A 55,663-nucleotide genomic window follows, 5' to 3' on the forward strand; every position below is an offset into this window, starting at 1 on the left:
CCCCAGTCCAAGACTTGCTTGCTTCATGACCTGAATCGTCGCAGCCATTCAAGCTTCGCGGTAGCTGATTTGCCCGGGGGTTGTGCAGACCCTCCCTAGTTCAGCACGCCCAGCAGCCAGCGATTCAGTGCGGTGATCTCCTGCGGGTGGACCGCGTGCTGCATGTCGTAGGCCTGCCATTGCGGCTTGTAGCCCAGGCGCTGCAGCTCGTCGCGGGCGGCCTCGGCGCGGTTGATGGGCACCACCGGGTCCTGCCGGCCATGGGCCAGAAAGATCGGCACATCGGCGTTCGCTTCGCTGCGCTCGGCCTCGGTCGTGCTCAGCAGCGGCAGATAGCCCGACAGGCCCACCAGTCCGGCCAGGCGCTCGGTGTGGCGCAGGCCCGTCAGCAGGGCCATGGCGCAGCCCTGCGAGAAGCCCATCAGCACGATGCGTGAGGCCGGTATGCCGCGGGCCACTTCCTGGGCGATCAGGGCGTTGATGTCCTGCTGCGAGGCGCGCAGGCCGGCCTCGTCTTCCTGGCGGTCTATGGCCGTGCCGCGGATGTCGTACCAGGCGCGCATTGCATAGCCGCCATTGATCGTCACCGGGCGCACTGGCGCATGGGGCAGCACGAAGCGCACGCCGCCGACGGCCGCCAGGTCCAGCTCGTCGCAGATAGGCTCGAAGTCATGGCCGTCGGCGCCCAGGCCATGCAGCACGATGATGGTCGCGCGGGGGCTGTCGCTGGTCTGAACTTCGATGGTTTCAAGCGTCATGTTCGGTCTCGAGTCTGGATGTCGGCGCAGTGTGCCATGCCATCATCCGCCCCATGCATTCCGAGTTCGAGCACGCCAGCGACCAGGCCCGCTACCGCCGCCCTGCGCATCGCGCCGGGGTGGAGCTGTACCACGCCAGCATCCTGCGCCACCGCTTCGAGCCGCACACCCATGAGGCCTACGGGCTGGGCGCCATCACCGATGGCGTGGGGCGCTTTCGCTGGCACGGCGGCGAGCATCTGGCGCCGCGCGCGACGCTGATGCTGATGAACCCCGATGACATCCACACCGGCCAGGCCGAGACCGAGGCAGGCTGGGGCTACCGCATGGCCTATCTGGATGTGGGCCTGCTGGGCGAGCTCAGCGGCGAGCCGGGCTGGTGGTTCGACGCGGCGGTGGCTCACGATGCGCACAGCGCCACCGAGGTGGCGGGGCTGATTGCCGGCCTGTGGCACAGCGCCGATGGGCTGGACTTCGACAGCCGCCTGCTGCTGCTGGTGCAGGCGCTGCGCCGCCATGCCCGCATGGGCGGGCCCGAGGCTCGGGCCGATGCCGCGATGCGATTTGCCCCGGTGCTGGACTTCATGCGCGCCCATCTGCACGAGACCGTGACCCTGGACCAGCTGGCCGCCGTGGCCGGTTTGAGCCCCTTCCACTTCCTGCGCAGCTTCAAGGCCCAGCGCCATGCGACGCCGCAGCAGGTCCTGATGGCGATGCGGCTGATACAGGCCAAGCGGATGCTGGCGCTGGGCGAACCGCCGGCCGGGGTGGCCGCCGCCGTGGGCCTGACCGATCAGGCCCATCTGAACCGCGCCTTCGCCTGCCGCTACGGCATCACGCCGGGTCGCTACCAACAGCAATTGGGTACAAGACCGCACCGCCAGCCCTGAGCCACACTGTGTCCATGTGGATAGGAACCTCGTTTGCACTTGCCGCCGGCCTGATGTGGGGGCTGGTCTTTGTTGCGCCCCTGATGCTGCCCGACTACCCGGCGGCCCTGCTGTCATTCGGTCGCTATCTGGCCTTCGGGCTGATCGCCCTGCCGCTGGGCTGGCTGGACCGCAAGAACCTGACCGGCTTCGAGCGCGGCGACTGGCTGGAGGCGCTGAAGCTCTCGGCCATAGGCAATGTGCTGTACTACCTGTGCCTGGCCGCCGCCATACAGCGCGCTGGTGGTCCGTTGCCGACGATGATCATTGGCACCTTGCCGGTGGTCATCGCGATCAGCTCGAACCTGCGTGACGCCAAGCGCGACGGCCGTCTGCCCTGGGTGCGGCTGGCACCGTCGCTGGCCTTGATCGCCGCGGGCATCGCCTGCGTCAACCAGGTCGAGCTGGAGCATCTGCGTGCGCAGACCGATGTGGACCTGGGCCGCTATGCCAGCGGCGCCTTGCTGGCCCTGGTGGCCGTGGCCTGCTGGACCTGGTACCCGATGCGCAATGCCGACTGGCTGCGCACCCATGCCCAGCGCAGCCCGCGCAGCTGGGCTACGGCCCAGGGGCTGATGACACTGCCGCTGGCGCTGGCCGGCTACCTGGGGCTGTGGCTGTGGAGCGCCGTTGTCGGCACCCAGCCCTGGTCGGCCGACGCCGCTTTTGCGATGCCGCTGGGCCCGCGCCCGCTGCCCTTCATTGGCCTGATGCTGGCCATAGGTCTGTTCGCCTCCTGGCTGGGCACGCTGTGCTGGAACGAGGCCAGCCAGCGCCTGCCGACAGCCCTGGTGGGCCAGCTGATCGTGTTCGAAACGCTGGCCGCCCTGGCCTATGCCTTCATGCTGCGCGGCCAAAGTCCTGCACCGCTCACCTTGGCTGGTATTGGCTTGCTGGTGGCCGGTGTGATGTGGGCGCTGCGCATCAAACCGGTGGCGGCCGAGGTGGAAGCCGCGGGCGGCGCGCATTGATGCCGATTTCCTGAAGCCGAGAGGCAAAAGCCTGGCCCGGCCCGATTAAAGTCGGGGCTGCGGCGACACGGCTGCGACAACGCCACAGAGCGTTTCTCAGGGAGGGATCACGATGATGCAAGACATGGCCTGCGCCTTTTCGCGCAGTGGCTCGGCGTTCGCGCTGAGCCTGGTTCTGACAGCCTGCGGCGGTGGCGAGGCCGGCACGCCGGTGTTCGGCCAGGCGGCGCAGAGGCCCGATCCGGTGCAGCCCGCCCAGCCGGTCCAACCCGATGCCCTGCCGGCCAGCACCACGGTGGCCCAGCAATGTTCGCCCGACAACCCCCATGCCGATGCCGCGAACCGCGGCGGCAGCCTGAGCCGCGAGAAGCTGTGGCTGCGCGCCTACTTCGACGAGGCCTATCTGTGGCGCGAGCAGGTGCCCTACGTGAATGCCGACGCCTATGTCAGCAGCGATGTGCCGGCCGCGCTGAACGCCTACTTCCATGCGCTGAAGACGCCCCAGGTCACGCCCTCGGGTGCACGCCGCGACCAGTTCAGCTTCAGCTACCCGACCCAGGAATGGGAGCAGCTGTCCCGCGGCGGCGTATCGCTGGGCTATGGGCTGGAGTGGACGCAGACCATCAGCGCAAGCGCGCGCCGGCTGCGTATCGCCTATGTCGAGCCGGTGGGCCCGGCGGCCCAGGCCGGCCTGCAGCGCGGCGATGAGCTGATCAGCGTCGATGGGGTCAGTGCCAGCGTCGGCGACGCGGCGGGTGTGAATCGTCTCAACGCGGCCCTCTATCCGGCCGCAGCGGGCGAGGCCCATGGTTTTGTGTTCCAGCGCAACAGCGGCGGCCAGCTGAGCGTCACGCTGAGCAGCGCGGCCAGCGTCAAGCAGCCGGTGCTGATGCGCCAGGTATTCGCCGCCACCGACGGTCGGCAGGTCGGCCATATGGTGTTCAACGACCATATCGCCCCGGCCGAGGCCCAGCTGATCGAGGCGGTGGAGTTCTTCAGACAGCAGGGCGTCAGCGATCTGGTGCTGGACCTGCGCTACAACGGCGGCGGCTTCCTCTATCTGGCCAGCCAGCTGGCCTACATGATCGCCGGCCCTGCACCCACCGAGGGCAAGGTGTTCGAGCAGCTCAGCTTCAACAACCGGCGCCAGGCCGACACGCAGAGCGCCCGTGCACGCACGCCGTTCTACAACACCTCCTGCCTGCTGGTCGGTGACAACTGCACCTCGGAGCGGCCGCTGCCCAGCCTGGGTCTGAAGCGGGTCTATGTGTTGAGCCAGGCCGGCACCTGCTCGGCCAGCGAGGCCATCATCAACGGCCTGCGCGGCGTCGATGTCGAGGTGGTGCTGATCGGCGGGCGCAGCTGCGGCAAGCCCTATGGCTTTGCCGGCAAGAGCAACTGCGGCATCTCCTACTTCCCGATGGAGTTCGTTGGCGTCAATGCCAAGGGCTTTGGCGACTATGCGGATGGCTTTGTGCCGGCCGGCAGCGGCGGCAACGGCGTGCCCGGTTGCCAGGTCGCTGACGATTTGCAGCATGCCCTGGGTGACCCGCAGGAGGCCATGCTGGCCGCTGCGCTGGTGCACCGCATCAGCGGCCAGTGCCCGCCGCGCAGCCTGGCCCATGCGCAATCGGCGCCGGGCGCGGCCGACGGGTCAGCCTGGGAGCTGCGGCGCTCGCCGCTGCGCAGCAACCGCTTCCTGTTGCCGCGGTGAGGCTGGGGTCTGGCCGGGAGGCCGACCCCGTGACCATCAGCTGCCCTTTTTGGGACGACCAGCCTTCAGCTGCAGCAGCGAGTCCAGTGTGGAGCGCAATTGCTTGTCGCCCATGGCGGCCAGCGACTGCAGGCCGGCGCGCAGCAGCTCGCTCTTCTTGGTCGAGCGCTGGAAGCTCATCGCGCGTTCCTTCAGGCGGTCGATCAGCTCGAAGTCGATGCGCGGCATCGTGAAGCTGTCACGCACCAGCTTCAGCTTGGCCTTGGCCTCGTCCTGGAAGCTGGGTTTGGCGACCGGCTTGGCAGCCGCTTTGGCCCTGGCCTTGGGGGCCGGCTTGGCCACCGGTTTTGCGGCGGCTTTGGCGGCAGGCTTCGCTGCGGGCTTGACAGCGGCCTTGGCGACGGGCTTAGCCACGGCCTTCTTCACCGCGGGCTTGGCGGCAGGCTTTGCCACCGGCTTCGCCACGGCCTTCTTGGCTGCTGTCTTGGCTGCAGCAGCGGGCTTGGCCACGACGGCGGCCTTGACGGCCTTCTTGGGGGCGGCCTTCGGTGCGGCGACCGGCTTGGCGGCGACAGCCTTCTTGGCTGCTGGCTTGGCTGCTGGCTTGGCAGCGGGTTTGGCGGCCGGCTTGGCCTCAGCCTTGACTTCGACCTTGGCGGTCGACTTCTTCTTGGCTGCGGGCTTGGCGGCCGGCGTCGGTGCGGCGACGGGTGCGGCGGCAACGGCCTCGTTGCCGTTCGCTGCTGCGGGGGCCTCGGTGGCCGGGGTGTTGGTGTTTGCCATGGTGCGTCCTCGTGAATAAATCGTATAAACGATTTACACCATATCACGAACAGCCGCGCCCAGGCCAGTGGGCGGCGCCTCTAGATCTTCGGAATCCTGATCCGGCTGACCATCAGCGAGCCGGAGATTGCGAACATCAGCACCAGCGGGTGCAGCCGAAAGCCCGCGACATGGACCACGCCGAACCACAGCTGATCTCCCAGCGCGCCCTGCCAGGCGGCCAGGGCCAGCACCATCACCAGGCCCATCGAGGTGGGTATCGGCGTGCCCTCGAAGTACTTGACCTTGCCGTCGTCGCCGGCCAGCTCCTCGGCGGTGACGTTGTAGCGCGCCAAGCGCGACACACCGCAGGCCACGAAGAACACCAGGATGATGCGGTCGTACAGGCCCTGCATGCCGCAGCCATAGGCGATTGCCGCCGGGGCCACGCCGAAGGAGATCACATCGGCCAGCGAGTCCAGCTCGCGGCCCATCGCCGAGCTCTGCTGGCGCCAGCGGGCGATGCGGCCGTCAAGCACATCGAACACCAGGGCCACCGGAATCAGCGCGCAGGCGAAGTAGATGTGCATCACCTCGCGGGTCTGCAGATAGGACATCACCGCAAACAGCGCGCCGACGCCGCAGAAGGCGTTGGCCAGGGTGAACCAGTCCGCAAGGTGGAACTCGCGGATCATCGAAAACGGTTTGGGTCGATTCATGGGCGCAAGGATAGTCCACCCACACCCGACGGTCTTGCGCCTACCGGGCTGCGGCAGGCAAGGGCAGCGCCTTGCCCTCGGATTGGGCCGGCGCGCGCAGGCCCAGCAGCCGGCTCAGGGTCGGGGCGATATCGGCCACCTCGACGCGGGTGTTGATCTGGCCCTGGCCGATCCAGCGCGGGCCGTAGCTCAGGATAGGCACATGGGTGTCATAGGCATGGGGGGTGCCATGCGAGCTGCCTCCCACCCGTGAGCTGATCAGCCAGTTCGGCTTGACCACCACCTGCAGCGAGCTGGCGATATCCGGGTGCCAGGACTTGCGCATCGCCGCCAGGTAGGGCGTGCTCACGTCCTGGCCCAGATACTGCTCGCGGGTGAACACATCGGCGATGCCATCCACCTGCAGCAGCAGGGTCTTGGCCTCCTTGTCGACAGCGGCCGGATCGACCTTCTTTGCCGCGATCAGCTTGCTGTCGAGCAGGATGCCGCCGCCCGACCAGCCCAGCGCCCATTTGCCCTCGCCGAACTTCTGGGCCAGGCCAGTGTTCAGCCAGGCCAGCGTCTGGCTCGGGTTCAGCCGGCCGGCGTTGAGGCCCTGGCTGCTGCTCCATTCCGGCGTGTCCACGAAACCATGGTCGGCGGTCAGCACGGCCACATAGTTGCCAGCGCCCACCTTCGCATCCAGATAGCGGAAGAAGGCCTGCAGATGCTGGTCCAGCCGCAGCATATGGTCATGCGACAGGCGCGACTCGGGCCCGAAGGCATGGTTCACATAGTCATGGCTGGACAGGCTGATCGAAAGAATGTCAGGGATGTCGTCCTGGCCCAGCGCCTCGCCCTCGATCGCCGCGCGGGCGAAGGCCAGGGTCAGCTCGTCGGCAAAGGGGGTGGCCAGCAGATTGCCGTAGAACAGCGGGCCTGGTTTCTCGTGCTTGTCGCCGATCAGCGCCGGCAGCTTGTTGCCATTGCCGCTGTTGACCTGCCAGGCCTTGCCGTCAGGCACCGAGCGGGCATAGGCCGCCTCGGGTAGGAGCGCGGTCCAGCTCTGCTTGAAATAGGCATCGGCCGGCTTGGCCGCATTGAAGCTCTTGACCCACTGCGGATGGGTCTGCATGTAGTAGCTGCTGCTGGCGAACTGGCCGCTCTCGCTCATATACATATAGGCCGTGCCCAGCTTGCCGGCGGGCAGGATGGCGCCGCGGTCCTTGCCCGAGATGCCCACCACCTTGGAGGCCGGCTGCACACCGCGCAGCACGTCGCCCACTGTCTCGGCACGCAGATTCTTCGGGCTGGTGCCGGCCAGCGGCGCGGTCTTGTTCTCCAGATACTGATGGGCCTCGTCGCCGGTGCAATAGACCGGCGCGCCGGTGCTCGGGTTGCGCCATTCGTTGCTGATGATGCCGGTGCGATGCGGATAGGCGCCGGTCAGCATCACCGCGTGGCCGGCCGCTGTCACGGTGTGGCCATGGCCGTAGTGGGCGTCGGCGAACCAGGCGCCGCGATCGAGAAAGCGTTTGAAACCGTCCGGTGCCAGCTGGTCGCGGTAGCCGGTGACCTGGCGCATCGGCAGGCCGTCGATGACCATGAAGACCACCAGCTTGGGCGCCGCCGCGGGTGCGACCGGCGCGGTTGCAGTGCCGCAGCCGGCGAGCATGAGGGCCAGGACGGCGATCGAGAGATGAGGGCTGAACAGTGCTTGTTTCATGGGCGGGGCTTTCGTCGGAATGCGGCGAGTGTGCCGCAAGGGCTGACTACTGCGCCGCCACCAGCAACTGCACAAACAGCTGGATGTGCATATTGGTGTCGGGGTTCACCGAGGTGAACTCCAGACCGGCGAAGAAGCCATCGGCGTCCTGGCCGACCTTGACCACCTTGGCGTAGATGTCCGAGGCGTGGTAATCGACCAGGTGCAGGTCGAACTCGAGCTTGACGTCGGTGTGCACGTCCAGCCCATGGTCGAGCTCGACCAGCACGCCGTGGTAACCGATGTCGCGGATGCGGCCCTTGATCGAATAAGGCAGGACGATCTTGTTCTGGATCGCGTGCAGCACGCAGGGCAGCTTGACCTCGACGCGGTGGCTGCGCCGGATTTCCTGGCGCGGCACGCGCAGATCCAATGAGGGTATCGCCAACAGCTCGCGCAGCCGCACGACCTGGGCCTTGCCCTTGACGAACACCTCCATCGGCTCGCTGACCTCGATGTAGTCGACGCAGCGCTGGCAGGTGGTCTCGCTGATCAGCACCTGGCCGCGCAGGCTGAAGGCCTCTATGCGCGAGGCCAGATTGACCTCGTCGCCGATCACCGTGTACTCCGAATAGGCGGCCGAGCCGAACTTGCCGGCCATCACGGTGCCGGTGTTGATGCCAATGCCCATATAGAGCTCGGGCAGTCCCTCGGCGAGATGCTCGTCGTTCAGCGCATGCATGGCCACCTGCATCTCGATCGCACAGGCCAGCGCGCGCTTCACATCATCGGCATGCTCCAGCGGCGCGCCGAACAGCACCATGATGGAGTCGCCCATGAATTTGTCTATAGTGCCGTGGTGGCGGAACACGATCTCGCTCATGCGGCCCAGGCACCGGTTCAGCATGCTGATCACGACGCCCGCCGGTTGCGTGGCCGACATCGCGGTGAAGCCGCGCAGATCGGCCAAGACGATGGTCACCTCGCGGCGCACGAAGGAAAAGTCGCTGGCGTCCAGCGGCTGCACGCCGCAGGCTCGGGCCACCGCCGCCTCCATGTCCATCGCGGCGGCATGATCCAGCGGCGCGCCGGTTTCGCGCGCGATGATGGCCTGCAAGTGCCGTACCGCTTCCTTGGCTGGGTCGTCTTTCATCCGGGTCTGGGCTTGAGGTCTGGCTCTCGCTGAACAAGTGACATATTGTGTCAGGCCTGTGTGACCGCGAGACTACCCATTCACCCGCAGTAGGTCTTCATCAATGGGGTAGGGCCTCGTCCAACACCTCGACCCAATGCATCACCGGCGTCGTCGTGCCGCTTTGCAGGTGCTGGATGCAGCCGATATTGGCCGATACGATGGCCTGTGGGTTCGTCGGCGTCAGCTGGGCCAGCTTGCGGTCACGCAGCTGGTAGGCCAGCTCGGGCTGCAGCACCGAGTAGGTGCCGGCCGAGCCGCAGCACAGATGGCTCTCGCTGGCGGCCAGGCGTACCTCGAAGCCCAGCGCAGCCAGATGCGTCTCGACGCCGCCGCGCAGCTGCTGGCCGTGCTGCAAGGTGCAGGGCGGATGGAAGACCAGCTGCCTGCGCTTGATTTGCGTCAAGCGCGGCTTCAATCGGGGTGCGATATCGGCCAGCAGCTCGCTGAGGTCACGAGTCAGGGCGCTGATGCGCTGGGCCTTGTCGGCGTAGGCCGGGTCATGGGCCAGCGCACGGCCGTAGTCTTTCACCGTCACGCCGCAGCCCGAGGCATTCATGACGATGGCCTCGACCCGGCCCTGCTCGGTCAGTCCCTGAACCAGCGGCCACCAGGCATCGATATTGCGGCGCATGTCCGCCAGGCCGCCCTCGTGGTCATTCAGATGCGAGCGGATCGCGCCGCAGCAGCCGGCGCCATCGGCCACCAGGGTCTGGATGCCGGCGGCGTCGAGCACGCGGGCGGTGGCGCTGTTGATATTGGGCGCCATCGCCGGCTGCACGCAGCCCAGCAGCATCAGCACCTTGCGCTCGTGGCGGCGGCTGGGCCAGCGGTGGGCGGCGGAGGGGCTCTTGGCCGGCACCTTGTTCTTCAGGCTCTGCGGCAGCAGCGGGCGCAGCAGCTGACCCAGCTTCATCGCCGGGCCGAACAGCGGCGAGGTCAGGCCCTCCTTCAGCAGCCAGCGCTGCGCCTTTTCGGCAGCCGGCCGCTCGACCTTGCGCTCGACGATCTCGCGGCCTATGTCCAGCAACTGGCCGTACTGCACGCCCGAGGGGCAGGTCGATTCGCAATTCCGGCAGGTCAGGCAGCGGTCCAGATGCTGCTGCGTGCTGCGCGTGACCTCGGCGCCTTCCAGTACCTGTTTCATCAGGTAGATGCGGCCGCGCGGGCCGTCGAGCTCATCGCCCAGCAGCTGGTAGGTCGGGCAGGTGGCGGTGCAGAAGCCGCAGTGCACGCAGTTGCGCAGGATGGCCTCGGCGGCCTGGCCTTCGCGGGTGCCCTGGAACTCGGGCGACAGAGTGGTTTGCATGGGGTGCCAGGGTCAGAGGGACGTGTACAAACGGCCGGGATTGAAGATGCCCGCCGGGTCGAAGGCCGTCTTCAGGCTCTTGTGTATGCGCATCAGCGACGGCGCCAGCGGCGTGAACACGCCACCCGATTTGTCCTTGGCGCGGAACAGCGTCGCGTGGCCACCGGCGCGCAGCGCCGCCTCGCGCACCTGTGCGCCGGGCAGGGCGGTGGTCAGCCAGCGCTGGGCGCCGCCCCATTCGATCAACTGTTCGCCGACCAGGGCCAGCGGCGGCGCGGTCTGCGGCAGGCTCAGCCGCCACAGCGCGGCACCGCCCTCGACGGCCCGTTCGGCGCCGATGAAGAACTCGTCCTGCTGGTGGCGCAGGCCGCTCCAGAACTGCGCGGCCAGGCCGGCCTCGATCACTTCACCGCCCAGCGCCTTCTGTGCCGCGGCCACCGCCGCCTCGGCGCCGGCCAGGCGCAGCACCAGCGCACCATCCCACCAGGCGCTGGCATGCAGCGGCAGCGGCTTGCCGGCCCATTCGTTCAGCTGCACCAGGGCCTGGCCCTCGGCCATGTCGAAGCGCAGGGTGGCGGTGGCGGCCGGCCGCGGCAAGACCTTCAGCGAGACCTCCAGGATCACGCCCAGAAAGCCCATCGAGCCCGCCAGCAGTCGCGACACGTCGTAGCCGGCGACGTTCTTCATCACCTGGCCGCCGAAACTCAGCACCTCGGCGCGGCCGTTCAGCAGCGTGGCGCCGAGCACGAAGTCGCGCACCGAGCCGACGCTGGCACGAGCCGGACCGGCCAGGCCGGCGCTGACCATGCCGCCCACCGTGCCCCGGCCACCGAACAGTGGCGGCTCGAAGGCCAGGCACTGGTTCTTCGCGGCCAGCAGTGCCTCCAGCTCGGCCAGCGGGGTGCCGGCGCGCACGGTGACGACCAGTTCGCTCGGTTCGTAGCTGCTGATGCCGCTCAGTGGCGTCAGATCCAGCGGTTCGCCCCTTGGTGGCTCGCCATAGAAATGCTTGCTGCCATGGCCGCGCAGGTTCAGCGGCGTGCCGCTGGCCAGGGCGGCCTTGACCTGGTCTATCAAAGTCTCTTGCGCGATGTCGCTCATCAAAACCTCGGAATCTCGGCAAAGGCCAGCATGCCGCGCTTGACATGCATGCGGCCATATTCGGCGCAGCGCTGCAGCGTCGGGATGACCTTGCCGGGGTTGAGCAGGCCGGCGGGGTCGAAGGCGGTCTTCAGCGCCAGCATCTGCGTGCGCTCCTCGGGCGAGAACTGCACGCACATCGAGTTCAGCTTCTCGATGCCGACGCCGTGCTCCCCGGTCACCGTGCCGCCCATGGCGACGCTGGTCTCCAGGATGTCGGCGCCAAACAGCTCGCAGCGGTGCAACTGGTCGGCATCGCTGGCGTCGAACAGTATCAGCGGGTGCAGATTGCCGTCACCGGCGTGGAAGACATTGGCGCAGCGCAGCTGATACTTCTTCTCCATCTCTGCAATAGCCAGCAGGATGTCGGCCACGCGCTTGCGCGGGATCGTCGAGTCCATGCACATGTAATCGGGGCTGATGCGGCCGCTGGCCGGGAAGGCGTTCTTGCGCCCGCTCCAGAACTTCAGCCGCTGGGACTCGTCGGCGCTGACCTCCATGCGCGTGGCGCCGCTGGCGGCCAGCACGGCCTGCATGCGGGCGATCTCCTCTTCCACCTCCTCGGGTGTGCCATCGCTCTCGCACAGCAGGATGGCCTCGGCCGTCAGGTCGTAGCCCGCATGGACGAAGTCCTCGACGGCGGCGGTCATCGGCTTGTCCATCATCTCGAGACCTGCCGGGATGATGCCGGCGGCGATGATGCTGGCCACCGCGTCGCCGGCCCGGCGCACATCGTCGAAGCTGGCCATGATGCAGCGCGCGATCAAGGGCTTGGGCACCAGCCGCACCAGCACCTCGGTGATCACGGCCAGCATGCCCTCGCTGCCGACCATCACGCTGAGCAGGTCCAGGCCCGGCACGTCCAGCGCCTCGCCGCCGAACTCTACTGGCAAGCCGTCCATCGTGAATCCGCGCACGCGCAGCACGTTGTGCAGGGTCAGGCCGTATTTGAGGCAGTGCACGCCGCCGGAGTTTTCGGCCACATTGCCGCCCAGCGTGCAGGCGATCTGGCTGCTCGGGTCGGGGGCGTAGTACAGGCCCATCGGCGATGCCGCCTCGCTGAGCGCCAGATTGCGCACACCGCACTGCACGCTGGCCGTGCGGGCCAAGGGGTCTATGCGCAGGATCTTGTTGAACTTGGCCAGCGACAGCGTCACCCCCATCGCATGGGGCATGGCGCCGCCCGACAGGCCGGTGCCGGCGCCGCGTGCCACCACGGGCACCTGCAGCGCGTGGCAGGCCTTCAGGATGGCCGCCACCTGAGCCTCCGTTTCCGGCAGTGCCACGAGCAGCGGCTTTTGCCGGTAGGCGGTCAGGCCGTCGCACTCGTAGGGCACGGTGTCCTCGTTGCGCCAGAGCAGCGCATGGGCCGGCAGCAGCGGCGACAGCGCGGCGACGATCTCGGCCTGGCGGGCGGCCATACCTGAAGTGGTGGGGAGTGGGGCGTTCATCGTGGCGTGCTCGTTGATTCGGTTGTGCCGTGACGGTCCCGCGTGCCGCCGGCATGGCGCTGCACCGGGCGACCGGGCATCGGGGCATCACGTAGCGTCTGGGCGCGGGACTGGAGCTTGTTCAGCAGCGCGTCGAGCTGGGCCATCTCGGTGGCGTCGAGGTCATCGACCAGGGCCTCGTTGAACGCGCCGGCCTCGGCCATGGCGCGGGCATAGAGGGCATTGCCTTCAGCGGTGGCGCGCACCAGGGCGCTGCGCCCGGCCGCCTGCCGTGACAGCAGGCCGCGCTCAACCAGCCGACCGACGGCGCGCGACACGCGGGGACGGTCCAGCCAGCACAGCTCGGCAATCCGCGATGGCGCAAGAGCGCCCTCTTGCACCACCAGGGCCAGCACATGCCATTCGCGCCGCGTGATGCCCAGCTCTCCCTCGAACAGGCGCACCAGCGGCAGGCCGCAGGTGCGCACCACGCGGGTCAGTCGGTACATCAGCAGGTCTTCCAGCTGCTGCGGGTGCTTCAGACCATAGACGGCTGGTGGGTTCACGGCTTGATTGTTTTCTGCAACTGTGAGGGCCGATGTTAGATTGGTTTGTGCCCCACACCACATACAGCCCAGGTAGAACAATGATGATGAAAAACCGTACGCGTTTGGCCTTGATCGCGGGTGCTCTGCTGGGGGCCATCGGGGGCGCCGGCGCGCAGGCACTGGACGGTGGCCTGCTGAAGATCGTCGTGCCCTATCCGCCCGGCGGCTCCTCGGACCGTGCCGCCCGCCTGGTGGCCGAGGCTCTGCAACCCCGCCTCGGGGTGACGGTGATGGTCGAGAACCGCGCCGGTGCCGGCGGCCGCTTGGCCGCCCAGCAGCTCAGGCGCGAAGGCGCCGAGGCCAATGTGCTGATGCTGGGCAACCCGGCCATCATGGTGGTGGCGCCGCTGGTCTACAAGGACGCAGGCTATGACGCCGACAAGGACTTCGTGCCCGTCTCGCAGATCACCAGCTATGACTTCGGTCTGGCCGTGGCCAGCGCCGTGCCGGTGCGCGAATTCAGGCACCTGGTGGCCTGGCTGACCGCCAATCCGGACAAGGCCAATCTGGGCGTGCCGGCTACCGGCAGCCTGCCGCATTTCTTCGCGCTGATGGTGACCGAGAAGGTCGGCATGGCGCCGCTGGTCGTCGGCTACAAGGGCTCGGCGCCGCTGCTGAACGACCTGATGGGCGGCCATGTGCCGGTGGCCGTGGACACGCTGGACACCCTTGAGCCCCAGCACGAGGGCGGCAAGCTACGCATCCTGGCCGTGTCCAGCGAAAAACGCAGCGCTACCCTGCCCAATGTGCCCACCTTCAAGGAGTCGGGCTTCGACCTGAGCGCCCGCGGGTGGAACGTGCTCTACGCCCCGGCTGCCATGCCTGCGGTCAAGGTCAAGCGCCTGGCCGCCGAGATCAAGACGGTGATGGCCGACCCGCAGCTGCGCGCCAAGTTCACGGCGGCGAAGATGGAGCCGGTGTCGTCGGGCGCCGAGCAGACTTCCGCCATGTTGAAGGCCTACAAGGCGCAGTGGGCGCCCGTGATTCAGAAGTCGGGGTTCAATCCAAACTAATGACTTGGGGACAGACCTTGGCACGCAGTGCCACGCTCTGTCCTCAACTGACTGGAGAACTATGGCAGCCGTCCGCAATGTGCTGTTCATCATGTGCGACCAGCTGCGCTGGGACCACCTGAGCTGCTACGGCCACCCCCATCTGCACACGCCGAATATCGATGCGTTGGCGAAACGCGGCGTGCGCTTCGAGCGCGCCTTCGTCAACTCGGGCGTGTGCGGGCCGTCGCGGATGAGCTATTACACCGGCCGCTACCCCAGCAGCCATGGCGCGACCTGGAACCGCGTGCCCCTGCCCATCGGCGAAGTCACCCTCGGCGAGTACCTGAAGGACGCCGGCCGCCGCCTGGTGCTGGCCGGCAAGTCCCATGTGATGACCGACCATGCCGGGCTGAAGCGCCTGGATCTGGAGGGCGACTCGGCGCTCGGCACCCTGCTGGCCCGTGGGCATTTCGAGGAGATCGACCGCTACGACGGCCATCACAAGCCGGGCAGGGAGAGCGGCTACCCGGCCTTCCTGCGTGCCCAGGGCTATGGCGGCGATGACCCCTGGACCGAGCATGTGATCGCTGCCATTGACGCCCAGGGCCAGGTCGTCAGCGGCTGGAATATGCGCAACGTGCATCTGCCCGCCCGCGTCGCCGAGCCGCATTCCGAAACCGCCTACATGACGGACCAGGCGCTGCGCTTCATGGCCGGGCGGGGCGATGAGCCCTGGGTGCTGCACCTGAGCTATGTCAAGCCGCACTGGCCTTATATGGCGCCCGCGCCCTACCACGCGCTGTACACCCCCGAGCAATGTCTGCCGGTGGTGCGCAACGAGGCCGAGCGAGCGAATGCCCATCCTGTCGTCTCCGCCTACCGCGAGCACGAGGAGAGCCAGAGCTTCGCCCGCGACGACTGCGTGCGCACCGTGCGCCCGGCCTACCAGGGCCTGATCAAGCAGCTGGACGATCACCTCGGCCGCCTGTTCGACCACATGCAGGCTTCAGGGCTGATGGACAACACCCTGATCATCTTCACCGCCGATCACGGCGACTTTCTGGGCGACCACTGGCTGGGCGAGAAGGAACTGTTCTACGACACCGTGCAGCGCGTGCCGCTGATCGTGATGGACCCGAGCGCGGCGGCCGACGCGACCCGCGGCACCGTCGAGTCGCGCTTCGTCGAAAGCGTGGATGTGGTGCCTACGATACTGGAGTCGCTGGGCCTGGAGTTGCCAGCCCACCGCCTGGAAGGCCGCAGCCTGCTCGATCTGCTGCACGGGCATCGGCCGGCGTGGCGCGACACGGTGTTCTCCGAGCTGGACTGGAGCTTCAAGATCGCCCGCCAGCGCCTGGGCTACCGCGTGGATCAGTGCTACGCCTGGTCACTGCGCAACGAGCGCTGGCGCTATGTGTACTGGCTGGATGCGCCGGAGCAGCTCTATGACCTGGCGGCCGATCCCGATCAGTTCATTGACCTCGGCCGTGAGGCCAGCCATGCGGCCCAGCGCCAGGTCTTGCGCAATGAGTTGTTCGACTGGCTGGCGCGCAGGAAGCGGCGGACGACGATGACGCAGGGGCAGGTTGAAGCGTCTACCGGGGCGCACAAGCGCGCCGGGGTCTTCTACGGGCAGTGGTGAACTTGCAGGGCAGACTGTCGCCCCGGCGCCGCAGGGCTGCACGGATTCGCTGCGCCCGTCAGCCTCGCTGCTTCACCTTCTTGCTCCTGCTTTCGGCCTTCGCCGCGTCCTGCTTCACACGCAGCGCAGTGATGCGAGAAATCAGATCGTAAGGCATCGGCTTGTCGAGGGGGAACCGAAGGTTTCCTTTCTCTCCCGCGTAGGGCGCGATGGCCTTCTGGAGGCGTGCATCTCCCGTGATGGGCGGATAGACACCGATGTGATTCTTGAACGCCGCGAAGTAGACAAGAACGCCGTTCTGCTTGACCGCCGGCATTCTGTAGCTGATGACTTCCTGGGCATCAGGTGCGGCTTCGCGAACAACTTGACGTACTCGCTGAAGGATGGCCTGTACTTCCGGCGAGAAGCCCTGGATGTACTCGTCAACACTCACTGGCGCAGCTCGGATTGATTCCATGGCAGCTGGACCTAGGCGATGCGGAACACACACAGCCGAGTCATTGTTGCGGCTGAGCGGCGACTATCATCGCCGGGAAATCGCACATCGGATGCCCGCCACGGATCGCGATGTCTTCCGGTGGCAGTTCATGCAGCTGGATCAGACTGCAATTTCGCGGAATACCGAGCGCTTCGAGGTTGTCAACAACTGCTGTGTAGAAGTGGCGCTTCGCCTCGACCGATCGACTGGCGTGGCCAACAACGGTGATGTTGGTGTAGCGCTCCGGATCGTCGCGATCGGGCGGGCACATGAATCGATGTGAAGGATGGGCCATGAGAATGATGTTCGTGTCGGTCGGTTCGACGCCGAACGCGGTTACCAGCGCGCCCTGTACCGCTTGCATGATCGCGACCTCCTCAGTCTGGGAGTAGGTCTTCCGGACATGGATGTAGGCATTTGGCACAAGTTTTCCTCTGCGCAAAAGGGCTGGCCCGAAAGAAGCAGGCGCTCAGGCGTCGCGTTCACCAGCAAGAGCTTGGAGCTTGAGTACGGTTGCCCAGTTTCTCGTGGTGGCTGGCTTGCCCGCCTTGCCCAGTAGCGATTCCGCAGCCTCGCTTTCCAGTATGCCTGCAGCGCACAGCAGGTACGCGGCATGCTTGCCCACTGCAAACTTTTCGGGAGGTACTACGAGCGACTCCATGGCGGCAAGGCCTGACAGCGCCTTGGTGTCTTGAGTGAATGCGACCAGAAAGCTTGAATGCTGGTGCACCGCCGCGTCAATCGGATTCTCCGAGATGATGGCCTCGAGTTCACGTGCCGACTTGACGATGACGGGCACCTCAACCTTCAGCCGAGATGAGATCGCTGCTGCAATGGTGGCCGAATGCTCCAGCGGCGTGCCAGTGGGAGCGCAGAAAACCGCGTTGCCGCTGTTGAGCAGCGTCGCCACCCCTGTGTAGCCAAGGTCAAAGAGGAGGGCGCGCAGCTCGGCCATGGGAACACGCTTGGCTTTGCCAACGTTGACGCCGCGTAGAAGAGCTACGAATATTGGCACTTGCGACACCTAGCTTTCAAGTTGGGCGGCAGTACGCAGCGTGGCCTGCATTGGCTCCGCGCGCCCAATCTGCCGCAATAAGGATTGGCTCAAGCCGGCTCGGTGAACACCGTCAACACCCCCGTATAGCCATACAAATGATGGTGCGCAATCTCGCCGCCGGCAAAGAAGCCGGCCAGCGGCACATCGCCCAGCGCATGCTTGACGATGGCCAGCTCGGCCGAGGGGCCGCCGAAGTGCGGGCCGCCGCGACCGGTACAGCTGATGTAGATGGCGGCGGCGATGCGGGTGCCGGGTTGGCCGGTGGGCAAGTCCTGGCCCTGGCCCTCAACCTCCTCGCGGATTTCGCTGCAGATGCGCACAAGGTCGCGACGCGCAGCCTCGGTGTTGCGGCGGCAGAAGGTCAGCTGGGTGCCGGTCTCGACCTGTTCGGCAATGGCCAGGCCGCGGTCCAGTGGCGTCAGGCCCAGCAGGTGGCGCACACGGGTGGCGGGACCGAACTGGCCGGTGCGCGGCGTGGCTTCGTCGGGCGCGTCACCGGCATCCACCAGGCCGACCAGGGTCTGGCGCAGCTGGGGCAGGGCCTCGCGGCGGTCCAGCGCGCTCAGGCCCAGATCGCGCAGCAGACAGTCGAGCGCCGGTTCGTCATCGAGTTGGGCGACCCGGTTGCTCTCGCTGCGGGTGATGCGTCGCGTCGGCCCGACCGGCTGGCAGCCCTGGGTGACGCGCGAGATCAGGCTCACCTCGGGGCCGAAGGCCACGCCGGACAGACCGCCCTGGAACAGGCCGTTGGCGATCTGCCAGGCCTGGGTGCGGGCGCTTGCCACCCCGCCGAACAGATAGCCGCTGGCGGTGCGTGCGCCCATCTCCGCAATCAGCTCGGCGGCGTCGGCGGTGCTGGGATCGACATGCACCTGCGCGCTGTGTGCGGCAAACGTGCCCAGGGGCGACCCGCCGGAGAACAGACGGTAGTGGTCGCGCGGCAGATTGCAGAGCAGCAGGCTCAGTGCCGGCTCGTCGAAGTACTCGACGCCGCTCGCGCTCACGCCTATGCCCACGGCGCCGACCCAGTCCACGCCGGGCCAGCGTTGTTGCAGCTCGGCCAGCAGGGCGGGGGCATGAGGCGCGTAGTGGTCGGTCAGATAGACCCAACCGAGTGTGGCAGGCATGGCGGGCTGCTGAGCCCGCTGCGCTTCCAGCTGGGCGGCGGCCAGCGCCAGGGCGATGCGCCAGTCCGGGTGGGTGGCGTGGCCGCTGAGAAACATGAGGCTCGCCTCAGCCGGTGCTGCGCTTGCGCGCGGCGGTTTTCTTGGCGGCCGCGGCCCTGCCGGCGCTGGCCGTCTTCGCCGCCTGCTTGACCATGCCGCCGGCCACTGCACCTGCCACGGCACCGGGCACCGAGGCGGCCTTGCGCAGGGTCTCCCCTGCAGCGTCGAACGATTGCTTGACCATCGCGCCGGCCAGGTTCTTGGCAGCGTCGGTGGCGCTGTCCTTCATCGCGTTGGTGGCCAGCTGGGCAAACTGCTGGCTCAACGCGCCCCACCATTGCATCGGATCGACGGCGGCTGCCGCTGTAACTGCGCTTGCCGGCTCGGCCTTCTTTTCGGGCTTTTCCGCCTTCTTGCCGGCGGCGGGCTGGCCCATCGCGGCGGAGAACACCGGCATCGGGCTGTCAAGGCCGGGCATCTTGATCTTCAGCGTCTCGCTGAGTTCGGCCAACGGCACGTTCATCGACTTGAGGGTGGACAGCGTCATGCGCTGCACCTCCAGCGCCTGTATCGTGGCGCCCATCATGCGCGCGTTCTGTTCCAGCCAGAACTGCACGGTGCGCAACTCTTCGATGCGCTTTTCCAGCTCCTCGGGGTTCAGGGTGGGTGCCACCCATTGACCGATGTTCGGCAGCGAGGAGCCGGCCGTCTTGACCAGGCCCTGCAGAAAGTCGAAGCCGGGAACGAACTTGGTGAAGCTGGATGCGTCGGCCATGGTTGCTGTCTCCGTTTTTTGGAGACCTGAGCCTATCACCGGGCGTGCTATTTGTGCGGCTCTACCCGTTCGACGGTGAAGCCGCGCTCGGCCAGCAGCCTGGGCAGGGCTTGCGGGCCGGTCATGTGCAGTGCGCCCACGGCGGCCAGCAGCGGCTCGCCCTGGGCATGGAGGGCGGCAATGCGTTCGGCCATGGCAGGATTGCGCTCGTCGTTGAGCCGGCGCATGGCCCTGCGGTCGGCCTCGTTCTTGATGCAGTCGCACCAATCCTCGTAGGCCGCCAGCTCGGCCAGGTCGCCTCGGGCCCAGGCCTCGGCCAGGCGCTTCAGCTGAGGGCGCACGCGCTGGCCCTCCAGCAGCTCCAGCGCCTGCTCGGTCGCCTCCAGCGCCTCGGCCGGGGTTTTCGGGATCAGCGCATCGCGCTGTCCCTCGGCCGTTTCCAGGCTGATCAGCGGGCGCTGGCCGGCCTTGGCATAGCCGGCCAGCACGAATTCCTGGCCGTAGGACGGATCCAGCCCGTCCCAGCGGCCGGCCAGCAAGGCGTAGGTCATGACCTGCAGCACCGGATGCATGCTGGCCAGCGCACCGGGCGGCAGGCAGGCCAGCGCGGCCTGGCCGTCCAGGCGGCGCTGCAGGGCCGGGCCAATGACTGGCAACTGCGCAGCCGGGGTGGGCTCGGTCATCACGGCCTGCACCGCCGGGTCGGTGACGTCCAGCTCCAGTGCGAGCACAGCGGTCTGTTGCAGCGCGCGCTGCAGGGCCGGCCCGGGGTAGATCCAGTCCTGCCGGCCGACATGCAGGGTGCCGTACAGATAGGAATTGCGCCCGTCCTTGGCTATGCGCCACAGCACGCCACGATCCTGCGTATCGCGCAGGCCGGCCATCATCTGCTCCTGGCTGGGCATCTGGGCGGTGGGCGGGCAGGTGGCGGGCGGCGCGGCGTGGGTCAGGCCTGCGCAACAGACCAGGCCCAGGCAATAGGCGCGCGCCAGGCGTTTCACATATGCGGCAGGCGATGGCATCGGGTCAGGGTTTCTGGCTAAGCTGCACGGATTATCAAGGAGCTCCCATGCCCAGCCTGTTTCACCTGGCCTTTCACGTACGCGACCTGGACGGCGCCCGCCGTTTCTATGGTGACCTGCTCGGTTGCCAGGAGGGGCGCAGCACCGCGACCTGGGTCGACTTCAACTTCTTCGGCCACCAGATCTCGCTGCATCTGGGTGAGCCCTTTGCCACCACCCGCACCGGCCAGGTCGGCGGCCATCTGGTGCCGATGCCGCATCTGGGCGTGGTGCTGGAACTGCCCGAATGGCAGGCCCTCGCCGAGCGCCTGCAGGCCGCCGGCACCGAATTCGTGATGCCGCCGCAGGCGCGTTTCGAGGGCCAGCCCGGCGAGCAGTGGACGATGTTCCTGCTCGACCCCTTTGGCAATCCGCTTGAAATCAAGGGCTTCCGCTCGCTGGCGACGGTGTTTGACAGCTGATCTGGCCGGAATTGACGGGTAATACTGAATAGTTGAGCCGTCCCGGCCGTGCCAAACTGCCCCGCGCAGCAAATCAGGGAATTCAGTCATGGCACGTGTAGATTTGGCCGCCGTCACCCAGTGGATCACGGTGGCGGTGCAGCAGTTTCCGGGCGACCTGGCCACCCAGGTGGCCGAGCGCCAGGGCGTGACGCGCGCCACCGCGCAGAAGACCCTGAAGCGCCTGATCGAGCTGCAGTGGCTGGTGCGCAAGGGCACGCCGCGCAAACCCATCTACGAGCCCGGCCTCTTGCGCCAGGTGGTGCGCCGCTATCCGCTGGAGGGCCTGGATGAAGACGTGCCCTGGGCGCGCGACTTCGCGCCGCACTTCGCGCTGTCCGACGAGGTGTTCCGCCTCGCCCAGCATGCCTTCACCGAGCTCCTGAACAACGCCGTGGACCACAGCGAGGGCACCAGCGTGACCGTGTCGATGCGCCAGACCGGCAGCCACTTGCAGCTGCTGGTGTCGGATGACGGCCGGGGCGTGTTCAACAAGATCAACGAGGTCTTCAAGATCGACGACCCGGCGATGGCCATGCTGGAACTGAGCAAGGGCAAGCTGACCAGCCAGCCGGAGCGCCACACCGGCCGGGGCCTGTTCTTCACCGCCAAGATGGCCGATGTGTTCGACCTGCATGCCAATGAGACGGCCTACCAGCACCGCGAGTGGGAAGAGGGGCTGTGGCAGCGCGGCCGGCCGGTCTGCCGCTCGGGCACCTCGGTGTTCGTGGCCTTCGGGCTGGAGTCACGGCGCAGCGTTGACGAGGTCTTGCGCCGCTTCAGCGTCGACGGCAAGGGCTATGACTTCGAACGCACCCTGGTGCCGCTGAAGCTGCTGCTGGAGGGCCATTCGGGCCTGGAGTCGCGTTCGCAGGCCAAGCGGGTGGGCGCCCGGTTGCAGCAGTTCAAGCGGGCCGACCTCGATTTCGACGGCGTCAACGATGTCGGCCATGCCTTTGCCGACGAGCTGTTCCGCGTCTTCGCCCGCCAGCATCCGCAGCTGCGCCTTGTGCCGCTGAATATGGGGCCGCGAGTGGCGGCGCTGGTGCAGACGATCATCGAAGCAAGCTAGTCGACGAGTTCGTACAGCGCCGAGCCGTCGCCGTTGTCTTTCACCAGCTTGACCCTGGGTGTGGCCGCCAGATGGGCGATGCCGCCCGCACCCGACAGGAAGCGCAGCTTCACCCCCGGCACCGGCAGCACCCGCCAGTTGCCATCGGCCATCGGGTTGAAACGCTTGATGCCGGCCAGGTACTGAGCCACCGCTTCGCGGTTCTCGTCGGGAGCGTCGACCACGATCTTGCCGGCATTGACGCCCGGGAAATTGCCGCCGCCGTTGGCCCGGTAGTTGTTGGTCACGACCAGGAATTCGGCCTCGTCGGCCACCGGCCTGCCCTGGTGCCGCAGATTGACGATGCGCCGCCCGCCGCCCGTCAGGCGCTTGCCATCGGCGTCGTAGCGCGCCGCCTGGGTGACGTCGATCTCGTAGCTGAGGCCATCCAGTGTGTCGAAGTTGTACGAGCGGAACGTCGGCTCCAGCAGGTCCTGCTCCGGTGTGCCCTTGGGGTCGATCTGTCGGAAGTTGCCGGCCGCCATCTCCAGCCATTCCCGCACCTCGGCGCCGCTGAGCTTCAGCGCCTTGATCGTGTTCGGATAGACGTAGAGGTCGGCCACGTTCTTGATCGCGATCGTGCCGGCCGGGATGTCGGTATAGCTGTTCCAGCCCTGGCGGCCACCCGACTTGAACGGCGCCGAGGCCGACAGCAGCGGCAGCTTCTCGTAGGCGGTGCCCTGCACCGCACGGACCATATAGGCCAGCTGGGCCTGCGACACCACCTGCACCGACGGGTCATCCATGACCAGCGCGAAGTAGCTGTGTATGGGTGCCAGGCTTTGCGCCACCGCGCCGCGCACATAGGCCAAGGTGTCGGCATGCTCGGTGGCAATGGCTGCGGCCACCCGAGGGTCGGCATCCACCAGCGCGCGGCGCGTGGCGCGCTGGTAGATGGGGCGGACCTCGGCGCGGCTGTCCACCACCTTCCAGGCGCCCGAGGCATTGTCCAGGCGCAGATCGATCAAGCCCAGATGGTCGCCCCAACGGCCCGGCATCACCGCCGGCAGGCCGTGGATGCTGCCCCTGGCCAGATCGACGCCGGGGTAGCCGGCGAAGTCCTTGCCCGGAAACTCGGCATGGGCATGGCCCAGCAGCAGTGCGTCTATGCCTGGCACTTGAGCGAGCTGCACGGCGGCGTTCTCGGCGAGCTGGCCCTGGTCGGTCTTCTCCAGCCCGCTGTGGGCGATGGCCACCACCAGCTGGGCGCCCTGGGCGCGCAGCTCGGGCACCAGCCGGCGGGCTGTCTCCACGATGTCTCGGGCCACGACCTTGCCGTCGAGGTTCTGCTTGTCCCAGGTCATGATCTGCGGCGGCACGAAGCCGATCACGCCAATCTTCAGGGCGTGCGGCTGGCCGGCCTCGTCGGTGAAGCGGCGCTCCAGGATCACATAGGGCGTGAAGGCATGCTGCTGCGGCGCATCGGCCCGCATCACATTGGCGCTGACATAGGGAAATTTCGCCCCTGCCATCGCCTGGCGCAAGAAGGGCAGGCCGTAGTTGAACTCGTGGTTGCCGATATTGGCGGCGTCGACCTCCAGCAGGTTCAGGACCTTGTAGGCCGGGTGCACCTCGCCGGCCTTCAGCGGCTTGACCTTGGCCACCACATCGCCCAGCGGGCTGCCCTGCAGCAGGTCGCCGTTGTCGAACAACAGGCTGTTGCGCGCCTCGGCCCGCGCCGCCTTGATCAGGCTGGCGGTCTTGGCCAGGCCGTATTCGTCGGTGAGCTTGTCCTGGTAGTAGTCGTAGTTCAGCAGATTCATGTGCACGTCGCTGGTCTGCAGCAGGCGCAGCTTCAGCTCGGCGGCATGGGCGGTGCTGGCCAGCAGGGCGACCAGGAGCAGGAGGCGTGGTGTGGGGCTCATGGCCGCAATGCTAGCGGCAGATGGGGGGTGGCCCCGGATTGCATCCGGGCTACAGAACTCGCGTAGCCCGGATGCAATCCGGGGCCGACAAGTCAGTGCTTGAACCCGATGGCCCGCCGTTGCCGCACCTCGGGCTTGACGCGGTGCTCGGCCTCCAGCTGTGACAGGAACTCGTCCGGCTCGAAGCCCTCGCCGAGGATGTCCACCTGGCGCTTGACGTTGGCGAAGTCGCCGGGCGTCAGCTCATCCAGCTCGGCCAGGCGCTGGCGCTGCTCTTGGTTCATCGCAGCGGCCATGCCGTCCAGCGCCTCGGCCACGAACATGCGCTCGCGTTGCTCGGGCTTCAGCGCCTTGAAGCGGATCTTGAAGGTGAAGCGGCGCAGCGCGGCCTCGTCCAGCTCCTCGAACAGATTGGTCGTGCAGATGAAGATGCCGGGAAAGCGCTCCATGCCCTGCAGCATCTCGTTGACCTCGCTGAGTTCATAGCTGCGCTCGGCCAGGCGGCGACTGCGCAGGAAGCTGTCGGCCTCGTCGAGCAGCAGCACGGCGTCCTCGGTGGCGGCGGCGTCGAACATGCGGGCCATGTTCTGTTCGGTCTCGCCGACGAACTTGCTGGCGATGTCGCTGGCCTGGCGGATCATCAGCGGCTTTTGCAGCGCCTGGGCGACGTGCTCGGCCAGCGCCGTCTTGCCGCTGCCGGGCGGGCCGAAGAAGCACAGGCAGCCGGCGCCGCGCCGTTTCAGCGCCTCGACGACGCGGGCGATCTCGAAGCGCGATTCGGTGTTCAGCAGACTCAGGTCGTAGCGGGTGACCACCGGCCGGGCGCCCTTCTCGCGGGCGTCATGGCCTAGCGCCTTGTCGGCGTTTTGCAGCTGGCGCTCGATCAGCGATTCGACCGCCCGATTGGCGCCCGGGGCCCCCGCCAGCTGCGCAAACCGCACCGCGGTGCGAATCTGCGCTGGCGTCAGGCCCCTTCGTTCACAAAGCCTCTCTTGAAAGCCTGCGCTAACTTCCACGCCCTGAAGGGCGCGACGCACCAGTGCCAGCCGCGCCCCGGGCGGCGGCGATTTGAGCTCCAGGTGGTACTGGAAACGGCGCCTGAAGGCCGGGTCTATCTGCTCGATCCGGTTCGTGACCCAGATCACCGGCACCGGATTCGTCTCCAGGATCTGGTTCACCCAGGCCTTGCCGCTGACGCTGCTGGAGGGCGCACCCTCGCCCGAGGAGTCGAGCCTGGCGATCAGCTGTGCGGTGTCGCTGGACAGCGGCGGGAACACGTCCTCAACCTCGTCGAACAGCAGGGCAACCTTGTGGCCCCCCTTGAGAAAGACCTGGCTGATCTGCAGCGAGCGATAGCGGTCGCGGCCGGTCAGCGAGTTGCCGTCGCGGTCGGCGTACTCGACCTCGTAAAGATCGAGGCCGGCACTCTGCGCCGCCACCTTGGCCAGCTCGGTCTTGCCGGTGCCCGGCGGGCCGTAGAGCAGCACATTGACGCCCGGCGCCTTGCGTTCGACCGCATTGCTGAGCAGGGCCGTCAGCACGCCGAGGTCCTCGCTGACGAAATGGAAGTCGCCCGGGGTCAGCTCGCTCTTGGTGGCCGGCCGGGTGAACACGGCCATCAGATCGGACGGGCCCTGGTATTCGCGCATCAGCACCGGCGGCAGCTGCTCGCTGACCTTCATCAGGTCGGCCAGGTCGGTGATGTTGTGCTCCGAGATCAGGTTCTCGACCATGCCTATGCGCTCCAACCGCGAGCCGGCGCGCAGCGCCTCGGCCACCTCCTGCTCATTGACGCCGGCCACGGCGGCGATCGCGGCGAAGGCCTCCTGCGCGTTGTTGACCTTGAATTCGACCAGGAGGCCACGCAACTCGCGCTGGTAGCGGGCCAGCGTGCCATAGAGCAGCAGCGCGCGCTCGGCCGGGTTCAGCTGCAGCAGATCGGCCAGCGCATCGATGTTCTTCTCGACCAGCGTCGATTCTTTTTTGAGCTGGCGCTCCAGCCATTCGCAGGTCGTGCCCAGCACGGACAGCAGGTCCTTGGGCGCGTCCTTGATGTATTCGTCGATGTAGAAGAACAGCGACCCCTCCTCATAGGGGCCGTGCCAGACGCCGTATCGCTTAAGAAAAGCCTCGTCGCTGAGCGATTCATGATCGCGCCAGGCCTCGTTGGCCTTGCAGCGCTGGGCGAGAAAGCCGCGCACCCGGGCGAGCACGCTGGCGGGCCAGACCAGATGGCGGCCGACGAAGGAAAGCAGGCCGGCGCAGTCGCGCCTGAGGTTGAAGCGGGCCGCGTGCTTGAGCGTCAGCGTGAGGACGAACTGCGAGCACATGCGATCCAGCACCGGTGCCTCTTTGAGGCCGGGCGAAGGCAGCAGGTGCGCGTCTGACAGACGCTTGGCCATGGGCAGCTCCTCACAAGCAAACGACGGGCCGTCCCTAGTTTGCTTGTCCCCCTCGGGGGGCCTGGCGCGAAGCGACAGGTCTGGGGCGCTCACAGGGATGCCCCATCTTGGATCAGGCTGCGGCGCAGGGCAAGCCCTGCGGCGTGACTTAAGGCGCAGGGTCTGTGCCCTGGCCCTATCCAGCCCTCAATGCATGACGACGGGGTGCTGGCTCATCGACGCGTAAGTCTCGATGTAATCATCGATCTCTTCTTCGGACGGGTCGCCTTCGATCAGCGCCTGCACGCCCAGCTTGAAGCTCTCGGCCAGCGCGCCTTCGATGAAGATTTCCTTGCGGGCGAACTTGTCGACGATTTCGTAGCCGCCGCGGCTGAGGGACTCGTCGCCAGCCTGCAGATGGGGATTGCCCAGATTCGGCACCGGCACGTCGAATTGCACGACCACAAAGCTGTCCGAGTTGTAGAGCATTTGCATGTGGGTACTCCTTTACAGCTAACTGTGGCCATTGGCAGGTATTTCAACCTGCCCGGGCCGCCATCGGTCGGGAGAAGCATCAACGCAGCCCCAGCGTGACAGTTTCTTCGGCCGGCGCCACCCTCGGCTTGAGGGGGTTGTGTCCACAAGTTCACGGTGTGGTCGGCTCTTTGTTCAGGCTCATTTCGAGCGCCTGCTCGCTGTTGTCCCGGCTCCAGCGCAGGCGAACCGGCAGAAAGTGGCGCTGCGGGTCCAGCCAGATGTCGATCTGCGGCTCGTAAGGGCCTTCGGGCAGACGTTGCAAAAACACCGCAGATTCGACCCGACCGACCGGCAGATCCAGTGTTTGCGAGGCCTGGACGACGAAGCGCCAGGTCTGCAGCTGGCCCTGCCGGGCCGCCACCGGCAGCAGCACCGACTCGCCCGGCGCGAAGGCCAGCGGATCGGCGGCGACCATGGCCGCCAGCTGCAGCATCCAGCTGAGCCGGTCTTGCGCACCGGCGGGCAGTGGCAGCTCCAGGCTGGAGCTTGAGAAACTGATCTTGCCGGCCTCGCGCTGGAAGTTGGTGGCGCGCCGCGCGCGGCCGCCGCGCTCGTCGGACTGGCGCAGCGGCGCCAGTCCGGCGCGGTCGATGCCGCCGTGGCTGGCCCAGCCGGGCAGCGGGCGGTCGTCCAGCCAGCGCTCCAGCCGAGCCTCGTAACCCTCGGGCGATGGGCGCCAGCTCAGCAGCGCCTGGCCCAGTGCCGTGCCGTGCCTGAGTTCGTAGCTGAGCAGCGCCGCCGGCGCGAATCGGGTGGCATGGCCGAGAGCGGCCTGGGCGATGGTTGCCGCCGCCTCGATCGGCGCAGCGGGGGCCTGAACCTGGGGCCGCACCGGCCGCGGCGGTGGCGGCGCTGTCGCGACGGCAGGCTCTGGCCGAGGCACCGCCAGAGGCCGCGGCGCCACCTGTACGGCGACCACCGCCGCGGCACTGGAGGCAGTCCTTTCATCAGGCGCACGCAGCACCGTCAGCAGCACGCCATGCAGGGCCAAGGCCAGCACCCCGGCGCCCAACCAGACACGGCGCCGGCGGGGCGACACAGCAGAGAGCGGTGAGGGCGTCAGCCAAGTCATCGGACAATGCTGCCATTCGCGTCCAACCCGCACCATCCCCCTCAAGATGAAACTCGCCACCTACAAAGACGGCTCGCGCGACGGCCAGCTGGTCGTCGTCTCCAAGGACCTGTCGACCGCCCACTACGCCAACGGCGTGGCGACCCGCCTGCAGCAGGTGCTGGACGACTGGAACTTCATGTCGCCCCAGCTCGATGACATCTATGTCAATCTGAACCATGGCAAAGCCCGCCACGCCTTCAACTTCGATCCCAAGCTGTGCATGGCGCCGCTGCCGCGGGCCTACCAGTGGGCCGATGGCTCGGCCTTCATCAACCATGTGGAGCTGGTGCGCAAGGCCCTTGGTGCGGAAGTCCCGGCCAGCTTTTATACCGATCCGCTGATGTACCAGGGTGGCAGCGACGACTTCCTGGGCCCCTGCGACAACGCCCGCTTCGCCAGCGAGGCCTGGGGCATCGATTTCGAGGCCGAGCTGGCGGTGATCACCGGTGACATCGCCATGGGCACGGCAGCGCAGCAGGCGCTGGAGGGGGTGCGGCTCTTGATGCTGGCCAATGACTGGAGCCTGCGCAATCTGATCCCGGGCGAGCTGGCCAAGGGTTTCGGCTTTTTCCAGAGCAAGCCGGCCACCGCCTTCAGCCCGGTGGCAGTCACCCCCGACGAGCTGGGCACGGCCTGGGCCGGCGGGCGCCTGCACCTGAAGCTGCAAAGCATGTGGAACGGCCAGCGCGTGGGTCTGTGCGATGCCGGTGAGGAGATGACCTTCCATTTCGGCCAGCTGATCGCCCATATCGCCAAGACGCGCCATGTGCGCGCCGGCTCCATCGTCGGCTCGGGCACGGTCAGCAACAAGGACTGGTCGCGCGGCTACAGCTGCATCGCCGAGAAGCGGGCGATAGAGACGATTGAGTCCGGCGAGGCCAGGACCGAGTTCATGAAGTTCGGCGACACCATACGCATCGAGATGAAGGGGGCCGACGGCATGAGCATCTTTGGCGCCATCGACCAGGACGTCGTGCCTCTGCATCCGGCGGAACAGGCGAGTTAGTGGGCGCACTCCAGCCGTTTTTTGCCGGAGTGAGACTTTGTTCGCGGAAGTGATTAGGGCTGGCGTCAGCTTGAAGATTCATCATGCTTCGATGAGTCCAAGCCTCGTGTCCATTCTGCGTCTGTTCATCCTGGCTCTGCTGGCGCTGCCCGCGCTGGCCGCGGCCAAGGAGGTGCTGCGCGTGCTGACCTGGGACGGCTACGCCGATGCCGAGGTGGTGGCCGCGTTCGAGAAGCGCACCGGGGCCAAGGTCGAGGTCACCTATGCCAGCTCCGACGACGATTTGTGGAACAAGCTGGCCAGCAGGAAGGGCCAGGATTTCGATGTGTTCGCCGTCAACACGGCCGAGTTGCAGCGCTATATCGCCGAAGGCCTCAGCGTGCCCATCAGCATGGCCGCGATCACGAACAACGCCAGGCAGTTGCCGCGCTTTCGCCGCTATGCCGACATCGCCGGCCTCGTGCGCGATGGCAAGACCTATGCCGTGCCCTATACCTACTCGGAGATGGGGCTGATCTACAACCGCAAGCTGGTGAAGATGCCGCCGACCTCGTTCGCCGCGATGTGGGCGCGCGAGTACCGGGGGCGTGTGCTGGCCTTCAACACCAGCAACCACAACTTCACCTTGGCTGCGATGGTGATGGGGGTGAAGAATCCGTTCCAGCTCTCGCCCGCCCAACTGAACGAGGCGGCGCGCCGCCTGGTGCAGCTGCGGCGCAATGTGCTGACCTATTACGCCACATCCGACGAGGTGGTCGAGTGGTTCAAGCGTCACGAGGTGGCCCTGGTGTTCGCCAACTACGGCACCCAGCAGGTGAGGGCCCTGCAGGATGCCGGCGCCGACATCGGCTATGTGATCCCGCGCGAGGGCGCGCTGGCCTGGCTGGACTGCTGGGCTCTGTCCAGCGGCAGCAGGAACCCGGTCCTGTCTCAACAATGGATCAACTTCACCCTTGAGCGCCCCGTCAGCGAGCGCCTCAGCAAGGTCCATGGCCTGGCCAACACGGTCACCCCGTTCGCCGACAGCCCGCCGGGTGACAAGATCATCTGGCTGGAGCCGATAGAGGACCCGGCGCGGCGCAAGTTGCTGTGGGACAAGATCGTGTCCGGCGAACGGATCGAGAACTTCTAGATGCGATTCAGCGTTGGCATCAAGCTCGGGTTCTGGCTGGCCTTGCTGGGCGCGCTGTCCACGGCGCTGACCGGCTACTACATCTACGATCGCAGCCGCGACCTGCTGATCAAGTCCTCGCAGGACAAGCTGCTCACCGCCACCCAGGTGCTGGCCCAGCGCTTCAACGGCACGCTGTCGCACATCTCCGACGATGTGCGCTTTGTCGCCCTGCTGCCCCAGGTGCAGCACCTGGCCAATGCCAGCGGGTCCCGGCAGGCGCTGCTGGAGCAGGGCCGGGTGCTGGCCGCCATCTTCACCGGCCTGCTGTCCTCGCGGCCGGAGTATTCGCAGGTGCGGCTGATCGGCGCAGCCGACCATGGCCGCGAGCTGATACGCGTGGACCGTGCCAATGACAGCGTCACCGGCAGTCTGATCATCGGCGACGATGCCTTGCAGGAGAAGAGCCATCAGCCCTATTTCTTCGAGACCTTGCGCCTGCCCTCGGGCCAGTTCTATGTGTCGCAGATCGGCCTGAACCAGGAGCAGGGCGCGCACCACGGCTTTGGCAAGCCGACCATCCGCATCGCCGCGCCGGTGCATACGCAGGCGGGTGTGATCTTCGGCGTGGTGGTCATCGATGTGGACCTGGGTGATCTGTTCGACCTGATACGGGCGGACCTGCCGCAGGACCTGAGGCTGCTGCTGGCCAACAAACGCGGCGACTACCTGATACACCCCGACGCGACCAAGACCTTTGGTTTCGAGACCGGGCGCCAGTTTCTGATCCAGGACGAGTTGCCCGATACCCGGCCGGTGCTGGAGGGCCGCAGCCAGCACGTGATGCTGGAGTCCGCCGACGCCGCGGTGCTGGGCCACCCCTCGCTGGCGGCCTTTGTGCGCGTGCCCTTTGGCCTGCTGGCCGAGCAGCGTTTCGTCGTGCTGGGCCTGTACACGCCGCTAGAGAATGTGCTTGCACAGAGCAAGACCTTGGGCCTGGGCGTGGTCCAGCTGACCCTGCTTTTCATAGCACTGGCCTCCATTGTGGCGCTGGCGCTGGCGCGGGTGCTGGCCAAGCCGCTGAACCTGATGGCCCGTACCGTGGGCCTGCATGCGCTGGGCCGGCCCATTGACGCCCTGCCGGTCGAGCGTGACGACGAGGTCGGCGATCTGGCGCGCAGCTTCAGGTCCATGACGATGCAGCTCGACACGCAGGTGGCCGAGGTGCAGGCCGCCGAGGCCAAGCTGCACGCCATCCTCAATCACGCGCCGGTGGGGGTCTGGCTGGTCGGCGTCGATGGGCGCTACCGCTTCGTCAACAAGACCATCTGCGATTCGATAGGCATTGCCGAGGAGCGCTTCCTGAGCTGCCGGCATCTGCCCGAGCTGCTCGGCGAGGAGCTGGCCGCCGCGCGCCAGCGCGCCGACGCCGAGTGCCTGGCGCAGCCGGGCGCGCACCGCTCGCAGGAGACGCTGAACTTCGTCGATGGCCGCCCCCATCTGGTCGAAGTCACCCGTGTCAAGCTGCTGGGCGCCGGCAACGAGCCGGTGGGCGTGATTGCCATCGCCGCCGACATCACCGAGCGCAAGCGCGCCGAGCAGGACCTGGCCCGTGCCAGCGAGGAGCTGGCGGCGCGCGAGGCTCTGCTCAAGCAGATCATGGACACCTCCAGCGTGGCCATCTATCTGGTGGGCTTGGACGGGCGCATCACCCACGCCAACCGGTGCATGGCCGAGATGTTCGGCTGGCCGCAGGAGGCGCTGGTCGGCCGAGGGTATGTCGATCTGGTGCACCCGTCGGAGCAGGCCTCGGCCCGCGCCAATCTGACCGCGATGCTGTCCGACCGGCTGGCTTCGGTGGACATGGAGCGCCGCTACCAGCGCGCCGACCAGACCCAGTTCTGGGGCCATCTGACCGGCCGGCATTTCCTTTCGGCCAGCGGCCAGGAGGTTGGCCTGGTCGGTGTCATCGCCGATATCACCGAGAGCCGCCGTGCCCATCAACGCGAACAGCACCATCAGCGCGTGCTGCAGCTGCTCAGCGAGAAGGCGCCGCTGGCCGATGTGCTGGACCTGATCGTGCGCGAGGTCGAGCTGCTGGACCCGACCATGCTGTGCAGCATCCTGCTGCTCGACGACGACGGCCAGCACTTGCGCAAAGGGGCGGCGCCCAGCCTGCCCGGCTTCTTCAACGACGCGCTCGAGGGCCTGCAGATCGGACCCGGCGTTGGCGCCTGCGGCACGGCCGCATTCACCGGCGAGCGGATGGTGGTCGAGGACATCGCGACCCATCCGTCGATGGCGACCTTCCTGGACATCGCTGGCCGTGCCGGCCTGGGCGCCTGCTGGTCCCAGCCCATCCTGTCGGACCAAGGCAAGGTGCTGGGAACCTTTGCCGTCTATCACCGCCAGGCCGGCACACCGACGCCGGCCGACCTGCAACTGATCGAGGACGAGGCCCGCCTGGCCGCCCTGGCCATCGACCGCACCCGCGCCGATATGCGCCTGCAGCTGGCCGCCAGCGTGTTCACCCATGCACGCGAGGGCATCGCCATCACCGATGCGGCCGGCACCTTGATCGAGGTCAACAACACCTTCAGCCACATCACCGGCTACAGCCGCGAGGAGGTGCTGGGGCAGAACCAGCGCATCCTCAAGTCCGGCCGCCATGGCCCCGAGTTCTATGCCTCGATGTGGCGAGACCTCACCGGCAATGGCTATTGGGACGGCGAGATCTGGAACCGGCGCAAAAATGGCGACGTCTATGCGCAGATGATCACCATCAGCGCGGTGCGCGATGCGAGCGGCAAGACGCAGAACTATGTCTCGCTGTTCACCGACATCACGCCGATGAAGGAGCACCAGCGCCAGCTGGAGCACATCGCCCACTACGACGCGCTGACCAGCCAGCCAAACCGCGTGCTGCTGGCCGACCGCCTGCAGCAGGCGATGGCGCAGAGTCAGCGCCGCAACGAGTCGCTGGCCGTGGCGTTCCTTGATCTGGATGGTTTCAAGGCCGTCAATGACAAGTACGGACACGATGTCGGCGACCAGCTGCTGATCGCGCTGGCCCAGCGCATGCGCGCGGCGCTGCGCGAGGGTGACACGCTGTCGCGCATCGGCGGCGACGAGTTCGTGGCCGTGCTGGTGGACCTGGAACGGCCGCAGGACTGCGAGCCGGTGCTGGAGCGCCTGCTGCAGGCCGCGGCCTCGCCGCTGACCGTGGGCGAGGCGGTGCTGCAGGTCTCGGCCAGCATAGGGGTGACCGTCTATCCGCAGGACGCGGCCGATGCCGACCAGCTGATGCGCCATGCCGACCAGGCCATGTATGTGGCCAAGCAGGCCGGCAAGAACCGCTACCACCTGTTCGACGTGGCCCACGACGAGGCGGTGAAGACTCAGCGCGAAAGCCTGGAGCACATCGCCCAGGCGCTGGAGCGGCGCGAGTTCGTGCTGTTCTACCAGCCCAAGGTGAATATGCGCAGCGGCGCGGTGATAGGCGCCGAGGCCTTGATACGCTGGCAGCACCCCGAGCGGGGTCTGCTCTCGCCCGCGGCCTTTCTGCCGGTCACCGAAGACCATGACATCAGCGTCGAGATCGGTGAGTGGGTGATTGAGACGGCGCTCAAGCAGATGCTGGCCTGGCGCGAGAGCGGCCTGGACCTGCCGGTCAGCGTCAATATCTCGGCACGCCAGCTGCAGCAGGAGAACTTCTCCGAGCGCCTGGCCGAGTTGCTCGCCGCCCACCCCGAGGTGCAGCCGGGCCGCCTGGAGCTGGAGATACTGGAGACCAGCGCGATGGAGGACATTGCCCAGGTCTCGCAGGTGATGCTGGCCTGCCGCGCGGTGGGCGTCAGCTTCGCGCTCGACGATTTCGGCACCGGCTACTCCTCGCTGACCTACTTGAAACGCCTGCCGGCCGAGGTGCTGAAGATAGACCAGAGCTTTGTGCGCGACATGCTGGAGGACGCCGACGATCTGGCCATCATCCGCGGCGTCGTCGGCCTGGCCTCGGCCTTCCGCCGCCAGGTCATTGCCGAGGGCGTGGAGACGGTGGCACACGGCGAGATGCTGCTGTCGCTGGGCTGCGAGCTGGCTCAGGGCTATGGCATTGCCAGCCCGATGCCGGCCGCCGACCTGCCCGCCTGGGCAGCCAACTGGCGGCCGGATGCGGCGTGGCGAAAGTAGCGTCCTACGGTTGAGTCTTGAAGTCGCCGGCGGTGCTGATGACAAAGCCGTCTGGCTTGATCAAACGCCGCCAGGCGGCCAGTACCTCATCAGCGCTCAGCGCCAGCAGTTCCTCGTCGCGCGACTGCGCCTGCGCCCATGTCTCGCCGCGCTCGATCAGGGTCAGCAGGCCGCCGGCCAGCTGGGCCTCGCTGGCGCGTGACTGCTTGCGGCCCTCCAGGATGTCGGTCTTGGCGCGTTGCAGCTCGGTCGCGCTGATGGCCTGCTCGCCCATGCGTTGCAGCTCCTCCTGCACCAGGGTGATGACACGCTCGCGGTTGGCCGGGGCATAGCTGGCGCTGATGGTCAGTGCGGCCTCGTCGCCGAAGTAGGGTGCGCCCAGTGCGGCCGAGATGCCGTAGCTCAGGCCCTCCTGCTGGCGCACGCGGCTGGCCAGGCGGCTCTCAAGCGCGCCACCGCCGAACACATGGACGGCCACCGCCATGGCGGCGTAGTCGGCATCGCGCTGACTCAGCTTCAACGGCGCCTGGAAGCGCAGCACGGCATTGGCCTTGTCGGGCGCTTGAGCGTCGAAGCGCGCAGGCGGAATGGCGCGGAAGGACGGTTCGTGCCGCACATAGCGCGGCGCGGCGGGCTTCTTCCAGGTGCCGAACAGCTGCTCGATGGCTGTGTCCAGGCCCTCGGGCAGGGCTCCGACGACGGCCACAGCGGCCTCGTTGGCCGACCAGTAGTCGGCGTGGAAGCCGCGCAGGTCGTCCAGCCTCGCGGCCTCTATCGCCAGCCGCCGTTCCTCCAGGCTGCGGATGTAGTCCGGATGGCCCGACGTCACGCCACGCGCGGTGTTGTAGTGCGTGCGCACGGCCTCGGCGCGCAGCGTCTCGGGCTCGCTGCGCGAGGCCTGCAGGCCGGCGACGGCGGCGCGCTGCACGCGTTCAAGGGCCGCGGCCGGCAGCAGCGGCTGCTGCATCAGATCGGCGGCAATCTTCAGTGCCGGCAGCAGGCTGCTCGTCTCGGCCGTCAGCACCAGCGTGGCGCCCTGGTCGCCGCTGCTGATCTGCAGATGGGCGTTGAGCTTGATCAGCGTGTCCTGCAGCTGTTGCTTGGCATATCCCCGGCTGCCCTCGGACAGCAGCGGGCCAATCAGGTCGGTGCCGCGGCGCGCGTAGGTGGCGTCGCGCCCCCCCCAGCGCAGTTGCATCCGCAGCTGCACGGTGTTGCCGCGGGTCTGCTTGCGCAAGGTGTGCAGGGTGATGCCGCTGGGCAGCACACGGCGCTGCATGCGCGCCTCCAGATGCGCGGGGGTCGGATCGAAGCGCTCGCCCTCCTCGACCTTGGGCGGGCCCTTCAGCTCGGCCAGGCGCTGGTCCAGAGATGGTGCGGCCGGAATCTCGACCCGCTCGGCGGTGGTGGCCGGCAGATAGCGGCCCAGGGTGCGATTCGCCGGGCGGAAATAGGCCTGGCGCACACGCTCGACGTCGGCCAGGGTGACGCGGGGGATGTCTTCCATCAGCTGGAACAGCAGGCGCCAGTCGCCGGAGCCGATCAGGCTGGATATCTGCTGAATCAGCGCCTCCGGATTCTTCATCTGCTGGCGGTAGGAGACCAGGGCCAGCTCACGCACGCGGGCCAGCTCGGCCTCGGTGAAGGGGCGAGCGGCGCGGCCCTCGATCAGGTCCAGCAGCCTGGCCTCGACCTTGGCCACGTCGGCTTCTTGCGTCAACACCGCGTAGGCCATGGCGCTGCCGGGGTCCATGCCACCCAGGCCGCTCAGCCCGGTGGCCACGGCCAGCTTGCTCTCGACCAACTCCTTGTAGAGCTGGCCGCTGGGTTGCAGCGACATCATCAGTCCATAGACCAGCAGCGCCGCCGAATCGCCGTGGGCGATGGCCGGCACATGGTAGTGGGCCAGCAGCAGCGGCTGGCCACCGATGCGGCGCACCACCACGCTGCGCTCCCCGTCCTGGGCGGGCTCGACGGTGTAGGGCTGGGGATTGGCCTGCGGCGGTCGCGGCAGGGGTCCGAAGGTCTTGGCGACCAGCGCCAGGGTCTGGGCCTTGTCGAAGCGGCCGGCCACCAGCAGGGTGGCGTTGTCGGGCCGGTAGTGGCGCTTGTAGAAGGCCTGCAGTTTCTCGATCGGCACGTTCTCGATATCGCTGCGCGGGCCTATGGTGGCGTGGGCATAGGGGTGCCAGTCATAGGCCACCGAGCGCACGCGCTGGTTCAAGACCTGGAAGGGGTTGTTCTCGCCGCGCTCGAACTCGTTGCGCACGACGCTCATTTCCTTGTCCAGATCGGCCTTGGCGATATGGCTGTTGACCATGCGATCGGCCTCCAGCGCCAGGGCGAAGGCCAGGGTGTCGTCGCTGGCATTGAAGCTGGCGAAGTAGTTGGTGCGGTCCACCGTGGTCGTGCCGTTCCAGCGCATGCCGCGCTGGGCAAAGGCGCCGGGGATGTCGGCATGGCTGGGTGTGCCCTTGAACACCAGATGCTCCAGCAAATGGGCCATGCCGTACTCGCCCGGCGCCTCGTGCCGGCTGCCGACGCGGTAGGTGATGTTGACGGTGGTGGTGCTCTGCGCCTCGTCAGGGAAGAGCAGTATCTGCAGGCCGTTGGCCAGCCGGTATTCCTCGATGCCGCCGAGCTCGCGCACGGCGGTGGGTGTCTCCACCTCGGGCGGGACGGGCGCAACGATCGCCTGGGCCGGTGGCGCTGGCACCGCGACGGGCTTGACGACGGTGGCGGCCGGGCGGCGCGGTTTGGTCTGCGCCGAGGCCGGTTGCAGCATCAGGGACAGCGCCAGGACGGTCGCCGGGGCCATCAACTTCATCTTCATCATCAAGGTCGCTCCAGATTGGCCGGTGGCGCATTGTGTGTGAACTGCGGCCAACCTGCGGCGGCATCAGTCTCTGTCCCAGGGCGCCACGCCGCTGAACTGTTCGGCCAGAAAGTCCACCATCACCCGGACCTTGGCGCTGAGGTGGCGGCGGCTGGGGTAGAGGGCCAGCACATCGATGTCGGGCAGGTGGTAGCCGGGCAGCAGGGCCACCAGGCGGCCGGCGCGCAGATGGGGGCCGAGCAGGAAGCTGGGCTGGCAGATCACGCCCATGCCGGCCACGGCGGCCTGCACCACGGTGTCGCCATTGTTGCTGTGCATGCCGCAGCGCACGCGCACTCCGTGCTGGTCTCCGGCGTCGTCGCGGAACTGCCATTCGTCACCGGTGGCCCAGTAGGTGTAGCCGATGCAGTCGTGCCCGGCCAGGTCGGCCGGCGTGGTCGGTGTGCCGCGCCGGCGCAGATAGTCGGGCGAGGCGCAGACGATGTTGTGCGAACTGGCCAGCTTGCGCGCGGCCAGCTGGGTGGAGCCGCTGCGCGAGATGCGTATCGCCAGGTCGAAGCCCTCCTCGACGATGTCCACCACCCGGTCGATCAGCGACACATCGAGCTCGACCTCCGGGTGCAGTGCCCAGAACCTGGGCCATAGCGGCGCCAGGTGCAGCAGGCCGAAGCTCAGTGGCGCGTTGATGCGCAGCCGCCCGCGTGGGGCCAGGCCGCTGGAGGCGCTGATCGCCTCGGCCTCCGCCATGTCGTCGAGGATGGACTTGGCGCGCTCGAACAACGCCTCGCCGCTCTCGGTCAGCGACAACTTTCGCGAATGCCGGTTCAGCAGCCGCGTGCCCAGATGGGCCTCCAGATCGGCGATGTAGCGGGTGACGTTGGCCGGCGAGGTGTCCAGCGCCTCGGCCGCCCGTGCAAAGCTCTGGCGCGACACCACGGCCACAAACACCTCGAAGGCGCGCAGACGGTCCATCTCAACCCCTTTGATTCACAAAAGCTGAACGTATTGTGAACTTCCGGCCGCTGGTTGCGCGGATAGCTGAAGCCTACATTGGAGACATCGGTGCTGAGCCCGTGCCGACTTCCTCTCAACCTCACTGGAGAAACTCATGAACCGACTCACAGGCAAGCGCACCCTGATCACCGGCGGCACCAGCGGCATCGGCCTGGAAACCGCCCGCCAATTCCTCGCCGAGGGTGCCCGCGTGGCCATCACCGGCAGCAACCCGCAAACCATCGAACAAGCCCGCCGCGAGTTGGGCCAGGACGTGCTGATCCTGCGTGCCGACGCCGGCGACGTTGGCGCCCAGGCCGGTCTGGCGCTGGCCGTCAAGGAGGCCTTTGGCGGGCTGGACGCCGTGTTCATCAACGCCGGTGTGGCCGAACTGCGGCCGCTGGCAGACTGGGACGAGGCCGCCTTCGACCGCAGCCTGGCCATCAACCTGAAGGGCCCTCTGTTCCTGATGCAGGCGCTGCTGCCCATTCTGGCCAATCCGGCCTCGGTGGTGCTGAACACCTCGATCAACGCGCACATCGGCATGCCCAATTCCAGCGTCTACGCGGCCACCAAGGCCGGTCTCTTGAGCCTGGCGCGCACGCTATCGGGCGAGCTGATAGGCCGCGGCATCCGCGTCAATGCGGTCAGCCCGGGCCCGGTCTCGACGCCGCTCTACGGCAAGCTGGGCATGTCGGACACCGACCTGCAGAAGACGGCGGCCGCCATCCTGGGCCAGGTGCCGGCCGGCCGCTTCGGCGAACCGAGCGAGATCGCCAAGGCGGTGGTCTTCCTGGCCTCGGACGAGGCGAGCTTCACCGTCGGTGCCGAGCTGATCATCGACGGCGGCATGGGCCTGTAAGCCCGAGGCCTATCACCGCGGCTTCTGGAACTCGTTCTCGATCCAGCTCGTCGCGCTGGTGTTGTTCAGCTTGAAGTTCGGCGCCACGCGAACCCGAGCCAGCTGGGCGCCGTCCTCATCGGCGGCGGCCAGCCAGGCGTGGGCATCGTCCTCGTCGGGCACGATGTCCAGCGTGACCAGGTAGCTGGCACCATTGACGCTCAGCTTCAGATTTTTGTGCAGCTGGGCGTGCAGCTGCTGCTCATGGCGGCGCAGCACCTCGTTAGCCGTCTTCACCCAGGTGTGGAAGGCCGGGGCGCTGAGCGGCTTGGGGTTCTTCTTGTCGCGGCCCATGGTCCAGGGCGCGACCAGGGCCGGCTCGGACTCGCCATGGCGCGTCATAGCCACCGCCCAGCCCTCGTCCTCCTCGTTCTTGATCACGCGGGCGGTCCAGATCTCGTCCTGCCACAGCAGCGCTTCCTGAACGGGTTCAAAGGTGTCGGCGGCAGGGTTCAGTTCTTCGCTCAAGGGGCTCTTTCAGTGCGGGCAGGGGACGGGGTCGCCGAATCTACCACCCGTCGGCGGCTAACATCGGTGCCACCCCCTTTCAGCGGCAGTGCCGCCGACCCTGCATGCGCGAACTGCCCGGCACCCTGAAGATCATCACCCTCTGGCTCTTGCTGGGCACCGTCGTCTTCATGGGCTTCAAATGGTGGGAGCGCGAGCAGCAGCGCTCGCGCTTCGTGCTCAACGAGGGCGTGATCGAGATCGCCCGCGCGCCTGACGGCCACTACCACTGGGCCGGCCGCATCAATGGCGCGCCGGTCGAGTTCCTGATCGACACCGGCGCCAGCGGCACGGCGATTCCGCTGTCGCTGGCGCGGGAGCTGGGCCTGACGCTCTATGGCCAGGTACACACCAACACCGCCGGTGGCACGGCCACGGGCCAGCTGGCGAGGGTCGATGTGCGGCTGGACGGCGGCGTGCACGCCGAACGCCTGCAGATACTGGTGCTGCCCGGCCTCAGCGACAAGCCGCTGCTGGGCATGGATGTGCTGTCGCGCCTGAACTGGAGCCAGAGCAATCAGCTGCTGCGCTTCTCGCCGAAGTAGCCGTTGTCGCTATTGCCCCGGCGGCGGCTCCCAGAGCTCGATGCGGTTGCCTTCGGGGTCCATCACCCAGGCGAACTTGCCGTACTCGGACTCCTCGACCTTGGCATCGACGTTGCAGCCCTCCTCGCGCAGCAGCGCCACCAGGCCATGCAGATCGGCGACGCGGTAGTTCACCATGAAGGGGCTTGTGCTGGGCGCGAAGTACGTACTGTCGGGGTCGAACACGGTCCAGATCGTCACGCCCTCGCCCTTGGGGTTGTCGGGCCCGGCCCAGGGGAAGGCCATGCCGCCCCAGGCCTCGACGTTCATCCCCAGGTGTTTCTGATACCAGGCGCGCAGGGCGGCCGGGTCCTTGGCCTTGAAGAAGATGCCGCCAATGCCGGTGACGCGTTTCATGCGAACTCCTCAGCCGCAAAGGTGCGGAGTGCTGTTTGTAGGCCAGGCGCCGGGTGGCGTCAACTCAGGCGCCGCTCGGTGGATGGTGAGCGCTGGTCTCCCGCACCGACTGTTCGATCAACTCGCCCAGCACCTCCAGATCGACATCGGCCAGCCGCTTCAGATAGAGACAGCTTTTTGCCACCCTGTGCTTTCCCAGACGCGCCAGCAGGTGCTGATAGCGCTCGAAGCCCGGCGTGATGTACAGCGTCAAGTCAGACTTGCGCGAGGCGAAACCGGTCAGGCAGGCGTCACCCTCATGGCCGCTGGCATAGCGGTAGTGGTAGCTGCCGAAACCGACGATGCTGCTGCCCCACATGCGCGGCTCGCTGCCGGTGGCCCGGCTCATCAGTTCGATCAGTGTCCAGCAGTCCGCGCGCCGATTGGGGTCGGCGATGGCGCCGACATAGGTCTCGACGTTGGCTGCGGTGGGTTTGGTTTTCAGCTCGGTCATCGTTCAAGCTCCATTGCCGTTCTGCTCAATCTGCAGGGCCAGGATCGCCGGCATTGTTCGCAATCTTCTTCCACTCCTCCTGCCCTGCCAACGCACCGCGCGCATTGTCCGCGGACCAGCCGCGTTGCAGCGTCTGCACGTAGCTGGCAAGGCCCGCAAGAAACGCGGTGACGAGTTTCATCAACCAGTGGCATGCCTTGTGCGAGCTGGCCGCTTCTTGCCGGTACTGCACGTGTATGCAGCAAGCAGGGTGCTGAAGAACAAGGTATAGATCGCGAAACCGATCAGCACGGCGTGACTGCGGTTCTCCCAGAGCTGGTGGGTGAAGCCTGCGCCCGCCATGCCGGTCAGATCGCGCAGCAGGGCGAAGCTGGCAAGGTAGGCGCCGATCGGAAACAGCAGCACGGCGTAGGCAAACCAGCGAGGGTAGGGCAGGCTGCGCAACAGCATGCCGCTGATCAAGCCCAGGCCTATCGAGCCGGGTGCCGCCTTGGCGACAGTGATCAGCGCCAGCGCCACAAAGTCGAACGTGTGGCCATCGATCCAAGCAGCCAGCGGCTGCAATGAGTGAATGATGGCGACCAGGGCTTCGGTGGAGAACCAGTTCACTTGATGGTAGGAGGCCCAGAGCGCGTAGCCGGCGAGGGCGCCGGCTGCTGCGCACACGATGCGCTTGGCGAGAGGAACTTTGTGACTCGGGCTCAACATGCCTCAACTCTAACCCGCGGCCAACGCTCGGCATAACGCTTTTGCGCCACGCGTTGGCGATAGGTCGCTATGCTGACGCGTGCCGGATTGCGGCGCACCACCATGCCGAACAAATCATCCAGGCCGTGTGGGGCGATGACCTTCAGCGCGCCATCCGGATCCAGCGACAGGCCCACGGCGGTCGCGTACTCGGGCCAGGAGGCGACCGCGTCTTCGAGCGACAGCAGGGGCAGGACCGCATGACCAAAGTGCGCCTCGAACCAGAGATGGACGCCGGCCTGGTTGGTGACCTCCCATGGCACTGCGGGCTGCAAGGACTGCAGTGTTGACAGCAGGTCGCGGTCTTGTTGCGGCGAGAGGTTGCCTGCATCGAAATAGGCGACGTCCACATCGGCGAGTCGCGACGGCGAGGCCTTGTGGTGCAAAGCGTCCCAAACGAGATTGCGCACAGCGCCTGCGCCAATGCACCAATCGGGCAACGCAAGCGAGCGCACGGCATGAAGCGCATCCATGAACCACGGGCTGGCACTGGCAATCGTGGCAAGTCGCCTGTGCAAATCGGCTGCCGATGCACTGCGATCACTCATTGAATGATCTCGCCCGTGTAGCGATCCCGCGTCGCCCAGAAGCCGCAGGTCGGGCACTTCTCTCCGTCCGGGTAGTCCGTGCCTTCCTCATGGGGACAGCCAATGATCCGGTCCGGCGAGATCACCGACCTGACGCCATGCTGCTGAATGAAATGCACGATCGCCTCATTCACGTCTGGATCCAGCCTGATGTCCCCGCCCTGGCTGTACCAGCGTTCGAGAAAGGCCACCTCACCACCCTCGATCAGAAGAATCCCGACCGCCACCTTGCTGGCCGTCTGGTCATCGGGCCCGTAGTAGCTGACTGTGGCCACGGGGTAGCCTTGAAAGCCCTGCCTGACCTTCTTCCTCAGGCGGTCGCGGAACCAGGCGGCTTTGAATGACATGGGCAACTCCCGGGCTGCATTGCGGCTCAACTGTATGGCCCGGGCAGGGCAGCGCATACCTGCGCTTGCCAGGGGGTCATCAAGGCGCTGTGCGCGTCTCGATGGAGGGCGCCTCGCCGAAAAGCCTGCCCATGTCAGGCCATGACAGCTTTTGACAGGGCAAGCAATTTTCGGCCGATGGATGCCAGGCCGCTGTAGCTTCCGCAACGCCTCCAGGGCTTCGATAGAACGCCACTGCAGGGAGGTTCTGCTCGACGACCGACAGGGCCAGGCTGGCTTCCGGGTAGGCGCTTGCGCACTAGCGTACGGCGTAGGACATCAGCTCGCGCCCAAGGCCTCGGCGATGCGCCTCAGGGGCCACATAGATGTGTTCGATATAGCAGCCGCCATCAACCGGAGCCGCGCGAAACGCGCAGACGAGGCCGAGGCATTTGCCACCCTCGCTGACCACGGCGAGCAACTGGTTCTCGGTTTGCTGCGCAAAGCGCAGCGCCCAGAATGCCTTCTTTTCCTGCTCCAACTGCGGCCCGAGAAGTGATGCTGGCAGCAGGTCTCGGTAGGCGAGCCTCCAGCCGGCCAGCTGCAAGGCGACAAAGGGCGGTAGGTCTGAGGCTGATGCCCTACGTATCTGCATGGGACGCTTGAAAATTGAGGTCGGTGACGCTGCTCAATCGCCGCGCTCGACCATCAGCCTGATCTTCTCCGCCTTCTCGAAATGGTCGAGGCCATGCGTCAGTATCCACCACTGAGCGGCCTCCATCAGCAGCGGCGGGTCGTCATTTCGGTTGGCGAAAAATGCATAGAACGACAGGCCGACACCGGGGCCGTTCTTCGCGATTTTGGTGTTGCAGACCGCGATGATCTTGGCGCTGAGACTCGCCCTCATCCAATGTCCACCGTCTCGCCGTGCTGTGGCACGCGCACCTTCCAGCCCAGCTCGTCCTGGATGCGGCAGCGCAGTGCGTCGCTGGCCTCGGGTTCGCCGTGCACGACATAGACCTGGGCCGGCGCGCGCTTGAAGCCGCGCATCCAGGCCATCAGCCCGTCGGCGTCGGCATGGCCGGAGAAGCCCTCGAGATGGCTGACCTCGGCGTTGACGGTGATGAACTCGCCCTGGATCTTGACCTCGCGCGCGCCGGCGATCAGCTTGGCGCCTCGGGTGCCGCCGACCTGGAAGCCGGGGAAGCAGATGTGGTGGCGGGCATCGGGCGCCAAGGTCTGCAGATAGTTGAGCACCCGCCCGCCGGTGGCCATGCCGCTGGCCGAGACGACGATGGCGCTGTGGCGCGCGACCAGCCTGGCGGTCTTCAACGAGTCGGCCGACTTGCTGATGGTCTTCACGCCATCGCTCAGGTTGGCGATCTCGGCCGAGGACACGCGCAGCAGCTTGCGGTGCTTCAGCGTGATCTCGGTGGCCTCGGTGGCCATCGGGCTGTCGAGGTAGATCGGCACGTCCCAGGGCAGTTCACCGGACTGGCGCAGCCGCTGCAGCACCAGCAGCAGGGCCTGGGCACGGCCGACGGCGAAGCTGGGCAGCAAGACCGTGCCCCCGCGCTTCAAGGTGTTGCGGATGACCTGACCCAGCCGTTGCTCAACATCCTCGGCCGGGTGCAGACGGTTGCCGTAGGTCGACTCGATCAGCAGCACATCGGCTTCGAACACCTGCTGCGGCGCCGGCATCAGCAAGTCGTTGCTGCGGCCCAGATCGCCGGAGAAGACGACGGTCTTGCCGCCTGCCTGCACCGAGATCGCCGAGGCGCCCAGCAGGTGGCCCACCGGCGTGAAGCGGATCTCGGCCCCGCCCAGGCGCAGATGGCCATCGCGTGGCACACCGACGAAATGGGTCAGCGCCTTCCTGGTGTTGGCCGTGGTGTAAAGCGGCAGTGCCTTGTCATGCCGCGAGGTGCCGGAGCGGTTGGCGCGTCGGGCGTCCTCCTCCTGCAGGTGGGCGCTGTCGGTCAGCAGCACCTCGCACAGATCGCGGGTCGCGCCGGTGGAGAAAATCTGACCCTTGAAGCCCTGGGCGACCAAGGCCGGGATATAGCCGCTGTGGTCCAGATGGGCATGGGACAGCAGCACCGCGTCGATGGTGTGCGGTGCCACGCCGAAGGGTGCCCAGTTGCGCTCGCGCAGCACCTTGTAGCCCTGGAACATGCCGCAGTCCAGCAAGAGCCGGCGTTCGCCGGTGTCCAGCAGGTGGCGTGATCCGGTCACGCTGTCGGCGGCGCCGAGAAAGCTCAGTTTCATGGGTTCCCCTGTTCTGCGTTGAAGTCCTGCATCTGGGCGGATTCCAGCACGCTGAAGCCCGGGCCGTCTTGTGCCAGCGCAAGCGCCAGGGCGCCGGCCACCCGGGCTGCGGTGATCGGGCGCCAGCGCTTCGGTATCAGCGGCAGCAGGGGCCCGCTCAGGCGCAGGGCCCAGCGCTCGCCGGCACGCTCGGTCTGGCCCAGCGTCGCCCGGTCGCCGACCAGCAGCGAGGGCCGGGCAATCACCAGCCGGGCAAAGCCCAGCTGCGCCAGCGCCTGTTCCATCTCGCCCTTGACGCGGTTGTAGAACACCGCCGACTTCGGATCGGCGCCGAGCGCCGACACCACGGCGCAACGGCTGGCACCCTGTGCGCGGGCAGCGCGCGCCACGGTCAGCACCGCGTCCAGATCGACGGCGCGAAAGGCCTCCTGCGAGCCGGCCTGGGCGATCGTCGTGCCCAAGGCGATGTAGATGGCCGTTGGCACGGGCAAACGTGCGCCCAGGTCGGCGCGGCCGAAGTCCACCTGGTGCTGGGTCAGCCGCGGGTGGCTGGGCAGGGCCTGGAGCCGCCGCAGCAGCGCATGCACCTGCACCGGCTGGCGGGCCAGCACATCGAGCAGGGCGCGGCCCACCAGGCCGCTGGCACCGGCCACCCAGACCACGTTGCTGCTTGCATTCATGCCCCTATCGTACGCACCGGGGCGCGGTCCGACGAAAGGACTGGGTCAGTCACCCGTCCAGCGGGGCGGCTGCCTGGCCACAAAGGCGGCCACGCCGGCGTGGAAGTCGGCGCTGCCATAGCACTGACGTATCAGGTCATCGCCCTCGGGCATGCGCTGCGCGGTCAAGCGGCGCAGGCCTTCCTTGGACACGCGCTGCGTCACCGGGGCCAGCGCGGCCAGCTCGGCGCAGAGCGTGGCGGCGGCGGCGTCCAGCTCGCCCGCGGCACACAGCTGCTGCAGATAGCCGCAGGCCAGCGCCTCGTCGGCCGAGATCAGCTCGGCGCGCAACAGCATGCGCTTGACGCGCTGTGGGCTAAAGGCCGCCGACAGCCGCGCCAGATTGGCGATAGACAGGCAGTTGCCCAGCGTGCGGGCAATCGGCACGCCGAAGCGGGAGCCGGTGCTGGCGATGCGGAAGTCGCAGGCGGTGGCGATGGCCAGGCCGCCGCCGATGGCAAAGCCCTCGATCACCGCCACGGTGGGCATGGGCAGGGCCTCGATCAGCGCAATGCCCTGGTCGATGCGGCGTTCGTAGGCCACGCCGTCGTCTCCGTTGGAGAAGGACATGAACTGCGCGATATCGGTGCCGGCCACAAAGGCCTGGCCGCCGAGGCCGCGCAGGGTGGCGACCCGCACGCTTCGGTCCGCGGCCAGCCGTTCGCAGATCGCACCCAGCTGCTCGTACATGGTCCAGGTCATCGCGTTGCGCGCGGCGGGGCGGTCGAACACCACCGCCGCCGCGCCCTCGGCAATGCTCAGGCGCACCGCGCCGTCGTCAGAGCTCATGGGCGAAGGCTCCCTGTTGTTCGAGTGTCGCGCGCTCGGCGGCGCCTATGCCCAGTTCGGCCAGCACTTCGTCGGTGTGCTCGCCCAGCAGCGGCGGGTGGCGGCGCACCTGCTGCGGCGTGCCCGAGAGCTTGACCGCAAAGCCGATGTTCGGCACCGTGCCCTCGACCGGGTGGCCTATCTCCATGCGCATCTGACGCACCCGGCCATGCTCGCCCTCGAAGGCCTCGGGGTAGCTGAGGATGGGCCCGGCCGGTATGCCGGCGGCCAGCAGGGTCTCCACCCAGTAGTCGCTGGTCTGCTGCTTGAAGCTCCGCTCCAGCTCGGCCACCAGCGCCAGCCGGTGCTGCAGGCGCAGCGAGACGGTGGCAAAGCGCTCGTCGTCCAGCAGCTCGCGTCGCCCCAAGGTCAGGCACAGCTGGTGCCAGAGCTTCTGGTTGGTCGCACCCATCACGAAGTGGCCGTCCGCGCAGGCCATGGCCTGATAGGGCGCGCTCATGCGGTTGGCCGTGCCCAGGGGCTCGGGTGGGCGGCCGGTGCCCCAGTACTCCGACATGTCCCAGATCGAGAAGGCCATCGCCGAGTCGAACAGCGAGGCGTCGATGTACTGGCCCTGGCCGGTGGCCTTGCTGCCGATGTGGGCGGCCAGCATCGCATAGGTGGCGAACAGCGCGCAGCCGATGTCGGCCACCGGCACGCCGGCCTTGACCGGGGGGCCGCCGGGGTAGCCGGTGACGCTCATCACGCCGGACATGGCCTGGGCCATCAGATCGAAGCCCGGCCTATTCGCCCAGGGCCCGGTCTGGCCGAAGCCTGAGATGCTGACGTAGACCAGACGCGGGTTGATCTTCTGGCAGTCCTCGTACGAGATGCCCAGCCGCTTCATCACCCCGGGCCGGTAGTTCTCGACCAGGATGTCGGCGCTCTCCACCAGCTTGAACAGCAGCGCCCGCCCCGCCTCGGACTTCAGGTTCAGGGTCACGCTGCGCTTGTTGCGGTTCATGTTCAGGAAGCCCATGCTGTCGCTTCCCTTCATCTTGAAGCCCATGGCGCCGCGGGTCTGGTCGCCACCCTTGGGCGGTTCGATCTTGATCACGTCGGCGCCCATATCGCCCAGCAGCATGCACGCATAGGGACCGGCCATGACCTGGCTGACGTCGAGCACCCGCACGCCGGCCAGCGGCTGAGGGCGTTCAGGCTGAGTTGTCATGCGTCCACCTTGACGTTGGCGTCTTTCACCACCTTGGCCCATTTGCGCGACTCGGCCTGCATGAAGGCACCGAACTTGTCGGCCGAGCCGCCGCCGTCCTCGGCGCCGTACTGGCCGAAACGTTCCACCACATCGGCCATGGCCAGCACCTTGTTGACGTCTTCGTTGATGCGGCGCACGGTGGCCACCGGCAGCTTGGCCGGGCCGACCAGGCCGTACCAGGTGGTGGCCTCGAAACCGGGGAAGCCGGATTCGGCCATCGTCGGCACGCTGGCATGGCCGGGGCTGCGCGCCAGCCGTGTCTGCGCGATGGCAATTGCCTTGCCGCTCTTCACATGGGGGGTGGCGGCGGTCATGGTGTCGAAGCTGTACTGGATCTGGCCGCCCATCAGGTCGGTCAGCATCGGGCCCGAGCCCTTGTAGGGCACATGGATGGCGTCGACACCGGCGGCCAGCTTGAACATCTCCAGGGCCAGGTGTTGCGCCGAACCGTTGCCGGCCGAGCCGAAACCGATCTTGCCCGGGTTCTTGCGGCACAGCTCGACCACGTCCTTGACGCTGCGTGCCGGTTGCTGATCGCCGCAGATCAGCAGATTGGGCGTCACACCGACCAGGGCGATCGGCGAGAAGTCGCGTTCGGCCACGTAGGGCATCTTCGGGAAGATGGCCGGGGCGATGGCATGGCTGTTGATATGGGCCATCAGCAGGGTCAGGCCGTCTGGCGCCTGCTTGGACACATAGTCGGCGGCGATCACGCCGGTGGCGCCGGCGCGGTTCTCGACCAGCACCTGGGTACCCCACATCGTCGACAGCTTCTGCGCCATCACCCGGGCCAGGATGTCGGTGCCGCCACCGGGGGCGAAGCCGACGATGATGCGCACCGGGCCGGCGGGCTGGGCGCGGATCATCGGTGCTGCCAGGCTGGCGGCAGCGGCCAGGGCGAAGGTTCTGCGTCGAATCATGTGCGTGTCTCCGGACATCCCGCTGGCTGCGGTGCCTGCGGACTATCCGACGCCGCCGCCCCGGCGGCCATCGCTATTTGGCCGAACCTGCGTTCGCGTTTTGCGATGACGCCAGCACCGCGAGCACGCCGCGCGCCGCCGTCGACAGGGCCTCGGGGGCCTGCAGGCAGAGCAGGAACTGGCGCAGTGCCCAGGACTCGTGGATGGGAATGCGGCGCAGGCCCGGCGAGCGGGCGATCGCCGCGGCCACGGCCATCGGCATCACCGCGATGCCGGCGCCCTGGGCCACCATCGCGGCCATGCTGTCGAAGCTGCTGACCCGGGTGCGCATGCGCAGCACCCGGCCGGCCTCGGCGGCATGACGGGCCAGCGCGATGGCGATGGCCGAGCCTTCCTCCAGGCCTATCAATTCCCAGGGCAGGATGTCCTCAAGCGTCACGCTGGCCAGGGCGCCCAGCGCATGGTCGCGCGGCGCCAGCACGATCAGCCGGTCTTCGCGATAGGGCTGGGTGGCCCATTCGACCGGGCCCATCGTCGCCTCGAAGATGCCCAGGTCGGCGGCATGGCGGTCCATCGCCTGGAGCACGCCCTGGCTGTTCATCTCCTGCAGCTCGATGCGCACGCCCGGGCAGGCCTGGGCGCAGCGCTGCAGATCGGCGGGCAGGAACTGCAGCACCACCGACTTGCAGGCGGCGATGCGCACCACCCCCTTGACGCCATGGCGGTAGGACGCCGCCTCGTCCTGCATGCGGCTGGCGGTGTGCAGGATGCTGCGCGCATGGACCAGCAGCGCGCGGCCGGCCTCGGTCAGCGCCATGCCGTGGGGGCGGCGCTCGAACAGCGGCAGGCCGAACTGGGTCTCCAGGTCCTGGATGCGCCGCGACACCGCCGCGCCGGCCAGGGCCAGCCGCTCCGAGGCCTTGGTCACCCCGCCCAGCTCGGCCGTGGCGACGAAGACCTTCATCGAGGTCAGATCGAACTGGAGTTGCGCCGGCGGCCGGCCCTGCGCGGCGTCTTTGGCCATGGGTCGCTCAGGCCCGGTCCCAGCCGTCGTGGCGGTCGCGCCGCTCCTGGCGGTAGTTGGTGACCTCCAGCCGCACGCCGTCCGGGTCTGTGAAGAAGGTCGCCCAGTAGTCGGGGGCGTAGTCGGGATAGTTCTTGGCCGGTGTCGCGGCAATGCCGGCGGCGATCAGCTGCTCGGCAACAGCCTGCACATCGGCGATGTTGTCCACCCGCAGGCAGAAATGGTGCAGGCCCGGGGCATAGGGCTCGTGCGGGGTCTGGACGCGTGCCGGCCGCAGCACGAAGCCGAACAGCCGGTTGTAGTACTGCACATGGGGCTCGCCGCCCAGCGTGAAGCGGTTCTTGCGAAAGCCCAGCGTCTGCATCAGCACCTGGTCATAGAAGGCCTCCGAGCGCGCGGGGTCGGACACGGTGATGTAGATGTGGTCGATGCCGGTGACTTCGGCCATTTACATCTGCTCCCAAGGCAGGCCGTCATGGCGCCAGCCGTTCAGGCTGCCGCGGCGGAAGTTCTCGTCCAGCTCGCCCTCGAAGCCGTGCACCACGTTCACCACCTCGGTGAAGCCGGCCGCCTCCAGCGCCTCGCCGGCCGGAATCGTGCGCCTTCCCGAGCGGCACAGCAGCACCACCGGCTTGCTCAGGTCGCCACCGGCTTCTCGAGTCACCTGGCGGGCGAACTGGGCCGCATCCACCTGCATCTCGGGGTATTCGTACCAGGGCACATGGACGACGCCGGGCGGGTGGCCCACATAGAGGTATTCGATCTCCATGCGGACATCGACGAACAGGGCATCCGGGTGCTCGGCCAGGTATTGATGGGCTTCTTTGGGCAGCAGATGCTTCATGGATTCCTGTGGGGTTTTGACTGACTTGCTAGGATGCCGGACATGAACGCATCGCCCAACCCTCGTTACACCCGCGCCGCCGCCCTGCCTGGCATTCTGCAACAACGCATCGTCGTGCTCGACGGCGCCATGGGCACGATGATCCAGCGCTACAAGCTGGGCGAGGGCGATTACCGCGGCACGCGCTTTGCCGACCATGGCAAGGACCTGAAGGGCAATAACGAGCTCCTGCAGTTCACCCGCCCCGATGTGATCAGCGAGATCCACGAGCAATACCTGGCCGCCGGTGCCGACATCATCGAGACCAATACCTTCGGCGCGACCACGGTGGCGCAGGAGGACTATGAGCTGGCCCATGTGGCGCGCGAGATGAATGTGGTGGCCGCCCGGCTGGCCCGCGCCGCCTGCGACAAGTTCAGCACCCCGGATCGCCCCCGCCTGGTGGCCGGCGCCCTGGGCCCGACGCCGCGCACCGCCAGCATCAGCCCCGATGTCAATGACCCCGGCGCCCGCAATGTGGACTTCGACACGCTGCGCGCCGCCTACTACGAACAGGCCAGCGGCCTGCTGGAGGGGGGGGCCGACCTGTTCCTGGTCGAGACCATCTTCGACACGCTGAATGCCAAGGCCGCGATCTTCGCGCTCGACGAGCTGATGGAAGACACCGGTGAACGCCTGCCGGTGATCATCTCCGGCACGGTGACCGATGCCTCGGGCCGCATCCTGTCGGGCCAGACGGTGACCGCCTTCTGGCACTCGGTGCGCCACGCCCGGCCGATCGCCATCGGCCTGAACTGCGCGCTGGGCGCGACCCTGATGCGCCCCTACATCGAGGAGCTTGCCAAGGTGGCCGGCGACACGTTCGTGAGCTGCTATCCGAACGCCGGCCTGCCCAACCCGATGAGCGACACCGGCTTCGACGAAACCCCGGAAGTGACCGGCGCGCAGATGGAAGAGTTCGCCCGCAGCGGCTTCCTGAACATCGTCGGCGGCTGCTGCGGCACGACGCCGGACCATATTGCCGCGATCGCGCAGCGGGTCTCGGCCTACAAGCCGCGGCTGCGGGGCCAGAAGATGTTCAGCGATTTGTTGGCGGCGTGATCGGGTAGGCCCCGGATTGCATCCGGGCTACGGTAGCCCGGATGCAATCCGGGAAGCCAGCAGCTAAGACAGCTTCAAAAGCCGCTCCATATTCAGCCGCAGCCGCAGCTCATGCGGCGCCACGCTACCCGTCACCGCCTGGGTCTGCAGGCGGGTGTCGCGCACGGCCGGTTCGCCCAGCGGCGTGCCGCTCTTGCTGACCACGCTGGCCACCAGCGGCGCATTGGCCGCGCGGCCGCGCTTCAGCACCACCGCCACCTCGCCATTGGCCAGCCGCACCAGGCAGCCCGGCGGATAGATGCCCAGCGCCTTGATCAGCGCCGCGCCGGCCTCGTCGGCCTGCTTGTTCTCGTCCAGATAGGCGGCCTGGGCCGCGGCCGAGGCGGCCAGTGCCCTGCGGTTGCGGCGCGGGCTCAGGCGCGAGCCGAACACATCGGCGCGCTGTATCAGCCGCGCCAGTTGCTGCCCGGGCGGGCGCTTGGCCAGCGGGCCGGGCACGTGAGCGTGGTGGAAGAACACAGCGTCCAGCCACAGTGGCTCATGCACGCCCAGGGTCTGCAGCAGATCCATCGAGGCCTGGGCGTGGTCGTTGATCTTGCTGCGCTGCTCGGCCGTGACCGGGTCGATCTGCTCGGCCAGCAGGTCCTGCAGGCCGGTGGTGGCGATATTCATCGTCAGCGCGGCCAGCTCCAGCGGGCGCTGCCAGTCCAGCGCCCAGGGCAGTTGCTGATAGGCCATATGGCAGGCCACCATCACCAGCATCGCGTGGCTGGCGCTGTAGTGGCGGATGTCCAGGCTGGCCTGGTGTATCAGCTGCAACAGGCTGCCGTCGGCATCGTTCTTCAGGTGCCAGAGCATGTCTTCGCGCAGTTTCTCCAGCCGCGGCAGAAAGTCCTCCGGCTTGGGGTCGCGCAGCAGCGTGTGGGCGCGCATCTGCAGGTCGGGCCAACCGGCCACCGTCTCGGCCTTGGCGCCCTCGGCGCTGACCTTGATGTCGGGCTTGGCCTTGGCGATATTGCCCAGCAGCTGGTCCTGGCGCACCATGGCATCCATCGCCTGGGCGAATTCCTTGCGGTAGGCCTCGGACTCCTGTTCGTCCACCCACAGGCCGCGCGCCACCATGGCCTCCAGTTGGGCCTGGGAGCCTACCGTCTGGCCGCGGGCCAGCAGCAGATGGCCGGCGGCGTCGCGCAGTGCAAACGGCAGCGGGCGGCCGGGGCGCACGCTGTTGGTGGGCAGGGGGATCAGGCGCACTGTGCAGTCTTGGGGGTAGTTACTGGAATTTCGGCGAGTCTGGGGCAAGCTTGAACCGATCGCAATCGTGGAATCACCCGGCCTTGCCCTAGAATTGCGCTTGGTCCGAGGAGCGTTGCGACAAACCGGTGAGCCGCCACAGTGCGGTGCCCGTCTTGCCAGGCTCGGACAATGGCTCCCCAGCCATGTCAACGGCGCTCACCCGAACCCAGCAGGGCCGTGGTGAGTGTGCGGCCCTCAATACGAGTTGTAGAGGCCGCCATGTCCGACGAATCCGCAAACCCCGCTACCTTGACCCCGCCGCCGATGAAGCTGTCCGGCCTGGAGCCGGTGGACATCGGCCCCGGCACGCTGTTCGTCAATATCGGCGAGCGCACCAATGTGACCGGCTCCAAGGCCTTTGCGCGGATGATCTTGAATGGTCAGTTCGAGGAGGCGCTGGCCGTGGCGCGCCAGCAGGTCGAGAACGGCGCCCAGGTGATAGACATCAATATGGACGAGGCCATGCTGGACAGCAAGGCCGCGATGGTGCGCTTCCTGAACCTGATTGCTGGCGAGCCCGAGATCGCCCGCGTGCCCATCATGATCGACAGTTCCAAATGGAGCGTGATCGAGGCCGGCCTGAAGTGCATCCAGGGCAAGGGCATCGTCAACTCGATCTCGATGAAGGAGGGCGAGGAGGAGTTCCGCCGCCAGGCCAAGCTGGTGCGCCGCTACGGCGCCGCCGCCGTGGTGATGGCCTTCGACGAGAAGGGCCAGGCCGACACCTTCGAGCGCAAGACCGAGATCTGTGCGCGGGCCTACCGCATCCTGGTCGACGAGGTCGGCTTCCCGGCCGAGGACATCATCTTCGACCCGAATATCTTCGCCATTGCCACCGGCATCGAGGAGCACGACAACTACGCGGTCGATTTCATCAACGCCACGCGCTGGATCAAGCAGAACCTGCCCGGCGCAAAGGTCAGCGGCGGGGTGTCGAACGTGAGCTTCAGCTTCCGCGGCAATGAGCCGGTGCGCGAGGCCATCCACACGGTGTTCCTGTACCACGCCATCCAGGCGGGCATGGACATGGGCATCGTCAACGCCGGCATGGTGGGCGTGTATGACGACCTCGATGCCGAGCTGCGCGAGCGCGTCGAGGACGTGGTGCTGAACCGCCGGCCTGATTCAGGTGAACGGCTGATCGAGGTCGCCGAGCGCGCCAAGGGCATGGCCAAGGACGACACCGCCCGCCTGGCCTGGCGTGCCGGCGATGTGGACCATCGCCTGAGCCACGCGCTGGTGCACGGCATCACCGACTTCATCACCGAAGACACCGAGGAGGCCTGGCAGGCGATACAGGCCAAGGGCGGCCGGCCGTTGCATGTCATCGAGGGCCCGTTGATGGCCGGTATGAATGTGGTCGGGGACCTGTTCGGCGCCGGCAAGATGTTCCTGCCCCAGGTGGTGAAGTCGGCACGCGTGATGAAGTCGGCCGTGGCCCATCTGCTGCCCTATATCGAGGCCGAGAAGCTGGCCATGGTGGCGGCGGGCGGCGAGGCCAAGCCCAAGGGCAAGATCGTCATCGCCACCGTCAAGGGCGATGTGCACGACATCGGCAAGAACATCGTCACCGTGGTCCTGCAGTGCAACAACTTCGAGGTTGTGAACATGGGCGTGATGGTGGCCTGCCAGGACATCCTGGCCAAGGCCAAGGAGGAGGGGGCCGACATCATCGGCCTGTCCGGCCTGATCACGCCCAGTCTTGAGGAAATGCAGCATGTGGCCGCCGAGATGCAGCGCGACGAGCATTTCCGCTCGCGCCAGACGCCGCTCTTGATCGGCGGCGCCACCTGCAGCCGCGTGCACACGGCGGTGAAGATCTCGCCGCACTACACCGGCCCGGTGGTCTATGTGCCCGATGCCTCGCGCAGCGTCGGCGTGTGCAGCGAGCTGCTCAGCGACGATCGCGCCGCCCAGTTCATCGCCGACCTGAAGACCGACTACGAGCAGGTGCGCCAGCTGCACGCCAGCAAGAAGCAGACGCCGATGGTCACGCTGGCCGCGGCCCGCGCCAACAAGCATGCGGTTGACTGGACCGCCTACCAGCCGCCGGTGCCCAAGTTCATCGGCCGTCGCGTGATACGCAACTACGACCTGGCCGAGCTGGCCGAGTACATCGACTGGGGCCCGTTCTTCCAGACCTGGGACCTGGCCGGGCCATTCCCGGCCATCCTCAAGGACGAGGTCGTCGGCGCCGAGGCCCAGCGGGTGTTCAGCGACGGCAAGCGCATGCTGCAGCGCCTGATCGCCGGCCGCTGGTTGCAGGCCAGCGGCGTGTTCGGCCTCTATCCGGCCGCCCAGGTGAACGATGACGATATCGAGATCTACACCGACGAGACGCGCAGCGAGGTGCTGATGACCTGGCATGGCCTGCGCACGCAGTCGGAGCGGCCGGTCGTCGATGGGGTCAAGCGTCCGAATCGTTGCCTGTCGGACTTCATCGCGCCCAAGGGCACGGTGCCCGACTACATCGGTCTGTTCGCCGTCACCGCCGGTCTGGGTGTCGAGAAGAAGGAGGCCCAGTTCGTCGCGGATCTGGACGACTACTCGGCCATCATGTTCAAGGCCATCGCCGACCGCCTGGCCGAGGCCTTTGCCGAGCGCCTGCACCAGCGCGTGCGCACCGAGTTCTGGGGCTACCAGACAGACGAGAGCCTCAGCAAGGAAGACCTGATCGCCGAGAAGTACCGCGGCATCCGCCCCGCACCCGGCTACCCGGCCTGCCCGGACCATCTGGTCAAGCGCGAGGTCTTCCGCGTGCTGGCACCCGAGGAAATCGGCATGGGCCTGACCGACAGCATGGCCATGACCCCGGCCGCCAGCGTCAGCGGCTTCTACTTCGCCCACCCGGAAGCGGCCTACTTCAACGTCGGCAAGATCGCCGCCGACCAGGTGGCCGACTGGGCGCGGCGGATGGCCTTGAGCAAGGAGCTGGCGGAACGGGCGCTGGCGCCC

The 55,663-nt window shown here is 67.2% G+C and carries 53 protein-coding genes and 1 riboswitch (1 of these 54 cut by a window edge); of the genes, 14 read left to right on the forward strand and 39 right to left on the reverse strand.

Annotated features, from left to right (window positions below; all coding sequences use genetic code 11):
* Positions 1-95: 95 nt before the first annotated feature.
* On the reverse strand, positions 96-758 hold the full coding sequence (locus DES47_RS26620) for an alpha/beta hydrolase (protein ID WP_133703823.1): 663 nt from the start codon (positions 756-758) through the stop codon (positions 96-98).
* Positions 759-811: 53 nt separating this feature from the next.
* Between DES47_RS26620 and DES47_RS26625 the strand changes: the two genes are divergently transcribed.
* The 3 genes from DES47_RS26625 (at position 812) to DES47_RS26635 (ending at position 4,372) form a co-directional block, all read left to right on the forward strand.
* A complete protein-coding gene (locus tag DES47_RS26625) occupies positions 812-1,648 on the forward strand; it encodes an AraC family transcriptional regulator (protein ID WP_133703824.1) in 837 nt (278 codons plus the stop codon).
* A 14-nt stretch (positions 1,649-1,662) separates the two neighbouring features.
* Entirely contained in the window at positions 1,663-2,658 is a 996-nt protein-coding gene (locus tag DES47_RS26630) for a DMT family transporter (protein ID WP_133703825.1), read from the forward strand.
* A 112-nt stretch (positions 2,659-2,770) separates the two neighbouring features.
* Positions 2,771-4,372 carry a S41 family peptidase gene (locus tag DES47_RS26635; protein WP_243748478.1) on the forward strand — a complete coding sequence of 534 codons (1,602 nt, stop codon included), beginning with the start codon at positions 2,771-2,773 and terminating at the stop codon, positions 4,370-4,372.
* A gap of 36 nt (positions 4,373-4,408) precedes the next feature.
* Here DES47_RS26635 and DES47_RS28865 read toward each other — a convergent pair whose 3' ends face one another.
* The 8 genes from DES47_RS28865 to DES47_RS26675 form a co-directional block, all read right to left on the reverse strand.
* Complete coding sequence (locus tag DES47_RS28865) at positions 4,409-5,155, reverse strand: hypothetical protein (RefSeq protein ID WP_208115133.1); 747 nt, start codon at positions 5,153-5,155, stop codon at positions 4,409-4,411.
* Positions 5,156-5,235: 80 nt separating this feature from the next.
* A complete protein-coding gene (gene pssA / locus DES47_RS26645) occupies positions 5,236-5,853 on the reverse strand; it encodes a CDP-diacylglycerol--serine O-phosphatidyltransferase (protein WP_133703826.1) in 618 nt (205 codons plus the stop codon).
* A gap of 40 nt (positions 5,854-5,893) precedes the next feature.
* Positions 5,894-7,558 (reverse strand): alkaline phosphatase family protein, encoded by a 1,665-nt coding sequence (locus tag DES47_RS26650; protein WP_133703827.1) that lies wholly within the window; start codon positions 7,556-7,558, stop codon positions 5,894-5,896.
* A 46-nt stretch (positions 7,559-7,604) separates the two neighbouring features.
* Entirely contained in the window at positions 7,605-8,690 is a 1,086-nt protein-coding gene (locus tag DES47_RS26655) for an adenylate/guanylate cyclase domain-containing protein (protein WP_133703828.1), read from the reverse strand.
* A gap of 100 nt (positions 8,691-8,790) precedes the next feature.
* Positions 8,791-10,038, reverse strand: a complete 1,248-nt coding sequence (gene glcF, locus DES47_RS26660) for a glycolate oxidase subunit GlcF (RefSeq protein WP_133703829.1) — start codon at positions 10,036-10,038, stop codon at positions 8,791-8,793.
* A 12-nt stretch (positions 10,039-10,050) separates the two neighbouring features.
* On the reverse strand, positions 10,051-11,139 hold the full coding sequence (glcE, locus tag DES47_RS26665) for a glycolate oxidase subunit GlcE (RefSeq protein ID WP_133703830.1): 1,089 nt from the start codon (positions 11,137-11,139) through the stop codon (positions 10,051-10,053).
* Entirely contained in the window at positions 11,139-12,629 is a 1,491-nt protein-coding gene (locus tag DES47_RS26670; RefSeq protein ID WP_133703831.1) for an FAD-linked oxidase C-terminal domain-containing protein, read from the reverse strand. Before DES47_RS26670 ends, glcE begins: the two co-directional genes overlap by 1 nt.
* Positions 12,626-13,174, reverse strand: a complete 549-nt coding sequence (locus DES47_RS26675; protein ID WP_166652194.1) for a MarR family winged helix-turn-helix transcriptional regulator — start codon at positions 13,172-13,174, stop codon at positions 12,626-12,628. The genes DES47_RS26670 and DES47_RS26675 overlap by 4 nt, the downstream gene beginning before the upstream one ends.
* Positions 13,175-13,254: 80 nt before the next feature.
* Here DES47_RS26675 and DES47_RS26680 point away from each other — a divergent pair, with 80 nt between their 5' ends.
* Complete coding sequence (locus tag DES47_RS26680; RefSeq protein ID WP_425057490.1) at positions 13,255-14,229, forward strand: tripartite tricarboxylate transporter substrate-binding protein; 975 nt, start codon at positions 13,255-13,257, stop codon at positions 14,227-14,229.
* A 61-nt stretch (positions 14,230-14,290) separates the two neighbouring features.
* The gene (locus DES47_RS26685; protein WP_133703834.1) at positions 14,291-15,853 is read left to right on the forward strand and encodes a sulfatase-like hydrolase/transferase; all 1,563 of its coding nucleotides are present in this window, start codon (positions 14,291-14,293) and stop codon (positions 15,851-15,853) included.
* Positions 15,854-15,911: 58 nt separating this feature from the next.
* Here DES47_RS26685 and DES47_RS26690 read toward each other — a convergent pair whose 3' ends face one another.
* The 6 genes from DES47_RS26690 to DES47_RS26715 all read right to left on the reverse strand — a co-directional run bounded on the left by DES47_RS26690 (position 15,912) and on the right by DES47_RS26715 (position 20,351).
* Positions 15,912-16,286 (reverse strand): iron chaperone, encoded by a 375-nt coding sequence (locus DES47_RS26690; protein ID WP_208115134.1) that lies wholly within the window; start codon positions 16,284-16,286, stop codon positions 15,912-15,914.
* Positions 16,287-16,350: 64 nt separating this feature from the next.
* On the reverse strand, positions 16,351-16,695 hold the full coding sequence (locus DES47_RS26695) for a tautomerase family protein (protein ID WP_208115135.1): 345 nt from the start codon (positions 16,693-16,695) through the stop codon (positions 16,351-16,353).
* 105 nt (positions 16,696-16,800) lie between these two features.
* Complete coding sequence (locus DES47_RS26700; protein ID WP_133703837.1) at positions 16,801-17,355, reverse strand: DUF1697 domain-containing protein; 555 nt, start codon at positions 17,353-17,355, stop codon at positions 16,801-16,803.
* A gap of 80 nt (positions 17,356-17,435) precedes the next feature.
* Positions 17,436-18,611: an FIST signal transduction protein gene (locus DES47_RS26705; protein WP_133703838.1), complete on the reverse strand. Its 1,176-nt coding sequence runs from the start codon at positions 18,609-18,611 to the stop codon at positions 17,436-17,438.
* Positions 18,612-18,621: 10 nt separating this feature from the next.
* On the reverse strand, positions 18,622-19,329 hold the full coding sequence (locus DES47_RS26710) for a PhaM family polyhydroxyalkanoate granule multifunctional regulatory protein (protein WP_133703839.1): 708 nt from the start codon (positions 19,327-19,329) through the stop codon (positions 18,622-18,624).
* Between the two features lie 47 nt (positions 19,330-19,376).
* Positions 19,377-20,351 (reverse strand): TraB/GumN family protein, encoded by a 975-nt coding sequence (locus DES47_RS26715; protein ID WP_133703840.1) that lies wholly within the window; start codon positions 20,349-20,351, stop codon positions 19,377-19,379.
* Between the two features lie 47 nt (positions 20,352-20,398).
* Between DES47_RS26715 and DES47_RS26720 the strand changes: the two genes are divergently transcribed.
* Positions 20,399-20,812: a VOC family protein gene (locus DES47_RS26720; RefSeq protein WP_133703841.1), complete on the forward strand. Its 414-nt coding sequence runs from the start codon at positions 20,399-20,401 to the stop codon at positions 20,810-20,812.
* Between the two features lie 88 nt (positions 20,813-20,900).
* Complete coding sequence (locus tag DES47_RS26725; RefSeq protein ID WP_133703842.1) at positions 20,901-21,923, forward strand: STAS-like domain-containing protein; 1,023 nt, start codon at positions 20,901-20,903, stop codon at positions 21,921-21,923.
* Here the strand turns inward: DES47_RS26725 and DES47_RS26730 are convergent.
* From DES47_RS26730 to DES47_RS26745, 4 genes are all read right to left on the reverse strand, one after another.
* Entirely contained in the window at positions 21,920-23,827 is a 1,908-nt protein-coding gene (locus DES47_RS26730) for a bifunctional 2',3'-cyclic-nucleotide 2'-phosphodiesterase/3'-nucleotidase (protein ID WP_133703843.1), read from the reverse strand. The two genes, DES47_RS26725 and DES47_RS26730, sit on opposite strands and share 4 nt — an antisense overlap.
* 92 nt (positions 23,828-23,919) lie before the next feature.
* Positions 23,920-26,229, reverse strand: a complete 2,310-nt coding sequence (locus DES47_RS26735; protein ID WP_133703844.1) for an ATP-binding protein — start codon at positions 26,227-26,229, stop codon at positions 23,920-23,922.
* 186 nt (positions 26,230-26,415) lie between these two features.
* Complete coding sequence (locus DES47_RS26740) at positions 26,416-26,703, reverse strand: BTH_I0359 family protein (protein WP_133703845.1); 288 nt, start codon at positions 26,701-26,703, stop codon at positions 26,416-26,418.
* Positions 26,704-26,854: 151 nt separating this feature from the next.
* Positions 26,855-27,817: a DUF3108 domain-containing protein gene (locus DES47_RS26745; protein ID WP_166652196.1), complete on the reverse strand. Its 963-nt coding sequence runs from the start codon at positions 27,815-27,817 to the stop codon at positions 26,855-26,857.
* A gap of 46 nt (positions 27,818-27,863) precedes the next feature.
* Between DES47_RS26745 and DES47_RS26750 the strand changes: the two genes are divergently transcribed.
* The 3 genes from DES47_RS26750 to DES47_RS26760 all read left to right on the forward strand — a co-directional run bounded on the left by DES47_RS26750 (position 27,864) and on the right by DES47_RS26760 (position 34,164).
* The gene (locus DES47_RS26750) at positions 27,864-28,865 is read left to right on the forward strand and encodes a fumarylacetoacetate hydrolase family protein (protein ID WP_133703847.1); all 1,002 of its coding nucleotides are present in this window, start codon (positions 27,864-27,866) and stop codon (positions 28,863-28,865) included.
* A 91-nt stretch (positions 28,866-28,956) separates the two neighbouring features.
* Positions 28,957-29,997 carry an extracellular solute-binding protein gene (locus tag DES47_RS26755; protein ID WP_133703848.1) on the forward strand — a complete coding sequence of 347 codons (1,041 nt, stop codon included), beginning with the start codon at positions 28,957-28,959 and terminating at the stop codon, positions 29,995-29,997.
* A complete protein-coding gene (locus DES47_RS26760; protein WP_133703849.1) occupies positions 29,998-34,164 on the forward strand; it encodes a bifunctional diguanylate cyclase/phosphodiesterase in 4,167 nt (1,388 codons plus the stop codon).
* A gap of 4 nt (positions 34,165-34,168) precedes the next feature.
* On the opposite strand, the gene DES47_RS26765 is transcribed toward DES47_RS26760, so the two are convergent.
* Both DES47_RS26765 and DES47_RS26770 read right to left on the reverse strand, forming a co-directional pair.
* Positions 34,169-37,000 carry a M16 family metallopeptidase gene (locus DES47_RS26765; RefSeq protein WP_133703850.1) on the reverse strand — a complete coding sequence of 944 codons (2,832 nt, stop codon included), beginning with the start codon at positions 36,998-37,000 and terminating at the stop codon, positions 34,169-34,171.
* A 63-nt stretch (positions 37,001-37,063) separates the two neighbouring features.
* Positions 37,064-37,972: a LysR family transcriptional regulator gene (locus DES47_RS26770; protein ID WP_133703851.1), complete on the reverse strand. Its 909-nt coding sequence runs from the start codon at positions 37,970-37,972 to the stop codon at positions 37,064-37,066.
* A gap of 136 nt (positions 37,973-38,108) precedes the next feature.
* Here DES47_RS26770 and DES47_RS26775 point away from each other — a divergent pair, with 136 nt between their 5' ends.
* The gene (locus tag DES47_RS26775; RefSeq protein WP_133703852.1) at positions 38,109-38,855 is read left to right on the forward strand and encodes an SDR family oxidoreductase; all 747 of its coding nucleotides are present in this window, start codon (positions 38,109-38,111) and stop codon (positions 38,853-38,855) included.
* A 12-nt stretch (positions 38,856-38,867) separates the two neighbouring features.
* Here the strand turns inward: DES47_RS26775 and DES47_RS26780 are convergent, their stop codons facing one another.
* Positions 38,868-39,362, reverse strand: a complete 495-nt coding sequence (locus DES47_RS26780; RefSeq protein ID WP_133703853.1) for a hypothetical protein — start codon at positions 39,360-39,362, stop codon at positions 38,868-38,870.
* A gap of 104 nt (positions 39,363-39,466) precedes the next feature.
* On the opposite strand from DES47_RS26780, the gene DES47_RS26785 reads away from it, so the two are divergent.
* Positions 39,467-39,946, forward strand: a complete 480-nt coding sequence (locus tag DES47_RS26785) for a retropepsin-like aspartic protease family protein (protein ID WP_133703854.1) — start codon at positions 39,467-39,469, stop codon at positions 39,944-39,946.
* A gap of 9 nt (positions 39,947-39,955) precedes the next feature.
* On the opposite strand, the gene DES47_RS26790 is transcribed toward DES47_RS26785, so the two are convergent.
* The 16 genes from DES47_RS26790 to DES47_RS26860 form a co-directional block, all read right to left on the reverse strand.
* Entirely contained in the window at positions 39,956-40,342 is a 387-nt protein-coding gene (locus DES47_RS26790) for a VOC family protein (RefSeq protein WP_133703855.1), read from the reverse strand.
* Positions 40,343-40,406: 64 nt separating this feature from the next.
* On the reverse strand, positions 40,407-40,835 hold the full coding sequence (locus DES47_RS26795) for a DUF1801 domain-containing protein (protein ID WP_133703856.1): 429 nt from the start codon (positions 40,833-40,835) through the stop codon (positions 40,407-40,409).
* Positions 40,836-40,860: 25 nt separating this feature from the next.
* Positions 40,861-41,016: a hypothetical protein gene (locus tag DES47_RS28870; RefSeq protein WP_166652197.1), complete on the reverse strand. Its 156-nt coding sequence runs from the start codon at positions 41,014-41,016 to the stop codon at positions 40,861-40,863.
* Positions 41,016-41,543 (reverse strand): hypothetical protein, encoded by a 528-nt coding sequence (locus tag DES47_RS26800; RefSeq protein WP_133703857.1) that lies wholly within the window; start codon positions 41,541-41,543, stop codon positions 41,016-41,018. Before DES47_RS26800 ends, DES47_RS28870 begins: the two co-directional genes overlap by 1 nt.
* Positions 41,537-42,130 (reverse strand): nucleotidyltransferase family protein, encoded by a 594-nt coding sequence (locus tag DES47_RS26805; RefSeq protein ID WP_243748480.1) that lies wholly within the window; start codon positions 42,128-42,130, stop codon positions 41,537-41,539. Before DES47_RS26805 ends, DES47_RS26800 begins: the two co-directional genes overlap by 7 nt.
* Entirely contained in the window at positions 42,127-42,516 is a 390-nt protein-coding gene (locus tag DES47_RS26810) for a hypothetical protein (RefSeq protein ID WP_133703858.1), read from the reverse strand. Before DES47_RS26810 ends, DES47_RS26805 begins: the two co-directional genes overlap by 4 nt.
* Before the next feature lie 298 nt (positions 42,517-42,814).
* Complete coding sequence (locus DES47_RS26815; protein WP_166652198.1) at positions 42,815-43,102, reverse strand: GNAT family N-acetyltransferase; 288 nt, start codon at positions 43,100-43,102, stop codon at positions 42,815-42,817.
* Positions 43,103-43,183: 81 nt separating this feature from the next.
* Complete coding sequence (locus DES47_RS26820) at positions 43,184-43,402, reverse strand: DUF6500 family protein (RefSeq protein WP_133703860.1); 219 nt, start codon at positions 43,400-43,402, stop codon at positions 43,184-43,186.
* Entirely contained in the window at positions 43,399-44,763 is a 1,365-nt protein-coding gene (locus DES47_RS26825; protein ID WP_133703861.1) for an MBL fold metallo-hydrolase RNA specificity domain-containing protein, read from the reverse strand. The genes DES47_RS26820 and DES47_RS26825 overlap by 4 nt, the downstream gene beginning before the upstream one ends.
* Positions 44,760-45,443 carry an NAD(P)H-binding protein gene (locus DES47_RS26830; protein ID WP_133703862.1) on the reverse strand — a complete coding sequence of 228 codons (684 nt, stop codon included), beginning with the start codon at positions 45,441-45,443 and terminating at the stop codon, positions 44,760-44,762. Before DES47_RS26830 ends, DES47_RS26825 begins: the two co-directional genes overlap by 4 nt.
* 45 nt (positions 45,444-45,488) lie before the next feature.
* Entirely contained in the window at positions 45,489-46,271 is a 783-nt protein-coding gene (locus DES47_RS26835; RefSeq protein WP_133703863.1) for an enoyl-CoA hydratase/isomerase family protein, read from the reverse strand.
* Positions 46,261-47,481: a CaiB/BaiF CoA transferase family protein gene (locus DES47_RS26840; protein ID WP_133703864.1), complete on the reverse strand. Its 1,221-nt coding sequence runs from the start codon at positions 47,479-47,481 to the stop codon at positions 46,261-46,263. Before DES47_RS26840 ends, DES47_RS26835 begins: the two co-directional genes overlap by 11 nt.
* Positions 47,478-48,440, reverse strand: a complete 963-nt coding sequence (locus tag DES47_RS26845) for a tripartite tricarboxylate transporter substrate binding protein (protein WP_133703902.1) — start codon at positions 48,438-48,440, stop codon at positions 47,478-47,480. Before DES47_RS26845 ends, DES47_RS26840 begins: the two co-directional genes overlap by 4 nt.
* Before the next feature lie 76 nt (positions 48,441-48,516).
* Positions 48,517-49,467 carry a LysR family transcriptional regulator gene (locus tag DES47_RS26850; protein WP_133703865.1) on the reverse strand — a complete coding sequence of 317 codons (951 nt, stop codon included), beginning with the start codon at positions 49,465-49,467 and terminating at the stop codon, positions 48,517-48,519.
* A 7-nt stretch (positions 49,468-49,474) separates the two neighbouring features.
* A complete protein-coding gene (locus DES47_RS26855) occupies positions 49,475-49,915 on the reverse strand; it encodes a VOC family protein (RefSeq protein ID WP_133703866.1) in 441 nt (146 codons plus the stop codon).
* On the reverse strand, positions 49,916-50,311 hold the full coding sequence (locus DES47_RS26860) for a rhodanese-like domain-containing protein (protein ID WP_133703867.1): 396 nt from the start codon (positions 50,309-50,311) through the stop codon (positions 49,916-49,918).
* Positions 50,312-50,353: 42 nt separating this feature from the next.
* On the opposite strand from DES47_RS26860, the gene DES47_RS26865 reads away from it, so the two are divergent.
* A complete protein-coding gene (locus DES47_RS26865) occupies positions 50,354-51,412 on the forward strand; it encodes a homocysteine S-methyltransferase family protein (protein ID WP_133703868.1) in 1,059 nt (352 codons plus the stop codon).
* Between the two features lie 63 nt (positions 51,413-51,475).
* Here DES47_RS26865 and DES47_RS26870 read toward each other — a convergent pair whose 3' ends face one another.
* On the reverse strand, positions 51,476-52,666 hold the full coding sequence (locus DES47_RS26870; protein ID WP_133703869.1) for an HD-GYP domain-containing protein: 1,191 nt from the start codon (positions 52,664-52,666) through the stop codon (positions 51,476-51,478).
* Between the two features lie 101 nt (positions 52,667-52,767).
* Positions 52,768-52,873: riboswitch (S-adenosyl-L-homocysteine riboswitch) on the forward strand.
* On the opposite strand from DES47_RS26870, the gene metH reads away from it, so the two are divergent.
* A protein-coding gene (gene metH, locus DES47_RS26875) for a methionine synthase (RefSeq protein WP_166652199.1) crosses the window boundary here: on the forward strand, positions 52,838-55,663 show its 5' portion. It continues 9 nt past the right edge of the window; only the first 2,826 of its 2,835 coding nucleotides appear in the window; it begins with the start codon at positions 52,838-52,840; its stop codon lies beyond the right edge, outside the window. It overlaps the preceding riboswitch by 36 nt.

The sequence above is a fragment of the Roseateles toxinivorans genome, from assembly GCF_004362525.1.
GTDB classification, from domain to species: Bacteria; Pseudomonadota; Gammaproteobacteria; order Burkholderiales; family Burkholderiaceae_C; genus Paucibacter; species Paucibacter toxinivorans.

Bases quoted from the DNA above. Each gene is read 5' to 3' on its own strand.
- DES47_RS26620 (WP_133703823.1), bottom strand. From the start codon at position 758: ATGACGCTTGAAACCATCGAAGTTCAGACCAGCGACAGCCCCCGCGCG.
- DES47_RS26625 (WP_133703824.1), top strand. From the start codon at position 812: ATGCATTCCGAGTTCGAGCACGCCAGCGACCAGGCCCGCTACCGCCGC.
- DES47_RS26630 (WP_133703825.1), top strand. From the start codon at position 1,663: ATGTGGATAGGAACCTCGTTTGCACTTGCCGCCGGCCTGATGTGGGGG.
- DES47_RS26635 (WP_243748478.1), top strand. From the start codon at position 2,771: ATGATGCAAGACATGGCCTGCGCCTTTTCGCGCAGTGGCTCGGCGTTC.
- DES47_RS28865 (WP_208115133.1), bottom strand. From the start codon at position 5,155: ATGGCAAACACCAACACCCCGGCCACCGAGGCCCCCGCAGCAGCGAAC.
- pssA (WP_133703826.1), bottom strand. From the start codon at position 5,853: ATGAATCGACCCAAACCGTTTTCGATGATCCGCGAGTTCCACCTTGCG.
- DES47_RS26650 (WP_133703827.1), bottom strand. From the start codon at position 7,558: ATGAAACAAGCACTGTTCAGCCCTCATCTCTCGATCGCCGTCCTGGCC.
- DES47_RS26655 (WP_133703828.1), bottom strand. From the start codon at position 8,690: ATGAAAGACGACCCAGCCAAGGAAGCGGTACGGCACTTGCAGGCCATC.
- glcF (WP_133703829.1), bottom strand. From the start codon at position 10,038: ATGCAAACCACTCTGTCGCCCGAGTTCCAGGGCACCCGCGAAGGCCAG.
- glcE (WP_133703830.1), bottom strand. From the start codon at position 11,139: ATGAGCGACATCGCGCAAGAGACTTTGATAGACCAGGTCAAGGCCGCC.
- DES47_RS26670 (WP_133703831.1), bottom strand. From the start codon at position 12,629: ATGAACGCCCCACTCCCCACCACTTCAGGTATGGCCGCCCGCCAGGCC.
- DES47_RS26680 (WP_425057490.1), top strand. From the start codon at position 13,255: ATGATGATGAAAAACCGTACGCGTTTGGCCTTGATCGCGGGTGCTCTG.
- DES47_RS26685 (WP_133703834.1), top strand. From the start codon at position 14,291: ATGGCAGCCGTCCGCAATGTGCTGTTCATCATGTGCGACCAGCTGCGC.
- DES47_RS26695 (WP_208115135.1), bottom strand. From the start codon at position 16,695: ATGCAAGCGGTACAGGGCGCGCTGGTAACCGCGTTCGGCGTCGAACCG.
- DES47_RS26705 (WP_133703838.1), bottom strand. From the start codon at position 18,611: ATGTTTCTCAGCGGCCACGCCACCCACCCGGACTGGCGCATCGCCCTG.
- DES47_RS26710 (WP_133703839.1), bottom strand. From the start codon at position 19,329: ATGGCCGACGCATCCAGCTTCACCAAGTTCGTTCCCGGCTTCGACTTT.
- DES47_RS26715 (WP_133703840.1), bottom strand. From the start codon at position 20,351: ATGCCATCGCCTGCCGCATATGTGAAACGCCTGGCGCGCGCCTATTGC.
- DES47_RS26720 (WP_133703841.1), top strand. From the start codon at position 20,399: ATGCCCAGCCTGTTTCACCTGGCCTTTCACGTACGCGACCTGGACGGC.
- DES47_RS26725 (WP_133703842.1), top strand. From the start codon at position 20,901: ATGGCACGTGTAGATTTGGCCGCCGTCACCCAGTGGATCACGGTGGCG.
- DES47_RS26730 (WP_133703843.1), bottom strand. From the start codon at position 23,827: ATGAGCCCCACACCACGCCTCCTGCTCCTGGTCGCCCTGCTGGCCAGC.
- DES47_RS26735 (WP_133703844.1), bottom strand. From the start codon at position 26,229: ATGGCCAAGCGTCTGTCAGACGCGCACCTGCTGCCTTCGCCCGGCCTC.
- DES47_RS26740 (WP_133703845.1), bottom strand. From the start codon at position 26,703: ATGCAAATGCTCTACAACTCGGACAGCTTTGTGGTCGTGCAATTCGAC.
- DES47_RS26745 (WP_166652196.1), bottom strand. From the start codon at position 27,817: ATGACTTGGCTGACGCCCTCACCGCTCTCTGCTGTGTCGCCCCGCCGG.
- DES47_RS26750 (WP_133703847.1), top strand. From the start codon at position 27,864: ATGAAACTCGCCACCTACAAAGACGGCTCGCGCGACGGCCAGCTGGTC.
- DES47_RS26755 (WP_133703848.1), top strand. From the start codon at position 28,957: ATGAGTCCAAGCCTCGTGTCCATTCTGCGTCTGTTCATCCTGGCTCTG.
- DES47_RS26760 (WP_133703849.1), top strand. From the start codon at position 29,998: ATGCGATTCAGCGTTGGCATCAAGCTCGGGTTCTGGCTGGCCTTGCTG.
- DES47_RS26765 (WP_133703850.1), bottom strand. From the start codon at position 37,000: ATGATGAAGATGAAGTTGATGGCCCCGGCGACCGTCCTGGCGCTGTCC.
- DES47_RS26770 (WP_133703851.1), bottom strand. From the start codon at position 37,972: ATGGACCGTCTGCGCGCCTTCGAGGTGTTTGTGGCCGTGGTGTCGCGC.
- DES47_RS26775 (WP_133703852.1), top strand. From the start codon at position 38,109: ATGAACCGACTCACAGGCAAGCGCACCCTGATCACCGGCGGCACCAGC.
- DES47_RS26785 (WP_133703854.1), top strand. From the start codon at position 39,467: ATGCGCGAACTGCCCGGCACCCTGAAGATCATCACCCTCTGGCTCTTG.
- DES47_RS26790 (WP_133703855.1), bottom strand. From the start codon at position 40,342: ATGAAACGCGTCACCGGCATTGGCGGCATCTTCTTCAAGGCCAAGGAC.
- DES47_RS26795 (WP_133703856.1), bottom strand. From the start codon at position 40,835: ATGACCGAGCTGAAAACCAAACCCACCGCAGCCAACGTCGAGACCTAT.
- DES47_RS28870 (WP_166652197.1), bottom strand. From the start codon at position 41,016: ATGAAACTCGTCACCGCGTTTCTTGCGGGCCTTGCCAGCTACGTGCAG.
- DES47_RS26800 (WP_133703857.1), bottom strand. From the start codon at position 41,543: ATGTTGAGCCCGAGTCACAAAGTTCCTCTCGCCAAGCGCATCGTGTGC.
- DES47_RS26805 (WP_243748480.1), bottom strand. From the start codon at position 42,130: ATGAGTGATCGCAGTGCATCGGCAGCCGATTTGCACAGGCGACTTGCC.
- DES47_RS26810 (WP_133703858.1), bottom strand. From the start codon at position 42,516: ATGTCATTCAAAGCCGCCTGGTTCCGCGACCGCCTGAGGAAGAAGGTC.
- DES47_RS26820 (WP_133703860.1), bottom strand. From the start codon at position 43,402: ATGAGGGCGAGTCTCAGCGCCAAGATCATCGCGGTCTGCAACACCAAA.
- DES47_RS26825 (WP_133703861.1), bottom strand. From the start codon at position 44,763: ATGAAACTGAGCTTTCTCGGCGCCGCCGACAGCGTGACCGGATCACGC.
- DES47_RS26830 (WP_133703862.1), bottom strand. From the start codon at position 45,443: ATGAATGCAAGCAGCAACGTGGTCTGGGTGGCCGGTGCCAGCGGCCTG.
- DES47_RS26835 (WP_133703863.1), bottom strand. From the start codon at position 46,271: ATGAGCTCTGACGACGGCGCGGTGCGCCTGAGCATTGCCGAGGGCGCG.
- DES47_RS26840 (WP_133703864.1), bottom strand. From the start codon at position 47,481: ATGACAACTCAGCCTGAACGCCCTCAGCCGCTGGCCGGCGTGCGGGTG.
- DES47_RS26850 (WP_133703865.1), bottom strand. From the start codon at position 49,467: ATGGCCAAAGACGCCGCGCAGGGCCGGCCGCCGGCGCAACTCCAGTTC.
- DES47_RS26855 (WP_133703866.1), bottom strand. From the start codon at position 49,915: ATGGCCGAAGTCACCGGCATCGACCACATCTACATCACCGTGTCCGAC.
- DES47_RS26860 (WP_133703867.1), bottom strand. From the start codon at position 50,311: ATGAAGCATCTGCTGCCCAAAGAAGCCCATCAATACCTGGCCGAGCAC.
- DES47_RS26865 (WP_133703868.1), top strand. From the start codon at position 50,354: ATGAACGCATCGCCCAACCCTCGTTACACCCGCGCCGCCGCCCTGCCT.